The following is a 50334-nucleotide window of genomic DNA, read 5'->3' on the forward strand; positions in this document are numbered from 1 at the left end:
GACGCAAGCGCGGCGCCGAGCGCACCAGCAACAGGGGGCCAGCGCCCATCGCGCAGCTGCCGCCCAGGCGGGTGACGAATCCCTATCCGCCGATGGCGTTGCTGTCACCAGACCAGATCGAGGCGATCCATCTGGCGTCGATGCATATATTGGAGAATTTCGGCATCGAGGTGATGAGCCCGCGTGCGCTGTCGCTGTTCGAGAAGGCCGGCGCCAAGGTCGATCACGCCTCGGCCAATGTGCGCGTCGATCGCGGCATGGTCGACGAGGCGCTGAAGACGACGCGATCTACCTATACGCTGACACCACGCAACCCAGCCAAGTCAATCCATCTCGGTGGCAACACCATCAATTTCACGCTTGTGGCCGGTCCTCCCAATGTCCACGACATGGAGCGCGGCCGCCGCGCCGGCAATCTGCGCGACTATGCTGATCTCACCCGGCTGGCGCAGCATTTCAACTGTATCCACATGCTCGGCAATCAGGTCTGCGCGCCGGTCGAGCTGCCGGCCAACTCACGCCATCTCGACACCTACTTCACCAATCTGACGCTGACCGACAAGAGCTTCCATGTCTCGGCGATCGGCCGGGGCAGGGCTCTGGACGGTATCGAGATGATGGCGATTTCGCGCGGGCTGACGCTGGATCAGATGCGGGGCGATCCCGGCATCGCCACCATCATCTCGGTCAATTCGCCGCGCCGCTTCGACGAGATGATGGCCGAGGGGCTGATGACCATGGCAGAGTACGGCCAGTCGGTGGCGGTGACACCGTTCACGCTGATGGGAGCGATGAGCCCGGTGACGCTGGCCGGCGCCTTGGCGCAGCAGAATGCGGAGGCGCTGTTCGGTGTCGTGCTGACGCAACTCGTGCGTCCCGGCGCGCCTGTGATGTACGGCGCCTTCACGTCCAATGTCGATATGAAGTCCGGCGCGCCGGCTTTCGGCACGCCTGAAAACACCAAGGCCAACATCGCCTCGGGTCAATTGGCGCGGCGCTACGGCCTGCCATACCGGACGACGCCCGGCTCGGCTTCCAACGTCGCCGATGCGCAAGGCGCCTATGAGACGCTGATGGCGCTGTGGGGCGCGGTGCTTGGCCATGGCAATCTCGTCTACCACGCCGCCGGTTGGCAGGAAGGCGGGCTGACGGCGTCGTTCGAGAAATTCATCATCGACGTCGAGATGATCCAGCACATGATGGAGTTTTTGCGCCCGATCGTGGTCGACGAAGCCGAGCTTGCCGTCGAGGCGCTGGGCGCGGTGCCGACCGGCGGTCATTTCTTCGGCGAGCCGCACACGCTGGAGCGCTACGCCACCGCTTTCTACCAGCCAATGCTTTCCAACTGGCAGAATTTCGAGGCCTGGCAGGAAGCCGGCGGCCTCGACGCGACCGCGCGCGCGACGCGGCTGTGGAAGAAGGCACTGGCGGATTATGTCGAGCCGACAATGGACATTGCCGTACGTGAAGAGCTCGAGGCCTATGTGGCCAAGCGCAAGGAAGCGATCGGGCAGGGCGAGCCGTGATTTCCTTGGCGCCGGCGCGCGGCACCCCTCTCTGTCCTGCCGGACATCTCCCCCTCAAGGGGGGAGATTGGCCGCTGTCTCGGCTTTCGCCAATCGCCCACGCTGAAAGCGTAGTGCGGTTGCCAAAGCTGCTGATCTCCCCCCTAGAGGGGGAGATGGCCGGCAGGCCAGAGGGGGGCGCCTTGGCTCCTGCTGTCCCGATTCATATCTCCCATCCAACTCACTGATATCAGAGAAAAATCTATGAAATCGCATGCAAAAGTCGTGGTCATTGGCGGTGGCGTCGTTGGGTGCTCGGTGCTGTTCCACCTCGCCCGCCATGGCTGGACCGACATCGTGCTCCTGGAGCGCGATGAATTGACATCCGGCTCGACCTGGCACGCGGCCGGCGGCATGCACACGATCAATGGCGACCCCAACGTCGCCAAGCTGCAGAAATACACAATCAACCTCTACAAGGAGATCGAGGAGCTGTCGGGGCAGGCGACCGGGGTCCACCTGACCGGCGGCGTGCTTCTGGCTGCCACCGAGGCGCGCCTTGACTGGCTGCGAGGGGTCGTCGCCAAGGGCCGTTATCTCGGCATCGAGCTGGAGGAAATCTCGCCGAAAGAGGCGGCCGAGCTGATGCCGCTGCTCGACCCCAGCCAGTTCGTTGGCGCCGTCCGCAACAAGGAGGACGGCCACCTCGATCCCTCGGGCGTCACGCACGCCTATGCCAAGGCGGCGCGAAAGCTGGGCGCCGAGATCGAACGTTTCACCAAGGTGGAGGACATCGTGCGCCGTCCCGACGGGATGTGGCGCGTCATAACCAACAAGGGCGAGGTGGTGGCCGAGCATGTCGTCAATGCCGGCGGCCTGTGGGCGCGCGAGGTCGGCCGCATGGTCGGGCTCGAACTGCCGGTGCTCGCCATGGAGCACATGTACCTGATCACCGAGGATATGCCGGAGGTCGCGGCCTGGAATGCCAAAACCGGCACCGAGGTCATCCACGCTGTCGATTTCGACGGCGAGCTCTATCTGCGCCAGGAGCGCGGTGGGATGCTGATGGGCACCTATGAGAAGGCCAACAAGCCGTGGTCCGAGTATCAGACGCCGTGGAATTTCGGCCATGAGCTGCTGGCGCCGGACATCGACCGCATCGCGCCGTCGCTCGAGGTCGGCTTCCGGCATTTCCCGGCTTTCCAGAACACCGGCATCAAACAAATCATCAACGGGCCTTTCACCTTCGCGCCCGACGGCAACCCGCTGGTCGGGCCGGTGCGCGGCCTGCCGGGCTTCTGGGTCGCATGTGGCGTGATGGCCGGCTTCAGTCAGGGCGGCGGCGTCGGGCTCGCGCTATCCAACTGGATGATCGAGGGCGACCCCGGCGCCGATATCTGGGCGATGGACGTGGCGCGCTACGGCGACTGGGCGACCATGGCCTACACCAACGCCAAGGTGCGCGAGAATTATTCGCGGCGTTTTTCGATCCGCTTCCCCAATGAGGAATTGCCGGCCGGGCGGCCGCTGAAGACGACGCCCGTCTATGATTTGTTGTCGGCCAAGGGCGCGCAATGGGGTGTCGCCTATGGACTGGAGGTGCCGCTCTGGTACGCACCGGAAGGCGTCAAGGACGAGTTCTCATGGCGGCGCTCGAGCGACTTCACCCATGTCGCCGCCGAAGTCGCGGCGGTGCGCTCAGGCGTCGGCCTGTCGGAGATATCAAGCTTTGCCAAATACAAGGTGACGGGCGAGGGGGCGGCGGCCTGGCTCGACCGGATGCTCGCCTGCAAGCTGCCGAAGCCCGGTCGCATGACCCTGGCGCCGATGCTGAAGGAAGACGGCAGGCTGATCGGCGATTTCACGCTGGCCAATCTGGGCCCCGATGTCTGGTTCCTGGCCGGCTCCGGCATTGCCGAGCAATATCACATGCGCTGGTTCGAGCAGCATCTGCCTGACGATGGCTCGGTCCATATCGAGGTGCTGGGGCAAAAGCTCACCGGCCTGTCGATCGCCGGTCCCAGGGCGAGGGACGTGCTGGCGAAAGCCACACGCTCCGACATATCGAACGCTGCGTTTCCCTTCATGGCCATTGGCAAGATGGATATCGGCATGGCACCGTGCCTGGTCGGCCGCGTCAGCTACACCGGGGATCTCGGCTACGAGATCTGGGTTGCGCCGGAATATCAGCGCGCCGCCTATCAGGCGCTGATGGCGGCGGGGGCGGAATTCGGCATCGGCCTGTTCGGCTCGCGCGCACTCAACGCGCTGCGGCTGGAGAAGAACTACGGTTCATGGGGGCGCGAATACCGGCCGATCTACGGGCCGCTGGAAGCTGGCCTCGACCGCTTTGTCGCCTACGGCAAGGATGCCGATTTCATCGGCAAGACGGCGGCGCTGGCCGAGCGCAAACAGGGCGGCAAGTTGCGGCTGCGCGCCTTCATCGTCGATGCCGAGGATGCCGATGTCATCGGCGACGAGCCGATCTGGTTCGGCGGCGTGGTGCGGGGCTGGGTGACGTCGGGCGGCTACGCCCATCATTCGAAGAAGTCGGTCGCCGTCGGCTACGTGCCGAAGGAGATCGCCGACGAGAGCGACGGCTTCGAGATCGAGTTGCTGGGCAAGCGGCATGCGGCGCGCATGCAGGCGGCGCCGCTGTTCGATGCTAATTTCGAACGGATGCGGGGGTGAGAGCGCACCCCGCATGGGATCATGCGTTGCGGCGGTTGTCGAGCGCAAAGGCGCCAGCGCCGGCGAAGACCAGATAGAGAAAGATAAAGCAGAACGAGATCGCCGAATCGCCGCCGTTGTTGACGGGGAAGAAGTCGCGAGGCATATGCGCCACGAAATAGGCGATCGCCATTTCGCCGGCCAGAAGGAACGCGACCGGGCGGGTGATAAGGCCCAGTGCCAGCAGAATGCCGCCGACGAATTCGAGGATGCCGGCTGCCAGCGGCAGTCCGCTCAACGCGGCGGCGGCGTGTTCGCCTGCGGGGAAATTGAACAGTTTCTGGCTTCCGTGCTCGACGAACTGCAGCGCGGTCATGATACGCAGAACGCCAAGCGCCTGCGGCTGGTATCTGGCAAGGCCATCGAAAAGCTTCATCCAAAACTCCATTGGCTTCTCGGGTCGGCCATAGGTTATCGCCCGGCTATGGACCATTCACTTCCCCTGGCCTGCCATCAACAATTGGTGATTGGAAATGTTCCCCGGCCTGACCTTTGATATTGTACCCGTTAGGGTTGCAATTGTATCGCTGTGGTTGTATTAGTTTATGGACACTCCAGACATGTGGGTCCCCTCGCCATGAAAAAAGTCGCCATCGGCCTGTTCGCAATCCTTATGGGCACCACCAGCTTCGCCATGGCCGAGGACGCCGGCTGCGAGGCCTTCAAATGGCCGGTGACGCGCGAACAGGCGCTGTTTCCCGCTGCGCCCTCAGCGCCGTCCGGAGCGACGCTCGCGGTGGGTGCCGCCGCGGATCTGGCGCTGGTGCCGGCCGAGAAAGCCGGTTTCGCGGTGCCGCCCGAACGGGCCCCCGCGGAGGGCACGTTCGGCGCCGTGGCCAGCGTGGCGGTGCCGCCGGAGGGGGCCATCCAGATCAGCCTGTCGGGCGAGGCCTGGATCGATGTGATCCAGGACGGCCATGCGGTGAAATCGGCGGGTTATAGCGGTGTCAAAACCTGCCCCGGCATCCGCAAGAGCGTGCGCTTCAAGCTGGCGGCGGGCCAAGCCACCGTCCAGTTCAGTGGTGCCAAGAAAGAGACCCTCAAGGTCGCGGTTCTGGCGCCAGAATGAGCCGACGCAAGCAGGCGTGATTTCAGCGGTTGGCGCGGACGCTTACCGCACCGGCGCCATCAGAGCGAAATGCGCGCCTTGCGGGTCCTGGCATTGCACGATCCAGCTGCCTCCGGGCACCTCCATCGGCCCCATCAGGATCTTGCCGCCATTGTCGGTGACGCGTTTGGCTGCGGCGTCGATGCCGGTGACATTGAAATAGAACTGCCAGACCGGGACCGGAATCTGCTCGGGCTTGTTCATGATGCCGCCACCGGATTCGGGGCCGGCGGTAAAGGTCTGGTAGATGCCCATCGGGCCCATGTCGAATTCGCCGGCACTGGCCCAGCCGAACTGGCTGGAATAGAAATCGAACGCGGCCTTCCAGTCGCTCGTATAAAGTTCGTGCCAGCCAATATGGCCAGGCGTGCTGGCCGGCACAACGGGTTGGTCGGGGCCGTTCGGCTGCAGGAACATGAAAGTCGCGCCTTGCGGATCGGCGACGACGGCGAAGCGGCCGACGCCTGGAATGTCGTCGGGCTGGCGGTGAACGGCACCACCTGCCTTTTCCAGCGACGCCGTAGCGGCATCGACATCCCTTGCATGGATATAGCCCAGCCAGCCGGGCGGCATACCCATATTGGCCGCATCCTCCGGCATCGTCATCAGGCCGCCGACGCCACGCTCGCCGACATTCATGACGATATAGCGCGGCATGCCTGGGGCCTTGTCGAAGGGCTCAGCCCTCCAGCCGACCACTTTTGTGTAGAAAGCCTCCGCGGCGTCGAGGTCCGACGTCATCAGTTCGTACCAGAAGAAGGGCATCGGGGATTTTGGCATGGTCGGTCTCCTCACCGTTGTGCACCGATCGTCGTTCGATCCATCCTAGGACGATCTCGACGACAGAAATCCGACATCTGGGCTAGAAATCGGGAACGGCAAGGCCAGCCTCCTGGTATCTTGCGCGCCTTGCGATTTTCGCCTTTGCTTGGGCTCGAGAAGGGGGCCTCGATCCATGCGGCAGATGTCGCTTACAGCCGAGCTTGTCGCACTGTGCCATCGCGAGGAGGCCGATCCCGGGCCCAGCGGCAGCTGGACGCAGCTGAGTGACGAGGATTTCCGGGTCCTTTCCGCGCGGCTGTCCGATGAAGCCGATGCGGGGCCGCTATGGGTGTTCGCCTATGGCTCACTGATCTGGAAGCCAGCTTTCGAGTCCGTCGAACGCCAGCGCGCCACCGCCCATGGCTGGCATCGCTCCTTCTGCATCGACATGGTCCGCTGGCGCGGCAGTGTCGCGCAGCCAGGACTGATGATGGCGCTCGAACGCGGCGGGCGATGCGATGGTGTGATCTATCGTCTACCGGAAGGGGAGAAGGCTGCTCAGATCGAAAGGCTGTTGCGGCGCGAGATCGACGATCATGAGAGCGTCGCGTCGGTCAGGTGGGTCCCGGTGCGTACGGCGCTAGCGCAGTTGCGGGCGCTGGGTTTCTGGGTCGGGGTGACGGGCAGAGGCACTTCGCTCGGGCAGCCGCTGGAGACAGTGGCGCAAGTGCTGGCGCGCGCCTGCGGCCATGTCGGCTCCGGGGCGGAATATCTTTACAACACGGTCAGCCATCTCGAGGAATTCGGCATCCGCGACCGCAATCTTTGGACATTGCAACAATTGGTCGCTGATGAGATCAGGTTGATCCACGGCATTGGCATGGGCGGCAGCTCTATCCCTGCATTGCCGTCACCTTAACTTGAATTTGATTGTCATCTTTTAGTTCAGCCTTTTCAGCGGCTTGCGTCAAAAATTGACCAATTGATAAAAAAACAAAACGTGCTAGCCTTTCCCAAAACGAAAACATGGGGAACTGAAGATGCCAGTGGGCCAGTTCAAAGAAGGTATTGTCGGCGGCCGGCTCCTGCCGGACCAATACGCGGACAATTTTTCCGACCTGCATCCGCCGCTCGATCATCACGAGGCGCTGGTCGAATCCGACCGCTGTTATTTCTGCTACGACGCGCCGTGCATGAATGCATGTCCGACCTCGATCGACATTCCTATGTTCATCCGCCAGATCTCGACCGGCAACCCTATCGGGTCGGCCAAGACCATCTTCGACCAGAACATCCTGGGCGGCATGTGCGCCCGCGTCTGTCCGACCGAGACGCTGTGCGAGGAGGTCTGCGTGCGCGAGGTGGCGGAAGGCAAGCCGGTGCAGATCGGCCGTTTGCAGCGCTACGCCACCGATGTCGCGATGAGCGAGAACAAGCAGTTTTATCCACGCGCCGAGCCGACGGGCAAGACGGTTGCCGTGGTCGGCGCCGGCCCGGCCGGCCTTGCCGCCGCGCACCGGCTCGCCCGCCACGGCCATGACGTGACCATCCTGGAGGCGCGCCCGAAGGCCGGCGGCCTCAACGAATACGGTATCGCCGCCTACAAGAGCGTCGACAACTTCGCCCAGGCCGAGGTCGACTACGTCACCGCGATCGGTGGCATCGACATCCAGAACGGCAAGGCGCTCGGCCGCGACTACCAGTTCTCCGACCTGATCCGCAATTACGATGCGGTGTTCCTCGGCATGGGGCTTGGCGGCGTCAACGCGCTGCGCGCCGATGGCGAGGATGCCGCCGGCGTCACCAACGCGGTCGAATTCATTGCCGAGCTTCGCCAGGCCAGCGACCTCTCGGGCTTGCCGGTCGGCCGCCGCGTCGTCGTCATCGGCGGCGGCATGACGGCGATTGACGCCGCCGTGCAGTCGAAGCTGCTTGGCGCCGAGGAGGTGACGATCTGCTACCGGCGCGGCCAGGAGCATATGAACGCCTCCGAGTTCGAGCAGGACCTGGCCGCCGCCAACGGCGTGACCATCCGCCATTGGCTGCAGCCGAAGCGGGTGATCGCCGAAGGTGGGAAGGTCAGTGCCATCGAACTCGAATACACCGCGCTCATCGGGGATAAGCTTGCCGGCACCGGCGAGACGCTGACGCTGGTTGCCGACCAGGTGTTCAAGGCCATCGGCCAGAGTTTTGTGCCGGTCGCACTCAACGGCGGCGGGGCGTCAATCGACCTCGAAGCCGGCCGCATCAAGGTTGACGAGGAAGGGCGCACCTCGCTGGCCAAGGTCTGGGCCGGCGGCGACTGCATTTTTGGTGGCGACGACCTGACCGTCTCGGCCGTGGCGCAAGGGCGCGATGCGGCTGAGAGCATCCACAGGAGCCTGACCCAGGGATAAGGATCATGGCCACGGTGGAACCGGGCATTGCCCGTCACTACGAGAGTTCAGGCCTGGAGCAGCGGATTCTTGCCGCGCTTGCCGATACTGGCGTGGAAATCGCCTTTCTGAGCGCCGACGATCTCGCCGCAGTCGACGAATTCCACATTGGCGGCGTGGCCGCCACCAGGGAACTCGTCGACCAGATGGGGCTGAAGCCTGGAGTCCGGCTTCTCGACATCGGTTCAGGCATCGGCGGCCCGGCCCGTTTTGCCGCGAACAATGCCGGCGCCGACGTCACCGGCATCGACCTCACGCAAAGCTATGTCGACATCGCGGCCAGCCTGTCGAAACAGGTGGGAATGGACGGCAAGACGCGCTTCGTGCAGGGCAGCGCGCTGGACATGCCGTTCGACAAGGCCAGCTTCGATGCGGCAATGATCCTGCATGTCGGCATGAACCTGCCCGACAAGCGCAAACTGATGAGCGATGCCGCCCGTGTGCTCAAGTCCGGCGGCGTCTTCGCTGTCTACGACGTGATGCGGCTCAAGGACGGCGCGCTGACCTATCCGCTGCCATGGGCATCCGACGAGACCATGTCCTTTGTCGCCACGCCAGACAACTATCGTTCGGCGGCCACCGCGGCGGGCTTCTCGGTGACCGCGGAGCGCCCACGCGGTGCTTTCGCCATAGAATTCTTCGCGAAGATGCGCGCCCGCATGGCCGCCGCACAGGCCGAGGGCAAAAAGCCGCCGCCCGGCGTCGGCCTCGTCATGGGCGAGGATGCCCGCACCAAGATCGCCAATCTCACCGCCGCGCTTGAAGGCGGCATTCTTGCTCCCGTGGAAATGCTCCTTCGTCTCGGTTGAAAGGGACCTGTCATGGCTGACATCCGCAACAATTTCGTCGGCATCAAATCGCCCAATCCGTTCTGGCTGGCCTCGGCGCCGCCGACGGACAAGGCCTACAACGTCATCCGCGCCTTCAAGGCGGGGTGGGGCGGTGTGGTCTGGAAGACGCTGGGCGAAGAGGGGCCGCCGGTGGTCAACGTCAACGGGCCGCGTTACGGCGCGATCTGGGGCGCCGACCGGCGCCTGCTCGGCCTCAACAACATCGAGCTGATCACCGACCGCGATTTGCAGACCAATCTGCGCGAGATGAAGCAAGTCAAGATGGACTGGCCCGACCGCGCGCTGATCGCATCCATTATGGTACCGTGCGTCGAGGAAAGCTGGAAATCCATCCTGCCGCTGGTCGAGGAGACCGGAGCCGACGGCATCGAGCTCAATTTCGGCTGCCCGCACGGCATGTCGGAGCGCGGCATGGGGGCGGCCGTCGGCCAGGTGCCGGAATATATCGAAATGGTGGTGCGCTGGTGCAAGCAATATACGCGCATGCCCGTCATTACCAAGCTGACGCCCAACATCGCCGACATCCGCAAACCGGCGCGGGCAGCGCATGCCGGTGGCACCGACGCGGTGTCGCTGATCAACACCATCAATTCGATCACCGGCGTCGACCTCGACAGTTTCGCACCGATGCCGACCATCGACGGCAAGGGTTCGCATGGCGGCTATTGCGGCCCGGCGGTGAAGCCGATCGCCATGAACATGGTGGCCGAGATCGCGCGCGACCCCGAAACCCGCGACCTGCCGATCTCCGGCATCGGCGGCATCACCACATGGCGGGACGCAGCCGAATTCATGGCGCTTGGCGCCGGTAATGTGCAGGTCTGTACGGCGGCGATGACCTATGGCTTCAAGATCGTGCAGGAGATGATCGCCGGCCTCGAAAATTGGATGGACGAGAAGGGCCACCGCTCACTCGACGACATCATCGGCCGTGCCACGCCAAACGTCACCGACTGGCAGTACCTCAATCTCAACTATGTCGCCAAGGCGCGTATCGACCAGGACGCCTGCATCAAGTGCGGCCGCTGCCACATCGCCTGCGAGGACACCTCGCACCAGGCGATCACCAGCATGGTCAACGGCGTCAGGCATTTCGAGGTGATCGAGGCCGAGTGCGTCGGCTGCAATCTGTGCGTCAATGTCTGCCCGGTCGACAATTGCATCACCATGGAGCCGCTGGCGGCGGGCGCGTTGGACCAACGCACCGGCAGCCCGGTGTCGCCGGTCTATGCCAACTGGACGACGCATCCGAACAACCCGATGGCCAAGGTGGCGGCGGAGTAGGGAGCAGACATTCGACGAGAAAGCGGCGCCTTCGGGCGCCGTTTTTTCCATTTCCCTATTGCAGATAAAAATTATCCACGATAAAAGATATCCACGATTTGGAGATTGGCATCATGAAGCTGGGCGAGGGCGTTGAAGCGGCCATTCACTGCGCGGCCACGCTGGCCAGTGTCGAGGGCAACAGCACGATGCCGGGCGCGGCCCTGGCGGAGGCCTTTGGCCTGTCGCCGACCTACCTCCTGAAGCATCTCAACATGTTGAGCGCGGCGCGGATCCTGGAATCGGTGCCGGGTCCCGCCGGCGGCTACCGGCTGGCGCGGGCTGCCGAGCGCATCACGCTGCTCGACATCGTGCTGGCCGTCGAAGGGCGCGAGCCGGCGTTTCGCTGCGGCGAGATCCGCCGCAACGGTCCGGTCAAGATCGACGCCTCGGCCTATGTCAAACCCTGCGGCATCAATGCCGCGATGCTGAAGGCCGAGCGCGCCTACCGGGCAGCGCTGGCAGAGGTGAAGCTGTCCGACATCGTGGCGGACTACGCGGCGGAAGGCGACCCCAGATCGTTTGCCGCGAGCTGCGCCTTTGTCGAGCGTCATCAGCGGCCGCAGAAATCCCGTTCAACCAACCAAGCCTAACCTCCCCAAAGATGCGAAAGGAAAGACGATGAAACAGAGACTGCAGTTTTTCGCCAAGGCGCCGGAAATCATGAAGAAGGTGACGGCACTCAACAAGGCGGTCGACGAATGCGGGCTGGAGGTGAGCCTGCTGCACCTGATCAAGCTCAGGGCCTCGCAGATCAACGGCTGTTCCTTCTGCGTCGAGATGCACAGCCGCGAAGCCAGGCGCGACGGTGAGACCGAACAGCGGCTCTATCTGGTCGCCGCCTGGAAGGAATCGCCGCTCTTCTCCGAGCGCGAACGCGCCGCCTTCGCCTGGACCGAGGCGGTGACGCTGATCGCCAAAAATGGTGTGCCGGACGAACTTTATGTCAGCACGCTCGAGCATTTTTCGGAAGAGGAACTGGTCAAGCTGTCCGTGGCGGTCGGCATGATCAACACCTGGAACCGGCTCTGCATCCCGTTCCATGCCATCCATCCGATGCCGGCCGCCAAGGCGGCCTGACCGGCCTGGTGTCTATTGGAGCGCCGCCGACGAAGGCGGCGCTTCTACTGTTTTCAAAGGGAGAGTTTAATGCCTGTCGATTTGCCTTCGACCTTGCTGTTTCTCGGCCGCCTGCTGCTCGGCGGCGCCTTTGTCTTCGCCGGCCTGCGCAACATCCAGAACGCGGCATTCCTGAGCGGTTTGATGGTCGCGCGTGGCGTGCCACAGGCCCGGCTGGCGCTGTGGGCCGGCATTGTCCTGCAGATCATCGCCGGGGTGCTGGTGATGGCCGGCCTCTGCACCGCGATTGCCTGCGCGGTGCTGGTGATGTTCCTGGTCGTGGCGACGCCAATGTTCCACAATTTCTGGGATCATCAGGGTCCAGACCGGGCAACGCGCATCAACGGTTTCGTGGGCAATGTCGCGCTGAGCGGAGGGTTCCTGACGCTGATTGCGCAGTCGCTTTAATTTGTTCATGGAACAGTGGTCGCCTGGCGACCACTGCCAAACGCTCAGGCCGCAAATCGCAGGCCGCCATCGCAGGTCAGCACCTGGCCGGTCATGAAGCTGTTGGAGACGAGGAAGGCTATCGCCGATGCGACGTCCTCGGCACGGCCGATGCGGCCGACCGGCGTTTTCCCCGCATATTCGGCAAAGACCGCCTGCCGCTGCTCAACCGGTAGAAAATCCCACCACGGCGTGTCGATGACGCCGGGCGCAACGACGTTGACGCGCAACGGCTTCAGTTCCATCGCCAGGATCGGCGCGACGGTCAGCAGCATGCCGTTGATGGCGCCGATGCCGGCGACGCCTGGCATCGCGACCTGGGCCGACACCGCCGAAATGAATGTGACCGATCCGCTCTTGCTTAGCGTCGGCAAGGCGGCCTGAAGGCAGGAGAGTTGCGGCCGCACTTTTTCGTCGACGCCCCCGGCGATGTCTGCAAGGTCGAGGGTTTCGAATGGACCGAGGCCCTTGCCGCCGCTGGCTGCCAGAACGAGATGGTCGAACGGGCCGAGGCGCTCGAAAAACTGGCGTACGTCATCCGGCTTCGAAGCGTCGAAGGCGGCCTTGTCGGCAGCGCCGCCAAGGCTCTTCCAGGCGCTGACGAGCTTGTCCTGGTTGCGCCCGGTGATGGTCACCTTCATGCCCGGGCCGAGCAGTTTGCGCGCTGTCGCCAGGCCGATGCCGGACGAGCCGCCGATGATGACTGTGTGTTCGGTTCTGTCGGTCATGACTGTTCTTTCTTCGATGGGGAAGCGACGCCGACAAGGTCGAGGCTCATGCTGCGCAATTGCTGTCTTGCCCTGGCGTCGTAGGCCTGGGCGTCGGCGCGGGATTCGCGCAGTCCGTCGAAATAGAGGCCGCTGCGGCCTTCGAGCGCGGATGAGGTGGCGAGGTTCAAGATAGCTTCGGCGCCGGTTTCGACGGAGCTCCACGGCGTCACGCCCGCCTGTCGGACCATGGTGGTGTTCATATAGCTCGCCGGATGCAGCGCGTTGACGGTGACGCTGCTGCCTTCCAACTGCTCGGCCAGATCGACGGTGAACAGGATCTGCGCCAGCTTGCTCTGGCAATAGGCGCGCACGCCGCTATAGCCGCGGGTCAGCATGACATCGTCGAAATCGATCGCCTGCTGGCCGGCGGACGCGACATTGACGATGCGTGCCGGGGCGCTCGCCTTCAGCAGCGGCAGAAGCTCCGAGGTCAGCAGGAAGCCGGCGAGATAGTTGACGGCAAAGCGCAACTCGTAGCCATCGGCGCTTGTCTGTCGCTTGTCGCCGGCGGTGCCGACGCCGGCATTGTTGATGAGGATGTCGAGGCGGGTTGTGCTGCCGCGCACGGCCTCGGCGAGGCGTCTTACCTGCGCCAGTGAAGCGAGATCGGCAGCGAGAAACTCGGCCTTGCCGCCAGCGGCTTCGATGTCGGCGATAACGGCCTTGCCACGGGTTGCATCGCGGCCATGCACCAGCACCCGTGCGCCGGCGGCACCCAGGCTTTGCGCCACGACCCGGCCGACGCCGTCGGTCGAGCCGGTGATGAGGATGGTCTTGCCTTTCAATTCCATGTTCAGAGCCTCCTGTTGTTGCCCTGAACGCAAGATGGGGCGCTTTGCCCATGTCAAACAGTTCAAACTTTATCCTGGTATCGATACTGCTATAATAGCCGGCATGAACGCTCCCGCTGCCTCCACCCGATCAGCCGACGAGAGCCGCCGGCGTGAACTCGGCGCCTTCCTGCGTTCGCGCCGGGAAAAGCTGGCGCCGTCGGCCACCGGCATCGCGACAGGTCCGCGACGGCGCACGCCGGGTCTGCGGCGCGAGGAAGTGGCGATGATCGCCGGTGTCGGCACCACCTGGTACACCTGGCTCGAACAGGGCAGGGATGTGCGGCCCTCGGTGGAAGTGCTGGCGGCGCTCTGCGAGGCGCTTCGCCTCGACGCCGTCGAGAAGCGGCATCTGTTCATCCTGGCCGGCCGCCAGCAGCCGGAGCGTCGTGTGGCGGCGCCGGAAAAGGTCGATGCCACGCTGTCGCATATGCTGCAAAGCCTGGTGCTGCAGCCCGCCTATGTCGTCGGCCGGCGTTGGGACGTTCTTGCCTGGAACGAAGCGGCCGTGGCGGTGTTCGGCGACTATGGCCTGCTGGAGGGCGATAGCAGAAATATCGTCCACATGGTGTTCACCAACCCGCACCACCGCCGCCTGCTGGTCGACTGGGAAGAACTCGCCCGCGTGGTGCTCGCCTCGTTTCGTGCCGAAAGCGCCAAATATGTCGGCGATCCAGATTTCGAACGGCTGATCGCGCTGATGATGAACTCAAGTCCCGAGTTCCGCGACTGGTGGCCCCGGCGCGACGTGGCGCGAAAACTGACCGGCGTGAAGCACGTCCGGCATCCCAAGGCGGGCTTGATGGCTTTCGAGCATATGAGCCTGTCGATCGACGACGGCTCGGACATGCGGCTGATCGTCTATACGCCGCTCGCCGAGCAGAACTCGATCGCCAAGCTACAACAACTGCTGGAGGCGATGCCGGCCGAACGGCGTAGCGCGTGAGACCCCTCAGCTTCGTCATCCTCGGGTCTGCGCCGCGTCGCTACGCTCCTTGCTCCGCCCGTGGATGACGAAATGATGAGCGCCTCCGCTAACCTCCACGGTCAGCAAGAACCAAGCAACCGGTGGGTCGGCCGCTAGCCGTTTGGCTTCAGCCCATCGAGGAACAATTGCTCCAGGAAGCGGGCAGCGTCCTCGAAGCGGCCGTCGCCGCCGCGGTTCGGCCCCAGAACGGCGCGGACCTGGACGTCGAAATCGGCATAGTGCTGCGTCGTTGCCCAGATCGCGAAGATCAGGTGCCAGGGATCGGTCCGTGCGATCTTGCCGGCGCGCATCCAGCCCTTGATGACGGCGGCCTTCTCGTCGACCAACGTCTTCAACTCGCCCGCCAACAGCGGCATGATGCGCGGCGCTCCTTGCAGGATCTCGTTGGCGAACAGCCGGCTCTCGCGCGGAAAGTCGCGGGCCATTTCCAGCTTGCGCCTGATGTAGCTCCTGAGTTCGGTCATCGGATCGCCGATGTCGTCGAGTTCCCTGAGCGGCGCCAGCCAGGTTTCGAGCAGCCGCTCCATCAATGTCTCGTGAATGTCCTCCTTGCGGCGGAAATAGTAGAGCAGGTTCGGCTTCGACATGCCGGCGGCTTCGGCGATCTGGTCGATGGTGGAACCGCGGAAGCCGCTGGTGGAAAACACTTCGAGCGCGGCCTCCAGGATCAGTTCGCGCTTTTCCTGCTGGATGCGGGTGCGGCGAGGGGCTTGCGTGCTCGTGGTCACCGTTGCGGACCCTCGCATCGACGGTCAACTGGACCAATTCTCTGGACCAGTTTTTCTCCAACCTGTGGAACGCACTTCAGGAGCCGCATTTCCGCTAGTAATCCATTGACCGCCGACATGGCGGTGCTAACGTTTGTCCAATCGGTCAAAATTTGCGTAGCATGAAAGCGCGGCAAAGACCAAGCGTTGGGCGCAGCGAAACAGGTTACAAGGGGAAGTCTTGGTCATGTCCAACCGGCTGAAAGTCACGCCGAACGATCTCAGCGCATTCTGGATGCCGTTCACGGCAAACCGGCAGTTCAAGCAGGCGCCGCGCATGTTCGTGTCCGCCAAGGACATGCATTACACGACCAGCGACGGCCGCAAGGTGCTGGACGGCACCGCCGGCCTGTGGTGCGTCAACGCCGGCCATTGCCGCCCGAAGATCACCGAGGCGATCCAGCACCAGGCCGCCGAACTCGACTACGCCCCGGCCTTCCAGATGGGCCATCCGATCGTGTTCGAGCTGGCCAACCGCCTGGTCGACCTCGCGCCCAAGGGCATGGACCATGTATTCTTCACCAATTCCGGTTCGGAATCGGTCGAGACGGCGTTGAAGATGGCGATCGCCTTTCACCGCGTGAAGGGAGAGGGCTCACGCACCCGGCTCATCGGTCGCGAGCGCGGCTATCACGGCGTCAATTTCGGCGGCATCTCGGTCGGCGGCATCGTCACCAACCGCAAGATGTTCGGCACGCTGCTGGGCGGCGTCGACCACATGCCGCACACGCATCTGCCGGAGAAGAACGCTTTTTCGAAAGGCGTGCCGGAGTATGGCGCGGAGCTCGCCAACGAGCTGGAGCGTATCGTCGCCCTGCATGACGCCTCGACCATCGCGGCCGTCATCGTCGAGCCGGTCGCCGGCTCCACTGGCGTTATCCTGCCGCCGAAGGGCTATCTCGAGAAGCTGCGCGAAATCTGCACCAAGCACGGCATCCTGCTGATCTTCGACGAGGTCATCACCGGTTTCGGCCGCCTCGGCGCGCCGTTCGCCGCCGACTATTTCGGCGTCACGCCCGACATCATGACCACTGCCAAGGGCGTCTCCAACGGCGTCATCCCGATGGGCGCGGTGTTCGTGAAGAAGGAAATCCACGACGCCTTCATGACCGGCCCCGAGCACATGATCGAGTTCTTCCACGGCTACACCTATTCGGGCAATCCGATCGCTTGTGCGGCCGCACTCGGCACGCTCGATACCTACAAGGAAGAGGGCTTGCTCACCCGTGGCGAGGAACTGGCACCTTATTGGGAGGATGCGCTGCATTCGCTCAAGGGCGAGCCGCATGTCATCGACATCAGGAACATCGGCCTGATCGGCGCGATCGAACTGGCGCCGATCGCCGGCAGCCCGACCAAGCGTGCGTTCTCGGCCTTCGTCAAGGCGTTCGAGCGCGGCGCGCTGATCCGCACCACCGGCGACATTATCGCACTGTCGCCGCCGCTGATCATCACCAAGGGCCAGATCAACGAATTGATCGACCATGTGCGGGAAGTGCTGCGGTCGATCGATTGAAGGGCTGGATGCAGCTTTCCCTCCCCTCGAGGGGGAGGGGGACGCCGCGCAATAGGAGAGGACTTTGAATGGCCGCACCCGGCGAGAATCTGCGAATCAATTCAGACCGCTTGTGGGATTCCATCATGGAGATGGCGAAGATCGGCCCCGGCATTGCCGGCGGTAACAATCGCCAGACCGTGACCGACGAGGACGGCGAGGGCCGGCACCTGTTCAAGCGCTGGTGTGATGCGGCCGGGCTCGAAATGGGCGTCGACGAGATGGGCACCATGTTTGCCCGCCGCGAGGGCACCGATCCCAGCCTGCCGCCGGTCTATGTCGGCAGCCACCTCGATACGCAGCCCACCGGCGGCAAGTATGACGGCGTGCTCGGCGTGCTCGGCGGCCTGGAGATCGTGCGTTCGCTCAACGATCTCGACATCAAGACCAAACACCCGATCGTCGTCACCAACTGGACCAACGAGGAAGGGGCGCGCTTCGCTCCGGCGATGATGGCCTCCGGCGTATTCGCGGGCGTGCTCGACCAGGCGGATGTCTATCAGCATACCGACAAGCAGGGCAAAAAGTTCGGCGACGAACTGGAGCGCATCGGCTGGAAGGGCGCCGAGAAGGTCGGCGACCGCAAGATTCACGCCTTCTTCGAACTGCATATCGAGCAGGGCCCGATCCTTGAGGACGAAGATATCGACATCGGCGTCGTCACCCACGGCCAGGGCCTGAAATGGCTGCAGGTGACGCTGACGGGCAAGGAAGCGCATACCGGCTCGACGCCGATGCCGAAGCGCCGCAATGCTGGGCTCGGCATGGCCCGGGTGATCGAACTGGTGCACGAGATCGCCATGGACTACCAGCCCGACGCCGTCGGCGCGGTCGGCCACATGGAAGTCTATCCCAATTCGCGCAACATCATCGCCGGACGCACCGTCTTCACCATAGACATCCGCTCGCCGGAGAAGGAAGTGCTCGATGCCATGGATGGCCGCATCCGCGAAGGCATCGACACGATCTGCGATGCGCTCGACATCCGATACGAGATCGAGCAGGTCGGTCATTTCGATCCGGTCACCTTCGACAAGGGCTGCGTCAAGGCGATCCGCGACGCCGCAGAGCGGCTCGGTTATACGCATCGCAATATCGTCTCCGGCGCAGGCCACGACGCCTGCTGGATCAACCGCGTCGCTCCGACCGCGATGGTGATGTGCCCATGCGTGGATGGGTTAAGCCACAACGAGGCGGAAGAGATCACCAAGGAATGGGCCGCGGCCGGCGCCGACGTTCTGTTCCACGCGGTGGTGGAGACGGCCGTCATCGTGGAGTGAACTAAGAAGATTTACCTCCAAACGCCGCTCACCAAGAAGCGCGAAAAGACAAGGGAACAAGAAAATGTCCAAGGTCATCCGAAACGGCACCATCGTCACGGCCGACCGCACGTGGAAGGCCGACGTGCTGATGCAGCACGGCAAGATCGTCGCTATCGGTTCCAACCTGCACGGCGACCATGAGTATGACGCCACCGGTTGCTATGTCATGCCAGGCGGCATCGACCCGCATACCCATCTTGAAATGCCCTTCATGGGCACTTATTCCGCCGATGATTTCGAATCCGGCACGAGGGCTGCCCTGGCCGGCGGCACGACGATGGTGGTCGATTTCTGCCTCCCGTCCCCGCAGCAGTCGCTGCTCGAAGCCTTGCAGATGTGGGACAACAAGACCTCGAAGGCAGCCTGCGACTATTCCTTCCACATGGCGATCACCTGGTGGGGCAAGCAGGTGTTCGACGAGATGGCCACCGTGGTCGACAAGGGCATCACCTCGTTCAAGCACTTCATGGCCTACAAGGGCGCGCTGATGGTCGACGACGACGAGATGTACGCGTCGTTCCAGCGCTGCGCCGACCTCGGCGCACTGCCGCTGGTGCATGCCGAGAATGGCGACGTGGTCGCCGCCCTGTCGCAGAAGCTGCTCGCCGCCGGCAACAACGGCCCCGAAGGGCATGCCTATTCGCGCCCACCGGAAGTGGAGGGCGAGGCGACCAACCGCGCCATCATGATCGCCGATATGGCCGGCGTGCCGCTCTATGTCGTGCACGTCTCCTGCGAGCAGAGCCACGAGGCGATCCGCCGGGCGCGCCAGAAAGGCATGCGGGTGTTCGGCGAGCCGCTGATCCAGCACCTGACGCTGGACGAGAGCGAGTATTTCGACAAGGACTGGGACCATGCAGCGCGTCGCGTGATGAGCCCACCCTTCCGCAACAAGCTGCACCAGGATTCGCTATGGGCGGGCCTGCAGGCCGGATCGCTGCAGGTGGTGGCGACCGATCATTGCGCCTTCACCACCGAGCAGAAGCGCTTCGGCGTCGGCAATTTCACCAAGATTCCCAACGGCACGGGGGGCCTCGAGGACCGGCTGCCGGTGCTATGGACCAAGGGCGTCAACACCGGGCGGCTGACGATGAACGAGTTCGTCGCCGTGACATCGACCAACATCGCCAAGATCCTCAATATGTATCCAAAAAAGGGCGCCATCGTCGAAGGTGCCGATGCCGACATCATCGTCTGGGATCCTAGCGCCAAGAAAACGATTTCTTCGAAGAAGCAGCAGTCTGTCATCGACTACAATGTATTCGAAGGCGTCGAGGTGACGGGCTTGCCGCGCTTCGTCTTCTCGCGAGGCGAGTTGTCGATCGAGGAAGCCGAGGTGAAGGCAAAGCCCGGTCATGGCGAGTTCGTCGGCCGCGAGCCGAACGCCGCCGTCAACCGGGCGCTGTCGACCTGGAAAGAGATCACCGCGCCGCGCAAGGTCGAGCGGACCGGCATTCCGGCGACCGGGGTTTGACGGTGAGGCGCGCGGGGTTCTATCTCGCCGCCGTTCTGGTTCTGGCTGCCGGCTCCGCCTCGGCGGCCGGCATCGACCTGTCCAAGCCCTATGGCAACAAGACCGGCTGCATCAACAAGAATGGTCAGAAGCTCTATGCCGAGGACATGCTGCTGCTGACCGATACCGACTTCATCACCATTGCCAGCGCCTGTACCTTCACTGAAAAGCAGGTACAGGCCGACGGTTCGCTGGTGGCGAAGGCGCAATGCCAGGCGGAAGGCGAGGAAGGCCAGTCGACGATCCAGTTCACCATCAAGCGCAGCGCCAAGAACGCCAAGAAGCTGGTGATTGCCGACGAGGACGGTGCCGTCTACGGGGAAGTGTCACGGTGCCGATGACGGCCAGCGTCCCTCGTTCGAGGATATCAAGCGACCAGTGCATCCAGTTCCGGCAACAGGACGACGCTTTCCTGTTCGTTGGGGTCGGTGCGGGCGATGACAGCCGACGAGGGGGCGTTGCTCAGATTGGCCGGCAAATGCGGCACGCCGGCCGGAATGTAGAAGAGGTCACCGGCCTTGACGACGATGTGATGCTCCAGCCGGTCGCCATACCAGGTATGGACCTCGCCGGAGAGCACGTAGATCGCCGTTTCATGGTTCTCATGCAGATGCGCCTTGGCGCGGGCGCCGGGCGGCATGGTCAGCACATGCATGCAGATGCCGGAAGAGCCGACCGACTCGGTGGCGATGCCTGCGAAATAGGTTAGACCCTGCTTGCCTTCATAAGTGCTTTCAGGGCGGATAAGATGACAAGTGGGTTTAGGCGACATCGGGGAAACTCCGGGCGTCGATTGAGTGGGACAAGCTCAGCAGGGCTGGGGCCAATGGGATGGGTCGAATGGAAAACAACATCGCGATAAAAGCAATCGGAATCGGGACGGCGCCACGGGAACAGGCAGGCCGCAACCGATGACGGGAATTTCGCCAGCCGTCGTTTCGGCAAGCAAACTTGGGCTCACCTTCCAGACCAATGACGGGCCGGTGCAGGCGCTGTCCAATGTCGACCTGACCATCGGCAAGGGGGAGTTCGTCTCCTTCATCGGGCCGTCGGGCTGCGGCAAGACCACTTTGCTGCGCGTCATCGCCGATCTGGAGAAGCCGACCTCGGGGGCGATTTCGATCAACGGCATGACAGCTGAACAGGCGCGCGAGAAACGCGCCTACGGCTATGTCTTCCAGGCCGCCGCCCTGTTTCCCTGGCGCACCATCGAGCGCAATGTCGCGCTGCCGCTGGAGATCATGGGCCTGTCCAGGGCCGAGCAGGCGGAGCGCATCAAGCGCACGCTCGACCTCGTCAATCTCAGCGGCTTCGAGAAGAAATATCCCTGGCAGCTTTCCGGGGGCATGCAGCAGCGCGCCTCGATCGCGCGTGCGCTCGCCTTCGACGCCGACCTCCTGTTGATGGACGAGCCGTTCGGCGCGCTGGACGAGATTGTGCGCGACCACCTCAACGAGCAATTGCTGGAACTGTGGGGACGGACGAACAAGACCATCTGCTTCGTCACACACTCCATCCCGGAGGCGGTCTATCTGTCGACACGCATCGTCGTCATGTCGCCACGTCCGGGCCGGGTCAGCGATGTCATTGAATCGACGCTGCCGAAAGAGCGGCCGCTCGGCATCCGCGAGACGCCGGAGTTCCTGGCGATCGCCGCACGGGTGCGGGACGGGTTGAGGGCAGGGCATAGCTATGATGATTGAGTGGGGGCAGGATGAGTTTCCTCCTCTCCCCCACGGGGAGAGGGTGGCCGGAGCGAAGCGGAGGTCGGGTGAGGGGGCGGCGCCGACAGATCCGACCAAGAGGAAGATCGGGGCAACCGAACGCGCCCGAAGGCTGCGGGTTGAAGAGACCGAGGCTGAATACAGACTTTGGGGCGAACTGAGAGGCCGTCATCTCAACGGTTACAAATTTGTGAGGCAAGTGCCTCTCGGACCTTTCATCGCCGATTTCGTTTGCCGCGAGAACGGCCTGATTGTCGAACTTGACGGCAGCCAGCACGCGGATTCTCCAGCCGATGCCGTGAGAACCGCTTGGCTGAACGGCCAAGGGTATTCCGTTCTGAGATTCTGGAACCACGAAGTGTTGGCCGAGCGCCGAGCGGTCCTTGATACGATCTTGGCTTGCCTTGACGGAAAGATTTCTACCCCCTCACCCGACCTCCGCTTCGCTCCGGCCACCCTCTCCCCGTTGGGGAGAGGAGGGCGCCAGCCCGGCGAGGATCGCTAGATGGACACCTTCCGCGACAAGCTTATCCCGGTCACCTCGATCCTCGTTGGTGTCGTCGTGCTCTGGTACGTTTTCGCCGTCTTCCTCAACGCGCCCTTCCAGCGCGATCTCGACCGGCGGGCCAACGAAACCTCGACGTTCAGCGAACTCATCGGCAAGACGTTGTCGCAGCCGAAGCCGACGCTGCCGGCGCCGCATCAGGTGGCGGTGAATTTCTTCGAGAACACGTTTCTGCGGCCCATCACCTCGAACCGCAGTCTTGTCTACAACGCCTGGGTGACGCTGTCCTCGACGTTGCTCGGCTTTGCCTTCGGCACCGCGCTCGGCATCGTCATCGCGGTGGGCATCGTCCATGTGGCGACGCTCGATCGCAGCCTGATGCCGTGGATCATCGCCTCGCAGACCATTCCGATCCTGGCCGTGGCGCCGATGATCATCGTCGTGCTGGCGGCGGTCGGCATCACCGGCCTGGTCCCGAAGGCGATGATCTCGACCTACCTGTCGTTCTTCCCGGTAACGGTCGGCATGGTGAAGGGGCTGCGCTCGCCCGAACTCATGCATCTCGACCTGATGCACACCTACAATGCCAGCCAGGCCCAGACCTTCTGGAAGCTGCGCGTGCCGGCCTCGGTGCCGTTCCTGTTCACCTCGATGAAGGTTGCGGTGGCGGCAAGCCTGGTCGGCGCCATCGTCGGCGAACTGCCGACGGGTGCTGTCGCCGGCATCGGCGCCAAGCTTCTGGCCGGCGCCTATTACAGCCAGTCCATCGACATCTGGTCGGCGCTGGTCGCCGGCTCGATCGTGGCGGCGCTGCTTGTGATGGTGGTTGGCATCGCCGGCCGCCTCGTCGACCGCGCCATGGGCGGGAGGCCGGCATGAACCGGCTGAAACCTTCCTGGCAAGCGACGTTGGCGATCCTGGCGTGCCTGATCGCCGTTGCGCTCGGAGCGATCGCAGCGCCAAAAGTTGATCCGCTGGCGCAGCCTGCGGGGACGTTGATCTATCCCTATGCCGCGACGAGCTGGCTGATCTTCGGCGCGCTGCTTCTCGCCGCTTTGATCCCGATGGCCAAAGTACCGCCCGTGGTCGAAGCTGTCGTGCTTTTCATCGGTGCGCATCTGGCGGCCTGGCTGCTCATCGGGGGCATTGCCGGCTTCGAAGGTCTGGCGCGGGCGCCATATTTCCTGCTGCTCGCGGCCGCCTGGCTGCTTGGCTGGCGTTGTGTCGCGGTCTTGTCTGGACTGCGCCCGACGGACGGCTCGACGCGGACCGCTCTGCGCCTGATCATCCCCGCCATCTTCGGTGCCTGGATCCTGATCATCTGGGAAGCTGTCACACGCGGCGCCGGCATTCCTTTCATCCTGTTGCCGCCGCCGAGCGCCATCGGCGCGCGCATCGCCGGTTCGCTGCCGATCCTCGGAGCCGATGTCCGGCAGACCATCTTCAAGGCGGTGCTCTTCGGCTATGTCGTGGGCAGCGGTGCGGGCTTCGTCACCGCTGTTCTCGCCGACCGCGTGGCGTTCCTGCGGCGCGGGCTCTTGCCGATCGGCAACATGGTCTCGGCGCTGCCGATCATCGGCGTGGCGCCGATCATGGTCATGTGGTTCGGCTTCGACTGGCAGTCCAAGGCGGCTGTCGTCATCATCATGACCTTCTTCCCGATGCTGGTGAACACGGTCGCCGGGCTCGCCGCGTCCGGCCATATGGAGCGCGACCTGATGCGCACCTATGCGTCTGGCTATTGGCCGACGCTCATCAAGCTGCGGCTGCCGGCGGCAGCACCTTTCATCTTCAACGCGCTGAAGATCAACTCGACGCTGGCGCTGATCGGCGCCATCGTCGCCGAGTTCTTCGGCACGCCGGTCGTCGGTATGGGCTTCCGCATTTCGACCGAGGTCGGGCGGATGAACATCGACATGGTCTGGGCCGAAATCGCAGTTGCAGCACTTGCGGGTTCGGTCTTTTATGGCGTGGTCGCCCTTGTCGAAAGGGCCGTCACGTTTTGGCATCCCTCTGTCCGTGGTGGATAGGGGCGGTGGGTTTAGGGCACTAACTTCAGAGGGTAAAAAAATGAAAAGACTTATTATTCCATTTCTGGCCGGCGCGATGTCGCTGGCCGCGTTCCAGGCAATAGCCGCCGACAAGGTGACCTTGCAGCTGAAATGGGTCACGCAGGCGCAGTTTGCCGGCTACTATGTCGCCAAGGCGAAGGGTTTCTATGACGCCGAAGGGCTCGACGTCGACATCAAGCCGGGCGGTCCCGACATCGCCCCGGAGCAGGTGATCGCCGGCGGTGGTGCCGATGTCATCGTCGACTGGATGGGCGGCGCGCTCGCCGCGCGCGAAAAGGGCGTGCCGCTGGTCAACATCGCCCAGCCGTTCAAGAAGGCCGGCATGGAGCTGGTCTGCCCGAAGGACGGCCCGATCAAGAGCGAAGCCGATTTCAAGGGTCATACGCTGGGCGTCTGGTTCTTCGGCAATGAATATCCGTTCTACGCCTGGATGAACAAGCTTGGCCTCAAGACCGATGGCGGCCCTGATGGTGTCACTGTTCTCAAGCAGAGTTTCGATGTGCAGCCGCTGATCCAGAAGCAGGCCGATTGCATCTCGGTCATGACCTACAATGAGTACTGGCAGCTGATCGACGCCGGCTACAAGCCCGAACAACTCACCGTCTTCAACTACTCGGCCATGGGCAACGACCTGCTCGAGGACGGCCTCTATGCGTCGGAAGACAAGCTCAAGGATCCGGCCTTCGAGGACAAGATGGTGCGTTTCGTGCGCGCTTCGATGAAGGGCTGGAAATACGCCATTGACAACAATGACGAGGCGGCAGGCATTGTCATGGACGGCGGCGGCCAGGATGAGAACCACCAGAAGCGGATGATGAGCGAAGTCGCCAAGCTGATCGACAACGCCGACGGCAAGCTCGACCCGGCGACCTACGAGCGCACCGCCAAGGCGCTGCTCGATCAGAAGATCATCACCAAGGAGCCGAAAGGCGCCTACACCACCGCCATCACGGACAAGGCGGTCAAATAAGCCTGGCAGGCGCAATCAACGGCGCCCGCGACCGGTTTGACGGCTGACACCAAAAGGGGCGGGCGACCGCCCCTTTTCAATTCGCTCCGATCACAAAACCGTGTGCGGGGATACATTGTGCCAACCAGCCGTTGCATTGAAGCATGCGCGCGGCGGGGAGCCGTGACGCATAGCTTCAATCGGAGGTTCTTCATGCGCGCACACCCCTTCCTGCCGGCGCTATCGGCGCTCGCTATTTCCACCGCTTTCCTGTTCGCGTCACCGGCCATGGCCGAGATGGTAAAATACAAGGCGACCCTCGATGGCGGCCAGCAGAGCCCAGCTGTCACCACCAAGGGCAAGGGGACGGCCACTCTCACCTTCGACACCACGAAGAAGAAGCTCAGCTGGAACGTGAAGTATTCCGGCCTCAGCGGCCCGGCGTCGGCCGCGCATATCCACGGCCCGGCGGCAATGGGTGAAAACGCGGATCCCGTGATCCCGTTCAAAGGCAAGCTCAAGAGCCCGATCAAGGGGTCGGCGACGTTGACCGATGCGCAGGCCGCTGACCTGGAGGCAGGCAAATATTACGTCAACGTGCACACGGCCGCCCACAAGGACGGCGAGATCCGCGGTCAGGTCGAAAAGGCGATGTAGCGGCCGAGGGCCGGCGGGACAGGGGGCGCCAGGAAACTCGGCCAGGCTACCCTTAAGCCTTGTCGCGTATCTGCGTCATCGTCCGGGTCGGCGTTATCGCTTCGGGATCGAGCCTGATCTCGACGATCGCAGGCTTGCCGCTGGTTCGCGCGCGCTCGAAGGCAGGCGCGAAATCAGCTGTCTTCTCCACCGTCTCGCCATGGCCACCATAGGCGCGGGCAAGTGCTGCAAAATCGGGGTTCTTCAGATCGGTGCCGACGACACGACCGGGATATTCGCGCTCCTGATGCATGCGGATGGTGCCGTAAATGCCGTTGTTGACCACGATCACCACGATCGGCAGATCGTACTGCACGGCGGTGGCGAATTCCTGCCCGTTCATCAGGAAGCAGCCGTCGCCGGCGAAGGCGACCACGGTGCGCTCCGGATAAAGCGCCTTGGCCGCGACCGCCGCCGGCGTGCCGTAACCCATCGAGCCCGACGTCGGCGCGGCCTGCGTGCCGAAGCGGCGGGAGCGGTGGAAGCGATGAACCCAGGTCGCATAATTGCCGGCGCCATTGGTCAGGATGGCATCGTCGGGCAACACTTTTTCCAGATAGTCCATGATCGGACCCATCTGGACCCCGCCGGGGCCGGTCTGTGGTGGCGTCGACCATTCGAGATAGGCCGCATGGTGCCCGGGCGTCTCGGCCGCCCATGATGGCGTTCCGGCGGGCTTGCGCTTGGCGAAAGCCTCGACGAAAGCCGCTGGCGAGGCGTTGATCGCCAGCGTCGGGCGGTAGACCCGGCCGAGTTCGCCGGCATCGGCATGGACATGCACCAGTGCCTGGTCGGGATAGGGGCTCTTCAGCAACGTGTAGTCCGAAGATGGCATCTCGCCCATGCGGCCGCCGATCAAGAGAACGACCTCGGCCTGCTTGATCGCCGCCGCCAGCTTCGGATTGATGCCGATGCCGACATCGCCGGCATAGTTTGGATGAAGATGGTCGAACAGCATCTGGCGGCGGAAGGAACAGCCGACAGGAAGCGACCAGGCCTCGGCGATCTCATGCATCCGCGCCACGGCATCCGCGTTCCAGCGCGTGCCGCCAAGGATGACGAAGGGACGCTTCGCGCCGGCAAGCAGCATTTCCAGTGCGTCGAGTTCGGCCTTGCCGGGATAGGTCTCGACCGGCGTGTGCGGAAGTGCTTCCGGCGCTTCGACCATGCTGGTCAGCATATCCTCCGGCAGCGAGATGACGACCGGGCCGGGACGGCCTGACGTCGCCACGGCGAAAGCGCGGGTGACGAATTCAGGGATGCGCGAGGCGTCGTCGATCTCAACCACCCATTTGGCGATGTCGCCGAAGAACCTGACGTAATCAACCTCCTGAAAAGCCTCGCGCTCCTTGGCGTGGCTGGCGACCTGGCCGATGAACAGGATGAGGGGAACCGAATCTTGCATGGCGATGTGGATGCCTGCCGAAGCGTTGGTGGCGCCGGGGCCGCGGGTGACGAAGCAGATTCCGGGCTTGCCGGTCAGCCGGCCCTGACAATCGGCCATCATGGCAGCACCGCCTTCCTGGCGGCAGACGATGGTGCGGATCGAGGAATCATGCAGGGCGTCAAGCACCGCAAGGTAGGATTCGCCCGGCACACAGAAGATACGGTCGGTGCCGTTGGCTTCGAGGGCGTCGACGATCAGTTGTCCACCGGTCTTCATTTCCCAGACTTCTCCAGTTCGGCAAGGATTTCGTCAGTGTGCTCGCCAAGGCGCGGCGAGGGGCGCTCATAGGTGAGCGGTGTGCCCGACATCACCATCGGCGCGCGCACCGACGGCAGGCGGTTGCCATGGCCGTCGTCGAGGTCGAGCCGCATGCCGCGGGCAATGGTCTGCGGATCGGCGAACATCTGGCCGATCGTGTTGATCGGACTTGCCGGCACACTGGCGGCTTCGAGCTTCGCCAGCAGCGGATCGCGATCCCAGGTCTTAAGCGCCTCGATGATGCGTGCGCGAAGGTCCACGCGGTTGGCGACGCGGGCCGGATTGGTGGTGAAATCGGGATTGGCCGGCAAATCGTCCAGCCCGACCGCAGCGCAGAATTTGGCGAACTGGCCGTCATTGCCGACAGCCAGGATGATGTGGCCGTCCCTGACCGGAAGCACTTCGTACGGGGCAATGTTCATATGCGCATTGCCCATCTGCACCGGCGACTTGCCGGAAACGAGATAGTTGAGGTTCTGGTTGCCGAGCGCCGAGATCTGAGTGTCGAACAGCGCCATGTCGATGTGCTGGCCTTCGCCGGTCTGTTCGGCATGACGAAGCGCGGCCTGGATGGCGATGACCGAATAGAGGCCGGTGAAGATATCCGAGATGGCGACGCCGGCCTTCTGCGGCTCGCGGCCGGCCTCGCCGGTGATCGACATCATGCCGGCCATGGCCTGAATGATGAAGTCATAACCGGCGCGGGCCGCATAAGGCCCATCCTGACCAAAGCCGGTGATGGAGCAGTAGACCAGGCGAGGGTTGATCTTCTTCAGGCTGTCATGGTCGAGCCCATATTTCTTCAGGCCGCCGAGTTTGAAGTTCTCGATCAGCACATCCGCCGTCGCGACCAGCCGGCGCACCGTCTCGGCGCCTTCCGGCGTCGAGAAGTCGATGGCGATGGAGCGCTTGCCGCGATTGCAGGAATGGTAATAAGCGGCCGACAGGTTCTCGCCGTCATGGCTCATGACGAAGGGCGGACCCCATTTGCGGGTGTCGTCGCCGCCATCGGGGCTCTCGACCTTGATGACATCGGCGCCGAGATCGGCAAGCAACTGCCCGGCCCAGGGCCCGGCAAGAATGCGGGCGAGTTCGACGACGCGGACGCTTTTCAGCGGGGGTTCGGCCATAAATCACCGTGTTTGCCGCAATCATCCTGATTGCCGCGAAAGCAGAGCCTCTATCAAGCCCGGCAGCGGCTGTCACGGTCCTTGCAATGGGCCAACCCGTCACGCCTTCAGGACAGTGTCCGCCCAGTTGGCGAAATCGTCCATGATGGTGTCGCGGTTCACCTCGTTCAGGCTTTCGTGGCGGGTTTCGGCGTAAACCTTTGAAACCAGATTCGAAAAGCCCATCCCGCGCATGCGACTGGCGAGATGGGTGATGCCCTTGCCGTAGTCCGAGGCAGGGTCTTTTTCGCCGCCGACGATGGCGACGGGGATGTCGCGGCGCACAGTGGCAAAGCCTGCATCCTTGCCGCCGTTCAGCGCCAAGGCGACCACATCGCGCCACATCGAGATGGAGGCATCCCAGCCGCAGAGCGGATCGGCGATATATTTCGCCACCTCCGCCTCGTCGCGCGACAGCCAGTCAAACAAGGTGCGATGGTTGGGCACCGCCTTGCCCCAGGCCTGGAAGGTAAGTTTCGGCAGCAGGCGCGACGGGACATCGGAGCCCAGCCGCATCCGTTCCCAGGCAAGGATACCGAGCGCCACCTGGCCGAGCAGGCCTTGCGAGAAATTGCCGTTCCAGATCGCGGCGGCATGGATGCGGTTCGAATGGCGCAGCATGAAATTCAGCGCCACGGAGGCGCCCATCGAGTGGCCGAAAAGGATCACCGGCAGGTCAGGCTGCTCGCGGGCGATGAGATCGTGGATGGCGTCGACATCGGCGATCACCTTGGCCGGGCCGTCCTTGTCGGCGAATCTGCCGAGCGGCGCGTCGGGCGCCTTGGTCGCTCCATGGCCACGGTGGTCATGGACATAGACATGGAAGCCCCGGGCGGCGAGGAAACCGGCGAAGCGGTCGTAGCGAGCGGCATGTTCGGCCAGGCCATGATTGATCTGGATCACCGCACGCGGAGGGGTGTCGGCCTGCCGGACGAACAGATTGAGGTCGGCGCCGGTCGGCGAGCGAACCACGCGCTGCTGGCTGAATGGCATGCCGGCCGGTCTCTCCCTGGTTCCGCCCTCGTGATGTCCAAACTGTGTGCGCCGGTGCCAGATTTGCGTCAATCCGGCCTGCCGGTTTTTCGACGACGATCTTTCTTGCCACGAGCCCGCAAAATATCGCAATTCTGACATGGAGACAGCTTCAGTCTGTCGCCCACTTTCCAGCAGGGGATTCTGCATGCGCATTGCTGTTGTTTTCGGATTGGCCTTGCTGGCGGGATCGCTGGCGGGCGCGGCGCATGCCGACGTCAAGATGAGCGGCACCTTCGTGGCCGACGCTGCCTGTCCGGCGACGCAGGCGATCAAGAACGGCAAGAACCCGGGCAATGTCTCGACGGATGCGGGCAAGACCTACCAATTGCTGGCCGGCAACAAGGACGCCCCGACCCACTACCTCATCCTGGTGCCGGGTGCCGATCCCGAGCGCCGCTGGGTGAAGGTCAGCTGCGGCCATCTCTCGGGCAGCAGTGCCGCGACCGTGCCGGCGGCTCCGGGCGGGCAAGGCAAGCCCGCGCCCTCGGGGAAACCCGAATACGTTTTCGCGTTGAGCTGGCAGCCGGCCTTCTGTGAGACCAAGTCGAACAAGACCGAATGCAAGGCGCAAAACCCTAGTGAGTTCGATTCCACCAACTTCACGCTGCACGGTCTGTGGCCGCAGCCGAACGGCAATTTCTATTGCCAGGCTTCGGCCAGCGACAAGGCCAATGACAATCCGGCTCACTGGCAGGACCTGCCGCCGGTCAACCTCGATGCCGACACCCGCACCGAGCTCGACAAGGTGATGCCCGGCACCGCCTCGAAGCTGGAACGGCATGAATGGATCAAGCACGGCACCTGCTACGGCAAAAGCCAGCAGGAGTATTTTTCCGACGCTCTTCATTTGATGCGTGAGGTCAACAGTTCGCCGGTGCGCGACCTCTTCGCCAAAAATATCGGCGGCAAGCTGACCGCGGATCAGATCCGCGGCGCCTTCGACCAGGCCTTCGGCGCGGGAGCAGGGGACCGGGTGCGGGTGTCCTGCCTTATCGATCCGTCGAGTGGCCGGCGGATGATCGGCGAACTGACGCTTGGCCTTGCCGGTCCGATCGGCCCGAACAGTTCGCTCAAGGACCTGCTGCTGGCCTCGGTGCCGACCAACAAGGCCGGTTGCCCGACCGGGACGGTCGATCCGATCGGCTTCCAGTAAGTGCGGGATCGCCGCTTCCGGTAAGCCGGCGCGGCCGTCGCGGAGAGAGCTAGATCTGGGCTGACCTGGTCCAGGCAATGGCGACGTCGGCCTCATGCCCACCGGGTTCGCCGACGACGCGGTCGCGTCCGGTCGATTTCGCCTTGTAAAGGCGCTGGTCGGCGAGCGCGAACAGATCGGCCAGGCACTGCGTCGTTTCGCTGACGGTGGAAACGCCGGCGCTGACGGTCAGCTCGAAGCGGCTGGTGGCGGCCGACGCCTTGAGCGCGGTGCGGACGCTTTCGCCAAACAGCCTGGCGACGGAATGCGGACGCGAACTCAGGATGGCGAATTCCTCGCCGCCGATCCGGAACACCTGGTCCTCGGCGCCTGCCGCCTCGCAAAGTACGGTTGCAACCGCCTTCAGCACCTTGTCGCCCTCGGCATGGCCGAAACGGTCGTTGATCGACTTGAAGTGGTCGACATCGACGATGAGCAGGCTGAGCGGCCTCGCCGTGCGCAGGCTGGCCTGGACGGCGGCTTCACCGTCGGCATCGAAGCGTCCGCGATGCAACAGGCCGGTCAGACCGTCGCGGCCGACATGCTCGACCAGCGCTTCGTAGCGTTCGCGATAGGTCAACGTCTCGAAAATGTCGGTCAGGCCGCGCGGCATCTGGACGTCGCGGACCTCGAACCATTTGAGATAGGCGACCAGCATGGCACTGAAAGTCAGTGCCGCCGCCATCTTGGCGAACCAGCCGCCGAAGAAGACCGCAATCGGTGCGCCGGCAACAAAATGCAGCGCGGTGAAGAAGCCGGCCTGGTCGAAGGTGAGCACGCAGGCAACCGAAACCAGGATGCGCACGAACCGCGCCTTGCGCAGCGTGCGCCCAAGCTTTTCATAGAGCAGGATGATCAGGATGGCGTCGATGACCAGCAGCGTCGTGCCCCACACCATCAACCAGCCCATCTCGTCGATGAAGCCGATGTCGGGGAGCCGGCCATCGGGAAGCGGAGCGATGGCGTGCAGGCGCAGGAGCAGAACCAGCCCGATCATCACCGCATTGCCGAGCAGCAGGCCATAGATCGGCTGACGCACGGTGGCGGCATCTTCCTTTATGTAGAGCAGAAGGAGCATCACCAGTTTGCCGGAAAAGAGCACCGCCGAGCCCGGCGACACCATGCCGAACGGCAGGGCGACATAAAAGACGCTGGCGAGATAGGTCTCGAGGAAATGCATGACGCCAAGCGCGCAGACGAAGACGCCAAGGCCGATGCGCTTGCGGAAGCGGAAAAGCGTCACCATAACGCTGAAGTAGACGACCGCTTCGGCAAGGAGCAGGAAACTGTTCAGCAATGCCGTCGATCCGATCTCTCTCTGGAAATCGCGGCAAGCCGGCGATTCCACCCGATCCTGTTTTGACGCGGAAGGGTTAACCAGGGATTTCCGCGCGCGATCGACCGGTTGAAAACTTGGCTGTCGGTGCACACTTGTCCTTGTGGTTGGCTCGATGTGGCAAAAGCGATTGCCGTTCGGCGCCGCATCGCCTACATAGCGGCCAACCTCCATTCAATTCGACAAATCCAGTCATTTTTCAGGGAAAGCGCGCGTGGCACGCCAGTTCATCTATCACATGGCCGGCCTCAACAAGGCCTATGGCACCAAGAAGGTGCTCGAGAACGTTCATCTGTCCTTCTACCCCGACGCCAAAATCGGCATCCTCGGCCCGAACGGCGCCGGCAAGTCGACGATCCTCAAGATCATGGCCGGCATCGACAAGGACTGGAGCGGTGAGGCGTGGCTCGCCGAAGGCGCCACGGTCGGCTACCTGGCGCAGGAACCGGCGCTCGACCCCGACAAGACCGTGTTCGAGAACATCATGGAAGGTGTCGCGGCCAAGACCGCCATCATCGAGCGTTACAACGAATTGATGATGAACTATTCCGACGAAACGGCCGACGAGTCGGCCAAGCTCCAGGACGAGATGGACCGGCTGAACCTTTGGGATCTCGAACAGCAGGTCGAGATGGCGATGGAAGCGCTGGGCTGCCCGCCCAAGGATGCCAATGTCACCAAGCTGTCGGGTGGCGAGCGCCGCCGCGTCGCGCTCTGCCAGCTGCTGCTGCGCCAGCCTGATCTTCTGCTGCTCGACGAACCGACCAACCATCTCGACGCCGAGACGACGGCGTGGCTGGAAAAGCATCTGCGCGCCTATCCCGGCGCCGTGATGATCATCACCCACGATCGCTACTTCCTCGACAATGTCACCGGCTGGATCCTGGAACTCGATCGCGGCCGCGGCATCCCGTATGAGGGCAACTACACCAAATATCTCGAAGCCAAGGCCAAGCGCCTCAAGCAGGAGGGCCGCGAGGACGACGCCCGCCAGCGCGCCATCGGCCGCGAGCGCGAGTGGATCCAGTCGAGCCCGAAGGCCCGCCAGACCAAGTCCAAGGCGCGTATCCAGGCGTTCCAGGACCTGCTCGATGCAGCCGACAAGCGGCGGCCGACGGATACGCAGATCGTCATTCCGCATGGTGAGCGGCTCGGCAACGTGGTCATCGAGGTCGAGGGCCTGTCGAAAGGCTTCGGCGACACGCTGTTGATCGAAGGCCTCGAATTCAAGCTGCCTCCGGGCGGCATCGTCGGCGTCATCGGCCCGAACGGCGCCGGCAAGACGACGCTGTTCCGCATGATCACCGGCCAGGAAAAGCCGGATGCGGGCTCAGTGCGCATCGGCGAGACGGTGAAGCTCGGCTATGTCGACCAAAGCCGCGATGCGCTCGATCCGTCGAAGACCGTCTGGGAAGAGATCTCGGGCGGCGCCGAAGTGGTCAAGCTCGGCAAGTTCGAGGCCAACACCCGTGCGTACTGCGCTTCGTTCAACTTCCGTGGCGGCGACCAGCAACAGAAGGTCGGCAATCTGTCCGGTGGTCAGCGCAACCGGGTGCACCTGGCCAAGATGCTGAAGACCGGCGGCAATGTGCTGCTGCTCGACGAACCGACCAACGATCTCGATACGGAAACGCTTGCCGCACTCGAAGACGCGCTGGAAAATTTTGGCGGCTGCGCCGTCATCATCTCGCACGATCGCATGTTCCTCGACCGTCTGGCGACGCACATCCTCGCCTTCGAGGGCGACAGCCATGTCGAATGGTTCGAAGGCAATTTCGAGGACTACGAGCAGGACAAGATCCGCCGGCTCGGGCCCGAAGCCGTCAACCCGCACCGCATGACCTACAAGAGGCTGACGCGGTAAGGGGCACCGGGGCGGCGAATTCTCAAGCAGGCATGAGGAGCTCGAATGGCTGATTGGTCCGCCGCCCAATATCTGAAATTCGAGGACGAGCGCACGCGGCCGGCGCGTGACCTCGCAGCCCAGGTGCCGGTGGATTTTCCGCGCCGCGTCGTCGACATCGGCTGCGGGCCGGGCAATTCGACCGAACTTCTGGTCGAGCGCTGGCCGGATGCGCAAGTGAGCGGCTTCGACACGTCTCCCGACATGATCGAAAAGGCGAGGGCGTGCCTGCCCAATGTCAGCTTCGACCTCGCCGATGCCTCGACATGGCAGCCGGCCGAGCCGGTCAACGTGATCTTCGCCAACGCGGTCTTCCAGTGGCTGCCGGAGCATCCGGCGGTGTTCCAGCGTCTGATGGGTTTTCTGGCGCCCGGTGGCGCGCTGGCCATCCAGATGCCTGACAATATGGCCGAGGATTCGCATCGGCTGATGCGGGAAACCGCGGCGCAAGTGCCTTTCGCGGCAAAGATCAGGGGTGCGGCCCGCGCACCGCTGCCGCCGGTGTCGTTCTATTACGACCTGCTGTCGCCGCTCTCCGCTCGGCTCGACATCTGGCACACCATCTACAACCATCCGCTGGCCGACGCCGAGGCAATCGTCGAATGGGTGAAGTCGACCGGGCTGAAGCCGTTCCTCGATCCGCTGGACGCGGACGAGCGCAAGCTGTTCCTAGACAGCTACACGGCCAAGGTCGCCAAGGCGTATCCGAAGACCGCCGATGGCAAAGTGCTGCTGCGTTTCCCCCGCATTTTCATCGTCGCCAAGCGGGCGGGATAGGCTGGCGTAAACCCTGGTTTAAGCCGACGTAAACCGGCCGAGTGAGAAAAGTGTTGCGCCGAAGCGTTTCGGCGCCCACATGAAGCCGCAATGCCCGCGGACGGGACGGACTGGAAACATGCATCGCGTCATCATCAGCGGCATCGGCGCTGAAATCCCCAAGCCTGTCATCACGAATGAGGAACTGGTCGCCAGCTTCAATGCCTGGGTCGACACCGAGAACGCGCGGCGCGAGGCTGCCGGCGAGACGCTGCTGCAGAAATCGGATGCCGACTTCATCGTCCATGCCTCGGGCGTGCGCGCCCGCCATGTGATCGAGCGGGAAGGCATTCTCGACCCGACCCGCATGGCGCCCCGCATTCCGGCGCGCCCGGACGACGCGCTCTCGCTGCAGGCGGAATTCGGTGTCGCTTCGGCCAGGAAGGCGATCGAGCACGCCGGCATCGAGGCGTCGGACATCGATCTGGTGATCTGCTCGTCCTCGCATCAGCAGAGGCCGTATCCGGCCATCGCCATCGAAATGCAGGAGGCGCTGGGCACGAGGGACGCCGGCTTCGATATGGGACTTGGCTGTTCGTCCGCGGCGGCTGCGCTGCACATGGCGGTCAATCTGGTGCGCTCGGGCGCGCACAAGCGCATCCTGGTGACCACGCCCGAGATCATCACGGGCCATCTCAATTTCCGCGACCGGCAGACGCATTTCATCTTCGGGGACGCTTCGGTGTCGATGGTGGTGGAAGGCCTCGCCCAGGGCGAGAAGCGGCCGGGTCGCTTCGAGGTGCTGGACACGCGCATCTGGACGCAGATGTCGAACAACATCCGCACCAATCTCGGCTACCACACGCGTACCGCCCAGGACGATCCCTACATGATCAACCTGGAGGGCAACCTCATCAAGCAGGTCGGCAACAAGGTGTTCAAGGAAGTCACCGTCGCCGGGCACAAATTCATCGTCGAATTCCTGGCCGAGCATGGGCTGACGCCACAGGCGGTCCGACGCTTCTGGCTGCATCAGGCCAATGCGCGCATGAACGCCATGATCCTGAAACTGGCCTTCGGCCATGATGTCGGCCATGACCGCGCGCCCATGGTGCTGGAGCGGCTCGGCAACACGGCGGGCGCGGGTGCCATCATCGCGCTGTCGGAGAACCATGCCGATATGAAGCCCGGCGATTTCGGTCTGATCTGCGCCTTCGGCGCCGGGTATTCGATAGGCGGCGCGCTTATCAGAATGCTTTGAGTAATGTCGTGTCAGGCCGGCGTGAACGGAACCAGCATCGGCACCCGCCTGGCGTACTCGTCGTAGGCGGGGCCGAGTTCGTCGCGCAGGAAATGCTCCTCCAGCCTCGCCTTAATGACGACGCCGATGATGAGCAGGGCCGTACCGGCAGCGCCCCAGACCGTGCCCTTCGCCACCATGGTGGCGAGCACCGCCAGCAGCAGCCCGGTGTAGATCGGATGCCGGACCAGGCGATAGGGGCCGGTGTCGACCACGCGATGATCCGCCTTGGCGGTGACCGTGGGGGACCACAACCGCCCGAGATGGATCCGCGCCCACCACGCGAAGCCGATGCCGACCGCGATCAGGGCAACGCAGGCCCAGGCTTCGGCAAGGGTCGGCGTCCACAACCTCAGCCTGCCTTCATAGCCATGCGCTGGAACGAACAGCAGGACGGTGCCTGCCAGCCAGAAGACGCGATAGCGAGCCTCCGCCCCGATGGTGGCGCGCTTTTGCGCCGGATCGGCCCACAGGGCAGCCGCGATCCATGTGACCACCCAGATCAACCAAAGCGCTGCGATCGCCGCTCCGGGACGCATGAGAACCTCCGTCGACGGTCCGGACTTCACCATGAAGCCGATGCAGCGCGGCGACAATTGGGCGCGGCGGCGTTTTTTCGGTAAGAAGGTTGTGATCGAGCGGTCTGCAACCGGCCTCTATTCATTGGAGCAACTGAACATCCACTGCACACCAAAGGCGTCGACCAGCATGCCGAAGCTGTTCCCCCAATATTGCCGGGCAAAAGGCACTGTGATCCGGCCGCCCTCGGCCATGCGTGCGAAAAGCACGCGCATCGCGGCCAGACCGTCGAAATCAAGCATCATGGCGGAGCCCTTCATCGGCTCCGCGTCGTCATTGTCCGAGGCGTGGAACAGCACACCTGGACCTTCGAAGCGTGCATGCAGGACTTTTCCGCGCATGGCTTCGGTGCGCACCGGCATATTGTTGTCGCCCCAGCGCAGCAGGATCGTTGCCCGACCAAGGCCGCATTGTTCGTAGAAGGCCAGCGCGGGCTCGCAGTTGGTGGTGAAGAACAGCGAAGGGGAGAGCCGCATCATCCTGTTCATCACCGCGCGGCGGCGGTGGCGGCCGCGATGAGCGCGTCGCCGGTATATTGCCTGTCACCGATGCCCCAGCCGCCGTCGGGCGCGTTGACGATGTTGATCCAGGTGTTTTCCGGCTTGTGGCTGGGTACGCAGAGTTCGCCGACAATCCGGGCGGCGGCGGCAATGAAGATCTTGCGGGCTTCGATTGAGCCAAGGGCGATATTGGGTAGCTTCAACTCGACCATGACAACCGGCCGGTTGGCGCCACCTGCATAAATGTGGCGCGGCGGCAGGATATGGACGGTGCCGCCGACGATCGCGGTGAAGAATGAATTGCCGGTGGCGCCGGAGGCTTCGATGAGTGCAGCGCTCAGGCGTGGCAGGATTTCGCGCTCTCCAGCGGGGATCAGTACGCCTTCCGGCGCGGTCACGGTGATCGGCATTGCTTTTCTCCTTGGGTTGCACGGCCTTTCCGGGAGGTCATCTTCCGGTTTGCCTGGTTACGTATCAATTGATATGTTATGTGGGAAAGGTGAGTCAACAGGTTTCGTATCGATCACTATGGAAAACTCGGACAAGTCACGCGGTGGCCGGCCGCGCGCATTCGACCCCGACCGGGTGCTCGATGCCGCGATGCATCTTTTCTGGGAGCACGGCTATGAAGCGACGTCGCTGGCCATGCTGCGCGAAGCGATGGGGCTGACGCCGCCACAGATCTACAACGCCTTCACCGACAAGGAGACTTTGTTTCGCAAGGCGTTGACGCGCTACCACGAGACCGAAATAAGCTTCGCGCTGGAAGCGCTGAGCGCGCCGGTGTCGACGGGGGAGGCGATACGGCGCTTGCTACTGGGCGCCGCGGCGGCCTATTCCAGGCCCGGCAAGCCGGGCGGATGCCTTTTCGTCAGCGGCGCGCTGGCGGCCTCGCCGCAGGCGCAAGCCATTGCGGATGAACTCAAGGCCTATCGCAAGGCGAGCGAGGCGGCGATCGCGGCGCGGCTGGCCAAAGGCAAGGCAGAAGGCGAATTGCCGGAAAACCTCGCCGTGGAAGGCTTAGCCAAATATATTGCAGGCGTCATGAACGGCATGTCGATCCAGGCACGGGACGGCGCATCGGTGGAGGAATTGCGCATTATGGCCCGAACCGCTCTTGCGGCCTTGCCGGGTGAAGGGCAAAACCAGGGCACGTCATCCAAGGAATGAAGTCATGCTGGATCTCTTTCCCGAGGCTGAAAAGCCGGCCGGAATCATTCCGTCGAAGAAGCTTACCGCCCGCGCGGCCGCGCTGTACGTCGCGCCAGCGGACGATTTCCAGACGCGTCCGGTGGACGAATTGCGGCTCGGCTTCGACGGCATTTCAGGCGACTTCCATGCAGGACCGACGCGCCGCTCCGGCGGGCGCGAGCCCTGGTATCCGCGCGGCACCGAGATGCGCAACGAACGGCAGATATCGATCGTGGCGGCGGACGAATTGGGCATCGTCGCTGAACGGATGGAACTCGCCGAAATCAAGCCGGAATGGATCGGCGCCAATCTGGTGATCGACGGCGTGCCGCATCTGTCGATGCTGCCGGCCGGCACGCTACTGTTCTTCAAGGGCGGCGTGACCCTCAAGGTCGACGCCCAGAACGGGCCATGCCGCATCGCCGGGCGATCGATCGCTGAAAACGCTGGAATGGCCGACGTCGAAGCCGGCGCGCTGTTGTTTCCCAAGGCGGCGAAGCGGTTGCGCGGTGTGGTCGCCTGGGTTGAAAGGCCCGGCATCGTCAGGGCTGGCGAAGAGATATCGGTGCGGGTGCCGGAACAATGGATTTATCAGGCATAGTCGCGCGCTCGCATCGTGGCTGAGGTGAGAGCTACGCCGCCTGTGAGGCGGCGGCGCAGCAAAACACCTGATGTCAGCCTTTGCGGTTCTTGTTGGCGCCTTGCGCCATGACGGAGACGTGGTCCCATTTGTCCCAGGTGGCGAGGCGGTTGGCGTATTCCTGACGTATCATCGGCAGGCCGCCATCGCCGAAAAATACCCGCAGCGGCGGCTCGTCGGCATCGACGATGGCCAGCATGGCCGGACCGGTCGCCTCGGGATCGCCGGCGACCGAGTTGGCGCGGCGCTCGGCCATCCTGGCGCGGGCAGGCGCATAGGCCCCGATAGGCTTGGAGACCTTGGCCGATGCTCCCGACCAGTCGGTGGAGAAGCCGCCCGGCTCGACCAGCGTGACATGAATGCCGAATTCCGCGACCTCGATGCTGAGCGACTGGCTGAAGGCTTCCAGCGCCCATTTCGAGGCATGGTAGAGGCCGAGCGAGGCAAAGGCGTTGACGCCGCCGATCGACGAGATCTGGATGATGTGGCCGGACCGCTGCGCGCGCATGATCGGCAGGGCGGCCTGGGTGACCCACAGCGCGCCGAACACATTGGTCTCGATCTGGTCGCGGGCTTCCTGCTCGCTGACTTCCTCGATGGCGCCGAAATGGCCGTAGCCGGCATTGTTGATGACGACGTCGAGCCGGCCAAAGCGCTTGTGCGCCTCGGCGACAGCGGCATCTACGGCTTTCTTGTCGGTGACGTCGAGCTGAATTGCGGCGACGTTGTCGCCGTATTTCTCGACCAGATCGGCGAGCGTGCCGGTGTCACGGGCGGTCGCGGCGACGCGGTCGCCGCGCGCCAACGCGGCCTCGGCCCAGACGCGGCCAAAGCCTTTGGACGATCCGGTGATGAACCAAACCTTTGATGTCATGATGTGGAATCCTTGCCCCTGCGGGCGCAATTTCTGGATGAAAGCGGAGGCTTCTCCGCTTTCGGGCATATACGGCCTATCCCGTGATTTTCCAGAGGCGGGCGGAAATCTTTTTGAACTTGGGGCTTTCCAGTAGAACAAGAAATCGTGTGAATCAGGGGTAGTTCACCAAATTCGACCAAGCCGGGTCGTCGTGTTTTTGCCAATAGAGCGCCATCAGTCGGCTGGTGATCGGCCCGACCTTGCCGTCGGCGATGTCGGCACCGTCAATCTCCGTCAACGGCATGATGCCGCCGGCCGTCGAGGTGATGAAGACTTCGTCGGCGCCGCGCAGCATGGCCACGCTAACATTCATGGCCGTCGCCGAGAGTCCGATCTCTGCGCAAAGATCGAAGACGGTGCGGCGGGTGATGCCCGGCAGCACGCCGATGGCCGGTGTCGACAGTCTGCCGTCCTTGACGCAGAAGACGTTGAAGCCAGGACCCTCGGCGACATTGCCGTTGAAGTCGAGAATGAGGGCCGTCTCGGCGCCGCGATCATAGGCATCGTAGAGGCCGCGCACGAGGTCGAGCCAGTGATAATTCTTGATCGCCGGATCGATCGAGGCCGGCGGAATGCGCACCTTGTCGCTGATCGCGACACGCAGGCCGCGCTGCAACTGCTCGGCATTGGCGACCGAGCCGAACGGCACGGCGAACGCCATGAAGCGGTTGATCGCCTGGCGCGGGTCGCGGCTGAAGGTCGGCGAGGCGCCGCGCGTGCACAGCATCTCGACATAGGCGGCGCGATGACCTGACAGCGCGACGCAATTGTGCAGGATCTCGGCCACACCATCGCGATCGAACGGGATCGTCATGCGCAGCTTTTGCAAGCCGCCGAAGAAACGGTCGAGATGCAGATCGAGGCGGAAGAAGCGGCCGTTCCAGACATGCACCGTATCGTAGGTGGCGTCAGAGTGCAGAAAACCCCAATCCAGCACCGAGACCTTGGCTTGTGACATTGGCAAGTACTGGCCGTCGAGGAAGGCAATGCCTTCGGGATAGGCGTGCGGGTCGACATGGCGATCGCCCACAATAGGCAGCGGCGGTGTATCCTGTGCGATTTGGCTCATCGGCAGCTCCTTGCCATTGCGTCACAAGCTATCGGCGGCAGGCCGGGTGCATAGAACCAGCACTCCGACTTCAATCAAGATGAAGATCGGCCAGCATTACGAGTGAGCACCATCCGGCCCGGCAATAATGTCATTCCTCCTCGTCATCGGCGTCGAGCAGGCGGGTGGCGCGCCAGCGCGTGAGCACGATGTTGGTTTGCTCGATGACGAAGAAACGCGCCGAGTCGCGATCATAGCCCTCGGCCAGCAGCTTTTCGTAGTCGGTGTGCATGTGACGGATATGGGCAATCGTCGCCAGCCAGACCGCGATTGTCGGCGGCAAGGTCTTCATATGCACGGAGCCGGCGTCGGTGCGGATCTTCTCCATGTCGGCATAAGGCGCCAGCGGCAAAAGTGCTGTCAGCGCCTTGGCGATGGCGCGGCGGCGGCCGGTCGGCGCGCTCATCGCTCCTCGCGCCCCTCAACGGTCGCCTCCGATATAGCGTCGGTCGAGGCGAAATAGGGCTTGATGTCGACGACCGGCGTGCCGTCGAGCACGTCGATGGCGTCGAGATCGATGCGCCCGGTGGCAATGTCCAAACCGACGAGCTTGGCTACATGCAGGCCGATCGGGTTCGGCCGGGCAGGGGAGCGCAACCCGAATACGCCTTTTGCTTCAGCCGCATGGCGGGGTTTTTGAACGATCAGATTCCGCGGCGCGTGATGCAGCCAGGACAGGATGACGACGTGGCTGGCGCGGTCCAGCCCACGCAGCCCTTCGCGATAGGGCGCTTCGATGGTGAGCGCCGCCGGCTGTCCCGTTTCGCGCGCTGCGCGCATGTTTTTCGGGCAGCTTTCCCGGGTGGTCCATGGCGAGGCGATACGGCCGATGAAGACGATGCCGCTATCGGGAGGCATCGTTGCCGGATCCTGGGCCAGCCTCTGCTCGCCTTCACGTGCCTCGAACATCTCACTCAGCCCGGTCATTGCCTGTCTCTGTGCTGGGCCTGTCTCTGTGCTGGGCCTGTCTCTGTGCTGGTGCATGCCATTGTCTCAAACCGCGTTTCAGGTGACCTGGACCGGGAAATCACGCATGCGGCATTTTCTGGTCCGGAAGCGACATAGCGCTTGCAAGGCCGCCAAAATCGACATAAACATATGTTTATATCTTTTTCAAAGAGAATACGCTGATGCATGTCTCGCTCGACACCATGGTGGATACGCTTAAGGCGGCGGCCGAATCCAGCCGCCTGCGCATATTGGCACTGTTGTCGCGCGGCGACCTCACCGTTTCCGACCTTACCGAAATTCTCGGCCAGTCGCAGCCGCGTGTCTCGCGACACCTGAAACTGCTGCTCGAGGCGGGGCTGATCGGCCGCTACCAGGAAGGGTCGTGGGCATTCTTCCGCCTGTCGGACGCAGATTCGGCGCGAGACTTCGTGATGGGGCTGGTTTCCAGCATTCGCGGCGCCGACCCGCAGGTCGAGCGCGATCTGGAGCGGCTGACCTCGGTCAAGCGCAAGCGCCAGGACCGCGCCACCGCGTATTTTTCGCAGAACGCCGCAAGCTGGGATCATATCCGCTCGCTGCATGTGCCTGACCGCGCCGTCGAGGCCGCGATGCTGAAGCTGGTCGGCAAGCGGCCGTTCCAGTCCATGCTCGACCTTGGCACCGGCACCGGGCGGCTGCTCGAAATCTTCTCGCCGCTCTACCGGCGCGGCATCGGCATCGACATGTCGCGCGAGATGCTGACCGTGGCGCGCGCCAATCTCGACAAGGCCGGCGTTTCGAATGCGCAGGTGCGGCAGGGCGATATTTTTTCGCCGCCTGTCGAGCGCGATGCCTTCGATCTCGTCACCATCCACCAGGTGCTGCACTATCTCGACGATCCGGCCCGCGCCATCCATGAGGCGGCGCGGCTTTTGCGCCCGGCCGGCCGTCTGGTCATCGTCGATTTCGCGCCGCACGCGCTGGAGTTCCTGCGTGACGAGCACGCGCATATGCGTCTCGGCTTTTCCGACCGGCAGATCGGGGACTGGTTCTCCGAAGCCGGCCTCGATCTCGAGGATGCCCAGGAATTCGAACCGCGCAGCGGCAACGAGGCCAGGCTCACCGTCAAGCTTTGGCTTGGCCGCGACCGGCGCCTGCTGATCGCCGATCCCGCCAACGCCAGCCAGCAGACCAGAGTGAGCTCGATAGGGGAAATCGCCTGATGAACCAGTTTCGTTTTTCCCGCCGTCCCGATATCGGCGACAAGGTCAGGGTTTCGTTCGAGTTCTTCCCGCCGAAGAACGACGAGATGGAAGCGAGGCTATGGGACACGGTCACAAGGCTGGAGCCGCTGAAGCCGAAATTCGTCTCGGTCACCTATGGCGCCGGCGGCTCGACGCGCGAGCGCACGGCGCGCACCATTGGTCGCATCCTGAAGGAGACCAGCCTGACGCCGGCAGCGCACATGACCTGCGTCGATGCTGCCCGCCATCAGGTCGATGCGGTGATCCAGGAATTCACTGACATGGGTGTCAAGCGCTTCGTCGCCTTGCGCGGCGATCCGGCGGAAGGCGTCGGCGCTGCCTACCGTCCGCATCCGGACGGCTACGCCAATGGTGCCGAGCTGGTTGGGGCGCTGAAGGACGCCGGCGATTTCGACATCTCGGTTTCGGCCTATCCGGAAAAGCATCCGGAAAGCCCTGACTTCGCCACCGACATCGACATGCTGAAGCGCAAGGTCGACAATGGCGCGACACGGGCGATCACCCAGTTCTTTTTCGACAACGATCTCTACGAGCGTTACGTTGAGCGCGCGCGCCGCGCCGGCATCTACATCCCGATCGTTCCCGGCATCCTGCCGGTGCACAATTTTACCCAGGTCGCCAATTTCTCGGGCCGCTGCGGTGCACTGGTGCCGGCATGGCTGGCCGAGCGCTTCGACGGTCTGCAGAACGATCCGCAGACGCATGCGCTGGTGGCTTCCGCCGTGGCGGCCGAACAGGTGCTGGACCTGGTCGAGCGCGGCGTTGGCGATTTTCACTTCTATACGATGAACCGGGCCGATCTGGTGTTCGCCGTCTGCCACATGATCGGCATCCGCTCGCATGAGGCGGAGGTGGCGGGTTCCGCTGCTGCGTAAGGCTCGGCTGGAAAAGCAAAAGGCCGGGTAAAAAACCCGGCCTTTCGAATTGGTTAAACTATCTGGTGCTGGTCTTCCCCGTCTTGGCGGGTTCAGGGAAGGACGCCCATAATGAGGGCGCCGATGAAAGCAAACGCAGCACAAATCATCAATGCGTTGATTGGCCTCGTAAGTCCCATGACATAGCCTCCTCTTAAAGAGCTATCCCCTGGAGTCTAGGTTCATTTGTGCCACAGGCAAGCGGAAAATATGCTGCATTGCGACGTGATTGTGAGATTCGCGACCTCTGTTTTGCCGTTAACCGTTGAAACCCTTCGGGAAAAACCCGCTTCAGGCCTGTGAATAAATTATGGCGGTGGCGTGTCGATGCTGTGTCATGGCAGCGCTACCGCCGCGAAAGTCGCATTCGATTTTCGCGTCGACCATCCCTTGCCCGGCCCTAACGGTGACCGAACACTCGTCCGTCGATTGTGAGAAGACCGAGTCCGATAAGCACCACGCCGCCGATCTCGAACAATTCCAGCCGTTCGCCAAGGAACAGAAAACCGAGCAGCATGGCGCTGGCCGGCACGATCAGCGTGACCAGCGAAGCATTGGTGGCCCCGGCCGAGGCGACGAGGTTGAAGTAGAGGATATAGGCGAAGGCCGTCGACAGAAGCGCCAGCGCCAGCACCGCCGTCCACACCGGCGGCGAGGCCGAGAACAAGCCGGCCGGGCCGTGGGCGAAGAGCACGATCGGGATCATGATGATAGTCGAAGCCGTCAATTGTCCGGTGGCGACGACCGGCGAGGGCACGCCCTTGAAGCGGCGGGCGACCATCAGCGCAACGCCATAGGAGAGCGAGGCGCCGATCAGCGCGAATTTGGCCCAGACCGGGCCGCCAAGGCCCGCGAGCAGGCCGGGACCGATCATCACAGCCGTGCCGGCGACACCGAGGGCGATGCCGGCGAGCTTGTTCCAGGACAGCTTTTCATCCGATGTCAGAGCGTTGGCGAGGATCAGCGTCCAGAACGGCGTCGTGGCATTGAGCACGGAGGCGACGCCGGCACCCAATTGGGTCTGACCGGCGAAGATCAGCGAGAAGGGGACGACGTTGTTGGTGAAGGCCAGCAGGAAGAACAGGCCGGCATGCGGCAGGGCGAGACGGAAGGAGGGGCCGCGCAAGCCGAGATAGAGCTGCAGCGCCAATGCGGCGATGGCGACGCGAAACAGAACCAGCACCAATGGGTGAAGCTCCGCCACCGCGATGCGGGCGAAGAAGAACGAGCCGCCCCAGATCGCGCCGAGCAACAGCAACTGCCCCCAGTCCCTGAGCGTCATCGGTCCGCGTGCTGCAGATGCTGCTGCCATAGCCATGTGATTTATCCTCCCCGGACGGCTCGAATGCCGGCCAACCAGGCAGAAGCCATATCCGGTCCGCCGGCAAGGGCCACCCGAAACTTGACCGACAGCCAAGCTCCCCGACAAAAGGCTAGTGCCGCACCGTCAGCAGCGCGAGACACAGAATTGTTTTCATTGCAGCGCCGCGCGTCTCCAGAGACGCGCAAAGGACGCTGCGAGATTCATTCCTGGCGCATGATCCTTTCCGAAAGTCGAAATTGACTTTCGGGGTCATGCGCTAGCCGCTAGCTTGGATTAATTGTGCGAGCTGAAGTCGGTGATTCGTCCATGCAGCGATTCGAGAATGCAAGCGAAGCGGCACTGGCGCTTCGCCCGGACGACCCGGTCTACTGCTTCCGCCCGCAGGTGCTCAAGGCCGACGCCTTGCAGTTCATGGGCATGTTCCCCGGCAAGACCGCCTATGCGGTCAAGACCAATGGCGAGCAGATCGTGCTGAAGACACTGGTCGAGGCCGGCGTCACCGCCTTCGACGTCGCTTCACCAGGCGAGTTCGCCGCTGTGCGCGCCGTCTCGCCCGATGCCGAGATGCTCTACATGCACCCGGTCAAGGCGCAGTCGGACATCAAGCTCGCGCTGGAAAAATACGGCATCCGCGTCATCTCGCTCGACCACGAGGACGAGATCACCAAGCTGACCCGGGTGGTGCGGGCCCTCGATATCGACCCGGGCGCGGTTACCGTCTTCGTGCGTGTGCAGACCAAGGGGCATGCCGCCTACGAACTGTCGAAGAAATTCGGCGCTGGGCCTGCCTATGCGGTCGAACTCGCCGAGCGGCTGAACCGCACCGGCTATAAGGTCGGCCTCTGTTTCCATGTCGGCAGCCAGATCGAGGATCCCGACACCTATGAGCGGGCACTGGCCTCGGCCGACTGGGTGCGTAACCGGCTGACTTTCGACATCGCCGGGCTCGATGTCGGCGGCGGCTTTCCGGCCGAATACGGACATGATCCCAATCGCAAGCAAATCGAGATGCCGTCGCTCGGCCAGATCATGTCGCGGCTTTCCGGCGACCTGAAGGAATATCAGTTCGACCAGATTCCGCTGGTGGCGGAGCCGGGCAGGGTGATCGTGGCGCGCTGCCTGTCGCTGATCGTGCGCGTGCTCCTGCGCAAGGGCAAGCGGCTCTACATCAATGACGGCATCTGGGCGTCGCTGTCGGATTCATGGACCGGCAAGATCACGCTGCCGGCACGCTTCATCCCCGATCCGGCGATCCGCGCGCGCAATGGCGACGAGAACAAGATCGTGCCGTTCAAGGTGTGCGGCGCGACCTGCGATTCCGTCGACATCCTGTCGCGGCCGTTCTGGCTGCCGGAGACCGTCGACACCGGCGACTGGATCGAGATCGGCCATATCGGCGCCTACTCGCTGTCACTCAGGACCCGCTTCAACGGCTTTTATCCCGACACGTTCGTCGAGGTGACGACGCCCTTCGACGAGGGCGACGCGCCGCAAGGGTTTGCGAGCCTGGAGACGATGGCGGATTAAGCCACGCCACCGCCGGCCTGGATGTTCTCGCCAGTCAACCAGCGGGCCTCGTCGCTGGCCAGGAAAACGGCAACGTCGGCGACATCGCGCGGCGCACCAATCCTACCGAAGGGCGACATGCCGGCCGCCACGGCGCGATCGCGCTCCGGCAGAAGGTCCGTGTCGGTGAAGCCTGGCGATAAACTATTGACGGTAACGCCGCGTGGACCAACCTCGCGCGACAGCACGCGCACGAATTGTTCCACGGCGCCCTTGCTGCCGAGATAGAGCGCGGTCTGCGTGAAAAACATCTTCGTTCCGCCTGTGGAGACCGCGATGATGCGACCGCCGTCCCGCACACGGCGAGCGGCCTCCTGAAGCGTGAAGAAAGTGCCTTTGGCGTTGGTATCGAAGACAAGGTCGAAATCCGCTTCACTGGCCTCGACCAGCGGTTTGATCACGGCGACGCCGACATTGGCGACGACGATGTCGAGACCGCCCAATTGGCTTTCTGCTTCGTCGAACAACCGGCGGACATCGGAGACATTTGAAATGTCGGCCTGGATGGCGATCGCCTTGCCACCCCTGCTCATGATGGCCGCCACAACATCGCCAGCGGCCTTGGCATTGTCGACATAGTTGACGGCGACGCTGGCACCGTTGGCGGCGAGCCCTTCGGCAATGGCGCGGCCGATGCCGCGCGAACTGCCGGTGACGATCGCGGTTTTGCCCTGAAGCGTTTGAGACATGATCAATTCCTTTCGACCGTTCGTGACCGCGCGATGTGGCTTCCACGGTCGAAAATAGGCCGAAGCCATTGATCGTATAATGGGCTATTATCTGACCTGCCTGTTAAGCCTGGGGTACACAATGCGCGGGTCCGAATTTTCCGAGCTCAAGGCTTTCGCGACGATCGTGGAGGAGGGCAGTTTCATCCGCGCCTCTGCCAGGCTCAGGATTTCGCCGCCGGCCCTCAGCCAGACAATCCGGCAGTTGGAGGCACGTCTCGGTGTCCGCCTGCTCAATCGCACGACACGCAGCGTATCGCCGACCGCGGCCGGCGATACGCTTTTCACGCGGCTTGGCCCTGTTTTCAGGGAACTGGAAGGCGCGGTCGCCGATATTCATGCCTCGCGCGATCAGCCGGCGGGTTCGCTGCGCATCAACGTGCCGCGCGTGGCCGCGATGCGGTTCATCGCGCCGATCCTGGGCGATTTCCAGCGCGTCTATCCCGATATCAGCCTGACGGTCATCGTCGACGACATGCTGACAGACATTGTCGAAGGACGCTTCGATGCCGGCCTTCGGCTCGGCGAGCGGCTGGAAAAAGACATGGTGGCGGTGAAGCTGAGCGGGGACCTGCAAATGGCCGCGGTGGCCGCTCCCGCCTATCTCGCGGGACGCAGCACGCCTCGTCGTCCCGGCGATCTGCACCAGCATCGCTGCATCAACTTCCAATGGCCAGGCGGCGGCAACATCTACCGATGGGAGTTCGCGCGTGGCAAAAGGGCGCTGGAAATCGCGGTCGAAGGCAGGCTGACCGTCAACGACACCGACTTGCTGCTCAACGCGGTGCTGAGCGGTGCCGGTATTGCATACATGATTGATTATCAGGTCCGTCCCTGGATCGAGAACGGCCAGTTGGTCCGGTTTCTGGAGGCCTGGTCGCCCAGCTTCCCCGGCTTCTATCTGTACCATCCGAGCGTGCGGCATGTGCCGCCAGCCTTGCGGGCGTTCATCGATTTTGTACGGGAGAGGAAGGAAGTGAGTAGCGGGTAGCTTCCCTACCGACCTTTCGCTTATAATTTTCCCAGCAGCTCCGGCGTCGGCCAGCCATCCACCGGCAGGCCTAGCCGCATCTGCTCCTTGCGGATGGCTTCGCGGGTGTTGGTGCCCAGGATGCCGTCGACCGTGCCGACGTCGTAATCCCTGGCCTCGAGCTTGGTCTGCAACGCCTTCATCTGCTCGTTGTCGAGACCCGGCTCGGGATTGCGCGGATCGAGCGGCGGCGCGCCCGCCAGCCGAGCGGCGAGATTGGCCGCGGTCAGCGCGTAGGTGAAGGACTGGTTCCATTCGAGATAGACGTCGAAATTCTCGTAGGTAAGGAAGGCCGGACCCTTGCGGCCCATGGGCAGCGCCAGGCCGGCCTTCAGGCCCTTGTCGATCAGCTCCGAACCGTCGGGGTTGGTGACGCCCCACTGCGCCCACTGCGTCAGCGGCAGCTTGTTGGTGCGGCCGGTCTGGTCCCACGGCATCTCGTCGGGCACGCGCACTTCCTGGATCCAGGGCTCGTCGCGCTTCCAGCCGCGTGACAGCACCTTGTTGCCCGTGGTCATGATCACGTCCGGCACGCTGTTTCTAAGGTCGATCTCGCCGTCGCCGTCGCCATCAACGCCGCGCGCAAGATAGTCGGACGGCAGGATCTGCGTCTGGCCGATCTCGCCGGCCCAGGCGCCGGTGACATCGGCCGGCAGCACGCCGCGATCGATCAGTTCCAGCAGCGGCACCAGTTGTTGGCGGAAAAGCTGCGGGCGGCGGCAGTCATGCGACAGCGTCACCAGTGCGCTCAGCGTATGGAAATCGCCCTGCACGGCGCCGAAATCCGTTTCAAGCGCCCAGAAGGCGGTGATAACAGGCGCCTGGACACCGAACTGCTGGTCGGCGCGGGCGAAGACATCGGCGTATTTCGTCATGTTCGCCGCACCTTGCTTCAGCCGGTAGGCAGAGATCATGCGGTTGGAAAATTGGATGAAGGTTTGCGTGAAGACGCCCTGCGCGCGGTCGCGCGCCAGGGCCCTCTCGTCGATCCTGGCGTCCTCCAGCGCATCGAGACCGACGGCGCCGACACCGGCAGCCTTGGCTTCCGCCGCCACGCCCTGTTTCCAGGCTTCGAAATCGCCGCCGCATTCCTGCGCCATCGCCGGCAAGGCCGTGGCGCACAAAAATAGCGCCGCGAGGGCTTGGGAACGCAGTCGCATCAGCTTCCTTTCGAAACGAAGAGGGCATTGTCGTGCCTAGAGCCCAACGCCCTGCGGTTGCACTCTCTACCGCTGGCAGTGTCGAAAAGCAGGCGGCAGGCCCGGTGTCAACGGGT

General features: G+C 63.4%; 51 protein-coding genes (1 of these 51 cut by a window edge). 31 read left to right on the forward strand and 20 right to left on the reverse strand.

The genetic code is table 11. From position 1 onward, the window contains the following. Both O7B34_RS08775 and O7B34_RS08780 read left to right on the forward strand, forming a co-directional pair. Positions 1-1526, forward strand: partial view of a trimethylamine methyltransferase family protein gene (locus O7B34_RS08775; RefSeq protein ID WP_337145681.1) — the 3' portion only. 13 nt of this gene lie to the left of the window's left edge; 1526 of the gene's 1539 nt are visible here — the last part of the coding sequence; its start codon lies off the left edge, out of view; the stop codon is at positions 1524-1526. Between the two features lie 243 nt (positions 1527-1769). Then, on the forward strand, positions 1770-4196 hold the full coding sequence (locus O7B34_RS08780) for a GcvT family protein (RefSeq protein ID WP_337145682.1): 2427 nt from the start codon (positions 1770-1772) through the stop codon (positions 4194-4196). A 19-nt stretch (positions 4197-4215) separates the two neighbouring features. On the opposite strand, the gene O7B34_RS08785 is transcribed toward O7B34_RS08780, so the two are convergent. Beyond that, the gene (locus O7B34_RS08785; protein WP_337145683.1) at positions 4216-4611 is read right to left on the reverse strand and encodes a DoxX family protein; all 396 of its coding nucleotides are present in this window, start codon (positions 4609-4611) and stop codon (positions 4216-4218) included. 201 nt (positions 4612-4812) lie between these two features. Here O7B34_RS08785 and O7B34_RS08790 point away from each other — a divergent pair, with 201 nt between their 5' ends. Continuing rightward, positions 4813-5304, forward strand: coding sequence for a hypothetical protein (locus O7B34_RS08790; protein WP_337142755.1), 492 nt, complete (start codon positions 4813-4815; stop codon positions 5302-5304). A 42-nt stretch (positions 5305-5346) separates the two neighbouring features. Here the strand turns inward: O7B34_RS08790 and O7B34_RS08795 are convergent, their stop codons facing one another. Beyond that, complete coding sequence (locus O7B34_RS08795; protein WP_337145684.1) at positions 5347-6123, reverse strand: VOC family protein; 777 nt, start codon at positions 6121-6123, stop codon at positions 5347-5349. Positions 6124-6298: 175 nt separating this feature from the next. Here O7B34_RS08795 and O7B34_RS08800 point away from each other — a divergent pair, with 175 nt between their 5' ends. The 7 genes from O7B34_RS08800 to O7B34_RS08830 all read left to right on the forward strand — a co-directional run bounded on the left by O7B34_RS08800 (position 6299) and on the right by O7B34_RS08830 (position 12241). Beyond that, positions 6299-7024, forward strand: coding sequence for a gamma-glutamylcyclotransferase (locus tag O7B34_RS08800; RefSeq protein ID WP_337142757.1), 726 nt, complete (start codon positions 6299-6301; stop codon positions 7022-7024). Between the two features lie 121 nt (positions 7025-7145). Then, positions 7146-8501, forward strand: a complete 1356-nt coding sequence (locus tag O7B34_RS08805) for an NAD(P)-dependent oxidoreductase (protein ID WP_337145685.1) — start codon at positions 7146-7148, stop codon at positions 8499-8501. 5 nt (positions 8502-8506) lie between these two features. Then, positions 8507-9349, forward strand: a complete 843-nt coding sequence (locus O7B34_RS08810; protein WP_337145686.1) for a class I SAM-dependent methyltransferase — start codon at positions 8507-8509, stop codon at positions 9347-9349. Between the two features lie 12 nt (positions 9350-9361). Continuing rightward, positions 9362-10675 (forward strand): NAD-dependent dihydropyrimidine dehydrogenase subunit PreA, encoded by a 1314-nt coding sequence (gene preA, locus O7B34_RS08815; RefSeq protein WP_337145687.1) that lies wholly within the window; start codon positions 9362-9364, stop codon positions 10673-10675. Positions 10676-10788: 113 nt separating this feature from the next. After that, positions 10789-11307, forward strand: coding sequence for an RrF2 family transcriptional regulator (locus O7B34_RS08820; RefSeq protein ID WP_027141588.1), 519 nt, complete (start codon positions 10789-10791; stop codon positions 11305-11307). A 28-nt stretch (positions 11308-11335) separates the two neighbouring features. Beyond that, positions 11336-11794, forward strand: a complete 459-nt coding sequence (locus O7B34_RS08825) for a carboxymuconolactone decarboxylase family protein (protein ID WP_337145688.1) — start codon at positions 11336-11338, stop codon at positions 11792-11794. Positions 11795-11863: 69 nt separating this feature from the next. Continuing rightward, positions 11864-12241: a DoxX family protein gene (locus O7B34_RS08830; protein WP_337145689.1), complete on the forward strand. Its 378-nt coding sequence runs from the start codon at positions 11864-11866 to the stop codon at positions 12239-12241. A gap of 44 nt (positions 12242-12285) precedes the next feature. Here the strand turns inward: O7B34_RS08830 and O7B34_RS08835 are convergent, their stop codons facing one another. Both O7B34_RS08835 and O7B34_RS08840 read right to left on the reverse strand, forming a co-directional pair. Next, positions 12286-13008: an SDR family oxidoreductase gene (locus O7B34_RS08835; RefSeq protein WP_337142764.1), complete on the reverse strand. Its 723-nt coding sequence runs from the start codon at positions 13006-13008 to the stop codon at positions 12286-12288. Next, complete coding sequence (locus O7B34_RS08840; protein WP_337145690.1) at positions 13005-13841, reverse strand: SDR family oxidoreductase; 837 nt, start codon at positions 13839-13841, stop codon at positions 13005-13007. Before O7B34_RS08840 ends, O7B34_RS08835 begins: the two co-directional genes overlap by 4 nt. A 103-nt stretch (positions 13842-13944) precedes the next feature. Here O7B34_RS08840 and O7B34_RS08845 point away from each other — a divergent pair, with 103 nt between their 5' ends. Continuing rightward, a complete protein-coding gene (locus O7B34_RS08845; RefSeq protein WP_337145691.1) occupies positions 13945-14826 on the forward strand; it encodes a helix-turn-helix transcriptional regulator in 882 nt (293 codons plus the stop codon). Positions 14827-14960: 134 nt separating this feature from the next. Here O7B34_RS08845 and O7B34_RS08850 read toward each other — a convergent pair whose 3' ends face one another. Next, entirely contained in the window at positions 14961-15596 is a 636-nt protein-coding gene (locus O7B34_RS08850; RefSeq protein WP_337145692.1) for a TetR family transcriptional regulator C-terminal domain-containing protein, read from the reverse strand. Between the two features lie 226 nt (positions 15597-15822). Between O7B34_RS08850 and O7B34_RS08855 the strand changes: the two genes are divergently transcribed. The 4 genes from O7B34_RS08855 to O7B34_RS08870 all read left to right on the forward strand — a co-directional run bounded on the left by O7B34_RS08855 (position 15823) and on the right by O7B34_RS08870 (position 20366). Further along, the gene (locus O7B34_RS08855; protein WP_337145693.1) at positions 15823-17151 is read left to right on the forward strand and encodes an aspartate aminotransferase family protein; all 1329 of its coding nucleotides are present in this window, start codon (positions 15823-15825) and stop codon (positions 17149-17151) included. Positions 17152-17219: 68 nt separating this feature from the next. Further along, positions 17220-18470, forward strand: a complete 1251-nt coding sequence (locus O7B34_RS08860) for a Zn-dependent hydrolase (RefSeq protein ID WP_337145694.1) — start codon at positions 17220-17222, stop codon at positions 18468-18470. Positions 18471-18534: 64 nt separating this feature from the next. Continuing rightward, positions 18535-19986, forward strand: coding sequence for a dihydropyrimidinase (gene hydA / locus O7B34_RS08865; RefSeq protein ID WP_337145695.1), 1452 nt, complete (start codon positions 18535-18537; stop codon positions 19984-19986). A gap of 2 nt (positions 19987-19988) precedes the next feature. Further along, positions 19989-20366, forward strand: coding sequence for a hypothetical protein (locus tag O7B34_RS08870; protein ID WP_337145696.1), 378 nt, complete (start codon positions 19989-19991; stop codon positions 20364-20366). Positions 20367-20392: 26 nt separating this feature from the next. Here O7B34_RS08870 and O7B34_RS08875 read toward each other — a convergent pair whose 3' ends face one another. Beyond that, positions 20393-20797: a cupin domain-containing protein gene (locus O7B34_RS08875; protein WP_015317160.1), complete on the reverse strand. Its 405-nt coding sequence runs from the start codon at positions 20795-20797 to the stop codon at positions 20393-20395. Between the two features lie 139 nt (positions 20798-20936). Between O7B34_RS08875 and O7B34_RS08880 the strand changes: the two genes are divergently transcribed. From O7B34_RS08880 to O7B34_RS08905, 6 genes are all read left to right on the forward strand, one after another. Next, a complete protein-coding gene (locus tag O7B34_RS08880) occupies positions 20937-21728 on the forward strand; it encodes an ABC transporter ATP-binding protein (RefSeq protein WP_027141599.1) in 792 nt (263 codons plus the stop codon). Further along, entirely contained in the window at positions 21721-22254 is a 534-nt protein-coding gene (locus O7B34_RS08885; RefSeq protein WP_442920960.1) for an endonuclease domain-containing protein, read from the forward strand. Before O7B34_RS08880 ends, O7B34_RS08885 begins: the two co-directional genes overlap by 8 nt. Continuing rightward, on the forward strand, positions 22255-23133 hold the full coding sequence (locus tag O7B34_RS08890) for an ABC transporter permease (RefSeq protein WP_337145697.1): 879 nt from the start codon (positions 22255-22257) through the stop codon (positions 23131-23133). It abuts the gene before it with no gap. After that, entirely contained in the window at positions 23130-24284 is a 1155-nt protein-coding gene (locus O7B34_RS08895) for an ABC transporter permease (RefSeq protein WP_337145698.1), read from the forward strand. The genes O7B34_RS08890 and O7B34_RS08895 overlap by 4 nt, the downstream gene beginning before the upstream one ends. 40 nt (positions 24285-24324) lie before the next feature. Continuing rightward, the gene (locus O7B34_RS08900) at positions 24325-25296 is read left to right on the forward strand and encodes an ABC transporter substrate-binding protein (protein ID WP_337145699.1); all 972 of its coding nucleotides are present in this window, start codon (positions 24325-24327) and stop codon (positions 25294-25296) included. 192 nt (positions 25297-25488) lie between these two features. Next, positions 25489-25932 carry a CHRD domain-containing protein gene (locus O7B34_RS08905; RefSeq protein WP_337142774.1) on the forward strand — a complete coding sequence of 148 codons (444 nt, stop codon included), beginning with the start codon at positions 25489-25491 and terminating at the stop codon, positions 25930-25932. 52 nt (positions 25933-25984) lie between these two features. On the opposite strand, the gene O7B34_RS08910 is transcribed toward O7B34_RS08905, so the two are convergent. From O7B34_RS08910 to O7B34_RS08920, 3 genes are all read right to left on the reverse strand, one after another. Further along, entirely contained in the window at positions 25985-27634 is a 1650-nt protein-coding gene (locus tag O7B34_RS08910) for a thiamine pyrophosphate-binding protein (RefSeq protein WP_337145700.1), read from the reverse strand. Beyond that, positions 27631-28806 (reverse strand): CaiB/BaiF CoA transferase family protein, encoded by a 1176-nt coding sequence (locus O7B34_RS08915; RefSeq protein ID WP_337145701.1) that lies wholly within the window; start codon positions 28804-28806, stop codon positions 27631-27633. The genes O7B34_RS08910 and O7B34_RS08915 overlap by 4 nt, the downstream gene beginning before the upstream one ends. 99 nt (positions 28807-28905) lie before the next feature. Next, entirely contained in the window at positions 28906-29838 is a 933-nt protein-coding gene (locus tag O7B34_RS08920; protein WP_337145702.1) for an alpha/beta hydrolase, read from the reverse strand. A 187-nt stretch (positions 29839-30025) separates the two neighbouring features. Here O7B34_RS08920 and O7B34_RS08925 point away from each other — a divergent pair, with 187 nt between their 5' ends. Beyond that, positions 30026-31033 (forward strand): ribonuclease T2 family protein, encoded by a 1008-nt coding sequence (locus O7B34_RS08925; RefSeq protein ID WP_337145703.1) that lies wholly within the window; start codon positions 30026-30028, stop codon positions 31031-31033. 49 nt (positions 31034-31082) lie between these two features. Here the strand turns inward: O7B34_RS08925 and O7B34_RS08930 are convergent, their stop codons facing one another. Next, positions 31083-32369 carry a GGDEF domain-containing protein gene (locus O7B34_RS08930; RefSeq protein WP_337145704.1) on the reverse strand — a complete coding sequence of 429 codons (1287 nt, stop codon included), beginning with the start codon at positions 32367-32369 and terminating at the stop codon, positions 31083-31085. Positions 32370-32622: 253 nt separating this feature from the next. Here O7B34_RS08930 and ettA point away from each other — a divergent pair, with 253 nt between their 5' ends. From ettA to O7B34_RS08945, 3 genes are all read left to right on the forward strand, one after another. Continuing rightward, on the forward strand, positions 32623-34272 hold the full coding sequence (gene ettA, locus O7B34_RS08935; protein WP_337145705.1) for an energy-dependent translational throttle protein EttA: 1650 nt from the start codon (positions 32623-32625) through the stop codon (positions 34270-34272). 45 nt (positions 34273-34317) lie between these two features. Further along, positions 34318-35088 (forward strand): trans-aconitate 2-methyltransferase, encoded by a 771-nt coding sequence (tam, locus tag O7B34_RS08940; protein ID WP_337145706.1) that lies wholly within the window; start codon positions 34318-34320, stop codon positions 35086-35088. Between the two features lie 118 nt (positions 35089-35206). Further along, on the forward strand, positions 35207-36328 hold the full coding sequence (locus tag O7B34_RS08945; protein WP_337145707.1) for a beta-ketoacyl-ACP synthase III: 1122 nt from the start codon (positions 35207-35209) through the stop codon (positions 36326-36328). An 11-nt stretch (positions 36329-36339) separates the two neighbouring features. Here the strand turns inward: O7B34_RS08945 and O7B34_RS08950 are convergent, their stop codons facing one another. The 3 genes from O7B34_RS08950 to O7B34_RS08960 all read right to left on the reverse strand — a co-directional run bounded on the left by O7B34_RS08950 (position 36340) and on the right by O7B34_RS08960 (position 37856). Further along, positions 36340-36906: a methyltransferase family protein gene (locus tag O7B34_RS08950; protein ID WP_337145708.1), complete on the reverse strand. Its 567-nt coding sequence runs from the start codon at positions 36904-36906 to the stop codon at positions 36340-36342. Between the two features lie 117 nt (positions 36907-37023). Then, positions 37024-37422, reverse strand: coding sequence for a glyoxalase/bleomycin resistance/extradiol dioxygenase family protein (locus tag O7B34_RS08955; RefSeq protein ID WP_337146121.1), 399 nt, complete (start codon positions 37420-37422; stop codon positions 37024-37026). A gap of 11 nt (positions 37423-37433) precedes the next feature. Then, positions 37434-37856, reverse strand: a complete 423-nt coding sequence (locus O7B34_RS08960; RefSeq protein WP_140717598.1) for a hypothetical protein — start codon at positions 37854-37856, stop codon at positions 37434-37436. Between O7B34_RS08960 and O7B34_RS08965 the strand changes: the two genes are divergently transcribed. Then, positions 37846-38616, forward strand: coding sequence for a TetR/AcrR family transcriptional regulator (locus tag O7B34_RS08965; protein WP_337142782.1), 771 nt, complete (start codon positions 37846-37848; stop codon positions 38614-38616). The genes O7B34_RS08960 and O7B34_RS08965 overlap by 11 nt on opposite strands. Positions 38617-38620: 4 nt before the next feature. Continuing rightward, complete coding sequence (locus O7B34_RS08970; RefSeq protein ID WP_337145709.1) at positions 38621-39238, forward strand: MOSC domain-containing protein; 618 nt, start codon at positions 38621-38623, stop codon at positions 39236-39238. A gap of 73 nt (positions 39239-39311) precedes the next feature. Here O7B34_RS08970 and O7B34_RS08975 read toward each other — a convergent pair whose 3' ends face one another. From O7B34_RS08975 to tsaA, 4 genes are all read right to left on the reverse strand, one after another. Continuing rightward, a complete protein-coding gene (locus O7B34_RS08975; RefSeq protein WP_337145710.1) occupies positions 39312-40151 on the reverse strand; it encodes an SDR family oxidoreductase in 840 nt (279 codons plus the stop codon). A gap of 154 nt (positions 40152-40305) precedes the next feature. Further along, positions 40306-41262, reverse strand: a complete 957-nt coding sequence (locus O7B34_RS08980; protein ID WP_337145711.1) for a D-amino acid aminotransferase — start codon at positions 41260-41262, stop codon at positions 40306-40308. A gap of 130 nt (positions 41263-41392) precedes the next feature. Further along, on the reverse strand, positions 41393-41707 hold the full coding sequence (locus O7B34_RS08985; RefSeq protein WP_127281028.1) for a DUF2293 domain-containing protein: 315 nt from the start codon (positions 41705-41707) through the stop codon (positions 41393-41395). Further along, positions 41704-42228, reverse strand: coding sequence for a tRNA (N6-threonylcarbamoyladenosine(37)-N6)-methyltransferase TrmO (gene tsaA / locus O7B34_RS08990; protein ID WP_337145712.1), 525 nt, complete (start codon positions 42226-42228; stop codon positions 41704-41706). Before tsaA ends, O7B34_RS08985 begins: the two co-directional genes overlap by 4 nt. Positions 42229-42431: 203 nt before the next feature. Between tsaA and O7B34_RS08995 the strand changes: the two genes are divergently transcribed. Together O7B34_RS08995 and metF are read left to right on the forward strand one after the other, a co-directional pair. Further along, entirely contained in the window at positions 42432-43454 is a 1023-nt protein-coding gene (locus O7B34_RS08995) for an ArsR/SmtB family transcription factor (protein ID WP_027141621.1), read from the forward strand. Continuing rightward, a complete protein-coding gene (gene metF, locus O7B34_RS09000) occupies positions 43454-44371 on the forward strand; it encodes a methylenetetrahydrofolate reductase [NAD(P)H] (RefSeq protein WP_337145713.1) in 918 nt (305 codons plus the stop codon). The genes O7B34_RS08995 and metF overlap by 1 nt, the downstream gene beginning before the upstream one ends. A 439-nt stretch (positions 44372-44810) precedes the next feature. Here metF and O7B34_RS09005 read toward each other — a convergent pair whose 3' ends face one another. Continuing rightward, a complete protein-coding gene (locus tag O7B34_RS09005; RefSeq protein WP_337145714.1) occupies positions 44811-45728 on the reverse strand; it encodes a DMT family transporter in 918 nt (305 codons plus the stop codon). 312 nt (positions 45729-46040) lie between these two features. On the opposite strand from O7B34_RS09005, the gene O7B34_RS09010 reads away from it, so the two are divergent. Continuing rightward, positions 46041-47261 (forward strand): alanine racemase, encoded by a 1221-nt coding sequence (locus O7B34_RS09010; protein WP_337145715.1) that lies wholly within the window; start codon positions 46041-46043, stop codon positions 47259-47261. Here the strand turns inward: O7B34_RS09010 and O7B34_RS09015 are convergent. Further along, positions 47258-47989, reverse strand: a complete 732-nt coding sequence (locus O7B34_RS09015) for an SDR family oxidoreductase (RefSeq protein ID WP_337145716.1) — start codon at positions 47987-47989, stop codon at positions 47258-47260. The genes O7B34_RS09010 and O7B34_RS09015 overlap by 4 nt on opposite strands. 121 nt (positions 47990-48110) lie before the next feature. On the opposite strand from O7B34_RS09015, the gene O7B34_RS09020 reads away from it, so the two are divergent. After that, complete coding sequence (locus tag O7B34_RS09020) at positions 48111-49019, forward strand: LysR family transcriptional regulator (RefSeq protein WP_337145717.1); 909 nt, start codon at positions 48111-48113, stop codon at positions 49017-49019. A 20-nt stretch (positions 49020-49039) separates the two neighbouring features. Here O7B34_RS09020 and O7B34_RS09025 read toward each other — a convergent pair whose 3' ends face one another. Beyond that, positions 49040-50218 (reverse strand): lytic murein transglycosylase, encoded by a 1179-nt coding sequence (locus O7B34_RS09025; protein WP_337145718.1) that lies wholly within the window; start codon positions 50216-50218, stop codon positions 49040-49042. Between the last annotated feature and the right edge of the window lie 116 nt (positions 50219-50334).

It is taken from the genome of Mesorhizobium sp. Cs1299R1N3, assembly GCF_037179625.1.
Classification (GTDB): domain Bacteria; phylum Pseudomonadota; class Alphaproteobacteria; order Rhizobiales; family Rhizobiaceae; genus Mesorhizobium; species Mesorhizobium salmacidum.

Bases quoted from the DNA above. Each gene is read 5' to 3' on its own strand.
- O7B34_RS08820 (WP_027141588.1), top strand. From the start codon at position 10,789: ATGAAGCTGGGCGAGGGCGTTGAAGCGGCCATTCACTGCGCGGCCACG.
- O7B34_RS08810 (WP_337145686.1), top strand. From the start codon at position 8,507: ATGGCCACGGTGGAACCGGGCATTGCCCGTCACTACGAGAGTTCAGGC.
- O7B34_RS08950 (WP_337145708.1), bottom strand. From the start codon at position 36,906: ATGCGTCCCGGAGCGGCGATCGCAGCGCTTTGGTTGATCTGGGTGGTC.
- O7B34_RS08835 (WP_337142764.1), bottom strand. From the start codon at position 13,008: ATGACCGACAGAACCGAACACACAGTCATCATCGGCGGCTCGTCCGGC.
- O7B34_RS08840 (WP_337145690.1), bottom strand. From the start codon at position 13,841: ATGGAATTGAAAGGCAAGACCATCCTCATCACCGGCTCGACCGACGGC.
- tam (WP_337145706.1), top strand. From the start codon at position 34,318: ATGGCTGATTGGTCCGCCGCCCAATATCTGAAATTCGAGGACGAGCGC.
- O7B34_RS08995 (WP_027141621.1), top strand. From the start codon at position 42,432: ATGCATGTCTCGCTCGACACCATGGTGGATACGCTTAAGGCGGCGGCC.
- O7B34_RS08975 (WP_337145710.1), bottom strand. From the start codon at position 40,151: ATGACATCAAAGGTTTGGTTCATCACCGGATCGTCCAAAGGCTTTGGC.
- O7B34_RS08795 (WP_337145684.1), bottom strand. From the start codon at position 6,123: ATGCCAAAATCCCCGATGCCCTTCTTCTGGTACGAACTGATGACGTCG.
- O7B34_RS08845 (WP_337145691.1), top strand. From the start codon at position 13,945: ATGAACGCTCCCGCTGCCTCCACCCGATCAGCCGACGAGAGCCGCCGG.
- O7B34_RS08825 (WP_337145688.1), top strand. From the start codon at position 11,336: ATGAAACAGAGACTGCAGTTTTTCGCCAAGGCGCCGGAAATCATGAAG.
- O7B34_RS08910 (WP_337145700.1), bottom strand. From the start codon at position 27,634: ATGAAGACCGGTGGACAACTGATCGTCGACGCCCTCGAAGCCAACGGC.
- O7B34_RS08860 (WP_337145694.1), top strand. From the start codon at position 17,220: ATGGCCGCACCCGGCGAGAATCTGCGAATCAATTCAGACCGCTTGTGG.
- O7B34_RS08800 (WP_337142757.1), top strand. From the start codon at position 6,299: ATGCGGCAGATGTCGCTTACAGCCGAGCTTGTCGCACTGTGCCATCGC.
- O7B34_RS08955 (WP_337146121.1), bottom strand. From the start codon at position 37,422: ATGCGGCTCTCCCCTTCGCTGTTCTTCACCACCAACTGCGAGCCCGCG.
- O7B34_RS09015 (WP_337145716.1), bottom strand. From the start codon at position 47,989: ATGTCTCAAACGCTTCAGGGCAAAACCGCGATCGTCACCGGCAGTTCG.
- hydA (WP_337145695.1), top strand. From the start codon at position 18,535: ATGTCCAAGGTCATCCGAAACGGCACCATCGTCACGGCCGACCGCACG.
- tsaA (WP_337145712.1), bottom strand. From the start codon at position 42,228: ATGACCGGGCTGAGTGAGATGTTCGAGGCACGTGAAGGCGAGCAGAGG.
- O7B34_RS08830 (WP_337145689.1), top strand. From the start codon at position 11,864: ATGCCTGTCGATTTGCCTTCGACCTTGCTGTTTCTCGGCCGCCTGCTG.
- O7B34_RS09020 (WP_337145717.1), top strand. From the start codon at position 48,111: ATGCGCGGGTCCGAATTTTCCGAGCTCAAGGCTTTCGCGACGATCGTG.
- O7B34_RS08900 (WP_337145699.1), top strand. From the start codon at position 24,325: ATGAAAAGACTTATTATTCCATTTCTGGCCGGCGCGATGTCGCTGGCC.
- O7B34_RS08925 (WP_337145703.1), top strand. From the start codon at position 30,026: ATGCGCATTGCTGTTGTTTTCGGATTGGCCTTGCTGGCGGGATCGCTG.
- O7B34_RS09025 (WP_337145718.1), bottom strand. From the start codon at position 50,218: ATGCGACTGCGTTCCCAAGCCCTCGCGGCGCTATTTTTGTGCGCCACG.
- O7B34_RS08895 (WP_337145698.1), top strand. From the start codon at position 23,130: ATGAACCGGCTGAAACCTTCCTGGCAAGCGACGTTGGCGATCCTGGCG.
- O7B34_RS08780 (WP_337145682.1), top strand. From the start codon at position 1,770: ATGAAATCGCATGCAAAAGTCGTGGTCATTGGCGGTGGCGTCGTTGGG.
- O7B34_RS08790 (WP_337142755.1), top strand. From the start codon at position 4,813: ATGAAAAAAGTCGCCATCGGCCTGTTCGCAATCCTTATGGGCACCACC.
- O7B34_RS08915 (WP_337145701.1), bottom strand. From the start codon at position 28,806: ATGGCCGAACCCCCGCTGAAAAGCGTCCGCGTCGTCGAACTCGCCCGC.
- O7B34_RS09010 (WP_337145715.1), top strand. From the start codon at position 46,041: ATGCAGCGATTCGAGAATGCAAGCGAAGCGGCACTGGCGCTTCGCCCG.
- O7B34_RS08960 (WP_140717598.1), bottom strand. From the start codon at position 37,856: ATGCCGATCACCGTGACCGCGCCGGAAGGCGTACTGATCCCCGCTGGA.
- O7B34_RS08875 (WP_015317160.1), bottom strand. From the start codon at position 20,797: ATGTCGCCTAAACCCACTTGTCATCTTATCCGCCCTGAAAGCACTTAT.
- O7B34_RS08855 (WP_337145693.1), top strand. From the start codon at position 15,823: ATGTCCAACCGGCTGAAAGTCACGCCGAACGATCTCAGCGCATTCTGG.
- O7B34_RS08920 (WP_337145702.1), bottom strand. From the start codon at position 29,838: ATGCCATTCAGCCAGCAGCGCGTGGTTCGCTCGCCGACCGGCGCCGAC.
- O7B34_RS08885 (WP_442920960.1), top strand. From the start codon at position 21,721: ATGATTGAGTGGGGGCAGGATGAGTTTCCTCCTCTCCCCCACGGGGAG.
- O7B34_RS09005 (WP_337145714.1), bottom strand. From the start codon at position 45,728: ATGGCTATGGCAGCAGCATCTGCAGCACGCGGACCGATGACGCTCAGG.
- metF (WP_337145713.1), top strand. From the start codon at position 43,454: ATGAACCAGTTTCGTTTTTCCCGCCGTCCCGATATCGGCGACAAGGTC.
- O7B34_RS08805 (WP_337145685.1), top strand. From the start codon at position 7,146: ATGCCAGTGGGCCAGTTCAAAGAAGGTATTGTCGGCGGCCGGCTCCTG.
- O7B34_RS08945 (WP_337145707.1), top strand. From the start codon at position 35,207: ATGCATCGCGTCATCATCAGCGGCATCGGCGCTGAAATCCCCAAGCCT.
- preA (WP_337145687.1), top strand. From the start codon at position 9,362: ATGGCTGACATCCGCAACAATTTCGTCGGCATCAAATCGCCCAATCCG.
- O7B34_RS08890 (WP_337145697.1), top strand. From the start codon at position 22,255: ATGGACACCTTCCGCGACAAGCTTATCCCGGTCACCTCGATCCTCGTT.
- O7B34_RS08905 (WP_337142774.1), top strand. From the start codon at position 25,489: ATGCGCGCACACCCCTTCCTGCCGGCGCTATCGGCGCTCGCTATTTCC.
- O7B34_RS08980 (WP_337145711.1), bottom strand. From the start codon at position 41,262: ATGAGCCAAATCGCACAGGATACACCGCCGCTGCCTATTGTGGGCGAT.
- O7B34_RS08880 (WP_027141599.1), top strand. From the start codon at position 20,937: ATGACGGGAATTTCGCCAGCCGTCGTTTCGGCAAGCAAACTTGGGCTC.
- O7B34_RS08785 (WP_337145683.1), bottom strand. From the start codon at position 4,611: ATGAAGCTTTTCGATGGCCTTGCCAGATACCAGCCGCAGGCGCTTGGC.
- O7B34_RS08970 (WP_337145709.1), top strand. From the start codon at position 38,621: ATGCTGGATCTCTTTCCCGAGGCTGAAAAGCCGGCCGGAATCATTCCG.
- O7B34_RS08985 (WP_127281028.1), bottom strand. From the start codon at position 41,707: ATGAGCGCGCCGACCGGCCGCCGCCGCGCCATCGCCAAGGCGCTGACA.